General features: G+C 69.7%; 53 protein-coding genes and 2 pseudogenes (1 of these 55 cut by a window edge). 32 read left to right on the top strand and 23 right to left on the bottom strand.

All coding sequences use genetic code 11. From position 1 onward, the window contains the following. Positions 1-323 (bottom strand): annotated as a pseudogene (locus tag ACFFJD_RS14085) (MFS transporter); the annotation flags it as partial. Positions 324-470: 147 nt separating this feature from the next. Between ACFFJD_RS14085 and holA the strand changes: the two are divergent. Further along, entirely contained in the window at positions 471-1433 is a 963-nt protein-coding gene (gene holA, locus ACFFJD_RS14090; protein WP_382365223.1) for a DNA polymerase III subunit delta, read from the top strand. Between the two features lie 149 nt (positions 1434-1582). Here holA and rpsT read toward each other — a convergent pair whose 3' ends face one another. Beyond that, positions 1583-1843: a 30S ribosomal protein S20 gene (gene rpsT / locus ACFFJD_RS14095; protein WP_382365225.1), complete on the bottom strand. Its 261-nt coding sequence runs from the start codon at positions 1841-1843 to the stop codon at positions 1583-1585. A 250-nt stretch (positions 1844-2093) separates the two neighbouring features. On the opposite strand from rpsT, the gene ACFFJD_RS14100 reads away from it, so the two are divergent. Next, the gene (locus ACFFJD_RS14100; RefSeq protein ID WP_382365341.1) at positions 2094-3233 is read left to right on the top strand and encodes a sulfotransferase family protein; all 1140 of its coding nucleotides are present in this window, start codon (positions 2094-2096) and stop codon (positions 3231-3233) included. A 19-nt stretch (positions 3234-3252) separates the two neighbouring features. Here the strand turns inward: ACFFJD_RS14100 and ACFFJD_RS14105 are convergent, their stop codons facing one another. Further along, positions 3253-3669 carry a type II toxin-antitoxin system PemK/MazF family toxin gene (locus tag ACFFJD_RS14105; RefSeq protein WP_382365227.1) on the bottom strand — a complete coding sequence of 139 codons (417 nt, stop codon included), beginning with the start codon at positions 3667-3669 and terminating at the stop codon, positions 3253-3255. After that, a complete protein-coding gene (locus ACFFJD_RS14110; RefSeq protein ID WP_382365229.1) occupies positions 3666-4334 on the bottom strand; it encodes an alpha/beta hydrolase family protein in 669 nt (222 codons plus the stop codon). The genes ACFFJD_RS14105 and ACFFJD_RS14110 overlap by 4 nt, the downstream gene beginning before the upstream one ends. Positions 4335-4379: 45 nt before the next feature. Between ACFFJD_RS14110 and lepA the strand changes: the two genes are divergently transcribed. The 8 genes from lepA (at position 4380) to ACFFJD_RS14150 (ending at position 14353) form a co-directional block, all read left to right on the top strand. Then, positions 4380-6278, top strand: a complete 1899-nt coding sequence (gene lepA, locus ACFFJD_RS14115; protein ID WP_382365231.1) for a translation elongation factor 4 — start codon at positions 4380-4382, stop codon at positions 6276-6278. Between the two features lie 41 nt (positions 6279-6319). Next, on the top strand, positions 6320-8377 hold the full coding sequence (locus tag ACFFJD_RS14120; RefSeq protein ID WP_382365233.1) for a M3 family metallopeptidase: 2058 nt from the start codon (positions 6320-6322) through the stop codon (positions 8375-8377). A gap of 51 nt (positions 8378-8428) precedes the next feature. After that, a complete protein-coding gene (locus ACFFJD_RS14125) occupies positions 8429-8629 on the top strand; it encodes a hypothetical protein (RefSeq protein WP_382365235.1) in 201 nt (66 codons plus the stop codon). 195 nt (positions 8630-8824) lie between these two features. Continuing rightward, entirely contained in the window at positions 8825-9865 is a 1041-nt protein-coding gene (locus tag ACFFJD_RS14130) for a sulfate ABC transporter substrate-binding protein (protein WP_382365343.1), read from the top strand. Beyond that, on the top strand, positions 9862-10695 hold the full coding sequence (cysT, locus tag ACFFJD_RS14135; protein ID WP_382365237.1) for a sulfate ABC transporter permease subunit CysT: 834 nt from the start codon (positions 9862-9864) through the stop codon (positions 10693-10695). Before ACFFJD_RS14130 ends, cysT begins: the two co-directional genes overlap by 4 nt. Then, entirely contained in the window at positions 10692-11603 is a 912-nt protein-coding gene (gene cysW / locus ACFFJD_RS14140) for a sulfate ABC transporter permease subunit CysW (RefSeq protein WP_382365239.1), read from the top strand. Before cysT ends, cysW begins: the two co-directional genes overlap by 4 nt. 2 nt (positions 11604-11605) lie before the next feature. Next, positions 11606-12601, top strand: coding sequence for a sulfate/molybdate ABC transporter ATP-binding protein (locus ACFFJD_RS14145; protein ID WP_382365241.1), 996 nt, complete (start codon positions 11606-11608; stop codon positions 12599-12601). A 126-nt stretch (positions 12602-12727) separates the two neighbouring features. Further along, positions 12728-14353 carry an AMP-binding protein gene (locus tag ACFFJD_RS14150; protein WP_382365243.1) on the top strand — a complete coding sequence of 542 codons (1626 nt, stop codon included), beginning with the start codon at positions 12728-12730 and terminating at the stop codon, positions 14351-14353. On the opposite strand, the gene ACFFJD_RS14155 is transcribed toward ACFFJD_RS14150, so the two are convergent. Genes ACFFJD_RS14155 through ACFFJD_RS14175 form a run of 5 tightly spaced genes read right to left on the bottom strand, consistent with a single transcriptional unit; the run spans position 14344 to position 19825 of the window. After that, positions 14344-15084, bottom strand: coding sequence for a sirohydrochlorin chelatase (locus ACFFJD_RS14155; RefSeq protein ID WP_382365245.1), 741 nt, complete (start codon positions 15082-15084; stop codon positions 14344-14346). The genes ACFFJD_RS14150 and ACFFJD_RS14155 overlap by 10 nt on opposite strands. Beyond that, positions 15084-16400 carry a sulfate adenylyltransferase subunit 1 gene (locus ACFFJD_RS14160; RefSeq protein ID WP_382365247.1) on the bottom strand — a complete coding sequence of 439 codons (1317 nt, stop codon included), beginning with the start codon at positions 16398-16400 and terminating at the stop codon, positions 15084-15086. The genes ACFFJD_RS14155 and ACFFJD_RS14160 overlap by 1 nt, the downstream gene beginning before the upstream one ends. After that, positions 16400-17380, bottom strand: coding sequence for a sulfate adenylyltransferase subunit CysD (gene cysD / locus ACFFJD_RS14165; RefSeq protein ID WP_382365249.1), 981 nt, complete (start codon positions 17378-17380; stop codon positions 16400-16402). The genes ACFFJD_RS14160 and cysD overlap by 1 nt, the downstream gene beginning before the upstream one ends. Then, positions 17359-18090: a phosphoadenylyl-sulfate reductase gene (locus ACFFJD_RS14170; RefSeq protein WP_382365251.1), complete on the bottom strand. Its 732-nt coding sequence runs from the start codon at positions 18088-18090 to the stop codon at positions 17359-17361. Before ACFFJD_RS14170 ends, cysD begins: the two co-directional genes overlap by 22 nt. Positions 18091-18100: 10 nt before the next feature. Next, positions 18101-19825, bottom strand: coding sequence for a nitrite/sulfite reductase (locus ACFFJD_RS14175; protein ID WP_382365254.1), 1725 nt, complete (start codon positions 19823-19825; stop codon positions 18101-18103). Positions 19826-20126: 301 nt separating this feature from the next. Between ACFFJD_RS14175 and hemW the strand changes: the two genes are divergently transcribed. Then, positions 20127-21332 carry a radical SAM family heme chaperone HemW gene (hemW, locus tag ACFFJD_RS14180; RefSeq protein WP_382365256.1) on the top strand — a complete coding sequence of 402 codons (1206 nt, stop codon included), beginning with the start codon at positions 20127-20129 and terminating at the stop codon, positions 21330-21332. A 7-nt stretch (positions 21333-21339) separates the two neighbouring features. On the opposite strand, the gene ACFFJD_RS14185 is transcribed toward hemW, so the two are convergent. Beyond that, positions 21340-21771 carry a type II toxin-antitoxin system VapB family antitoxin gene (locus ACFFJD_RS14185; protein ID WP_382365258.1) on the bottom strand — a complete coding sequence of 144 codons (432 nt, stop codon included), beginning with the start codon at positions 21769-21771 and terminating at the stop codon, positions 21340-21342. Positions 21772-21868: 97 nt separating this feature from the next. Between ACFFJD_RS14185 and hrcA the strand changes: the two genes are divergently transcribed. The 12 genes from hrcA (at position 21869) to ACFFJD_RS14245 (ending at position 32745) form a co-directional block, all read left to right on the top strand. Then, positions 21869-22903, top strand: a complete 1035-nt coding sequence (gene hrcA / locus ACFFJD_RS14190) for a heat-inducible transcriptional repressor HrcA (protein WP_382365260.1) — start codon at positions 21869-21871, stop codon at positions 22901-22903. A 29-nt stretch (positions 22904-22932) separates the two neighbouring features. Then, the gene (gene dnaJ, locus ACFFJD_RS14195) at positions 22933-24087 is read left to right on the top strand and encodes a molecular chaperone DnaJ (RefSeq protein WP_382365262.1); all 1155 of its coding nucleotides are present in this window, start codon (positions 22933-22935) and stop codon (positions 24085-24087) included. Further along, positions 24084-24842, top strand: coding sequence for a 16S rRNA (uracil(1498)-N(3))-methyltransferase (locus tag ACFFJD_RS14200; protein ID WP_382365264.1), 759 nt, complete (start codon positions 24084-24086; stop codon positions 24840-24842). The genes dnaJ and ACFFJD_RS14200 overlap by 4 nt, the downstream gene beginning before the upstream one ends. Then, complete coding sequence (locus ACFFJD_RS14205) at positions 24839-25594, top strand: alpha/beta hydrolase family protein (protein ID WP_382365266.1); 756 nt, start codon at positions 24839-24841, stop codon at positions 25592-25594. The genes ACFFJD_RS14200 and ACFFJD_RS14205 overlap by 4 nt, the downstream gene beginning before the upstream one ends. Positions 25595-25742: 148 nt before the next feature. After that, on the top strand, positions 25743-26741 hold the full coding sequence (locus ACFFJD_RS14210) for a PhoH family protein (RefSeq protein ID WP_382365345.1): 999 nt from the start codon (positions 25743-25745) through the stop codon (positions 26739-26741). Beyond that, positions 26738-27295 (top strand): rRNA maturation RNase YbeY, encoded by a 558-nt coding sequence (gene ybeY / locus ACFFJD_RS14215; protein ID WP_382365268.1) that lies wholly within the window; start codon positions 26738-26740, stop codon positions 27293-27295. The genes ACFFJD_RS14210 and ybeY overlap by 4 nt, the downstream gene beginning before the upstream one ends. A gap of 3 nt (positions 27296-27298) precedes the next feature. Further along, positions 27299-28651 (top strand): hemolysin family protein, encoded by a 1353-nt coding sequence (locus tag ACFFJD_RS14220; RefSeq protein ID WP_382365270.1) that lies wholly within the window; start codon positions 27299-27301, stop codon positions 28649-28651. Next, positions 28648-29556 (top strand): GTPase Era, encoded by a 909-nt coding sequence (gene era / locus ACFFJD_RS14225; RefSeq protein WP_382365272.1) that lies wholly within the window; start codon positions 28648-28650, stop codon positions 29554-29556. The genes ACFFJD_RS14220 and era overlap by 4 nt, the downstream gene beginning before the upstream one ends. Before the next feature lie 96 nt (positions 29557-29652). Next, positions 29653-30111 (top strand): hypothetical protein, encoded by a 459-nt coding sequence (locus ACFFJD_RS14230; RefSeq protein WP_382365274.1) that lies wholly within the window; start codon positions 29653-29655, stop codon positions 30109-30111. A gap of 51 nt (positions 30112-30162) precedes the next feature. After that, entirely contained in the window at positions 30163-30918 is a 756-nt protein-coding gene (gene recO / locus ACFFJD_RS14235; protein ID WP_382365276.1) for a DNA repair protein RecO, read from the top strand. Positions 30919-31016: 98 nt separating this feature from the next. After that, positions 31017-31817 (top strand): isoprenyl transferase, encoded by an 801-nt coding sequence (locus ACFFJD_RS14240; protein ID WP_382365278.1) that lies wholly within the window; start codon positions 31017-31019, stop codon positions 31815-31817. Positions 31818-31941: 124 nt separating this feature from the next. After that, positions 31942-32745 carry a putative endonuclease domain-containing protein gene (locus ACFFJD_RS14245; RefSeq protein WP_382365280.1) on the top strand — a complete coding sequence of 268 codons (804 nt, stop codon included), beginning with the start codon at positions 31942-31944 and terminating at the stop codon, positions 32743-32745. 98 nt (positions 32746-32843) lie between these two features. Here ACFFJD_RS14245 and ACFFJD_RS14250 read toward each other — a convergent pair whose 3' ends face one another. From ACFFJD_RS14250 to ACFFJD_RS14260, 3 genes are read right to left on the bottom strand one after another with little or no spacing between them, the layout of a single operon-like run. Beyond that, on the bottom strand, positions 32844-33575 hold the full coding sequence (locus ACFFJD_RS14250; RefSeq protein ID WP_382365282.1) for a Clp protease N-terminal domain-containing protein: 732 nt from the start codon (positions 33573-33575) through the stop codon (positions 32844-32846). Between the two features lie 24 nt (positions 33576-33599). After that, positions 33600-34007, bottom strand: a complete 408-nt coding sequence (locus ACFFJD_RS14255) for a Fur family transcriptional regulator (protein ID WP_382365284.1) — start codon at positions 34005-34007, stop codon at positions 33600-33602. Next, entirely contained in the window at positions 34004-34336 is a 333-nt protein-coding gene (locus ACFFJD_RS14260; protein ID WP_382365286.1) for an ArsR/SmtB family transcription factor, read from the bottom strand. Before ACFFJD_RS14260 ends, ACFFJD_RS14255 begins: the two co-directional genes overlap by 4 nt. A gap of 199 nt (positions 34337-34535) precedes the next feature. Between ACFFJD_RS14260 and ACFFJD_RS14265 the strand changes: the two genes are divergently transcribed. The 3 genes from ACFFJD_RS14265 (at position 34536) to ACFFJD_RS14275 (ending at position 38017) form a co-directional block, all read left to right on the top strand. Next, a complete protein-coding gene (locus ACFFJD_RS14265) occupies positions 34536-35927 on the top strand; it encodes a glycine--tRNA ligase (protein WP_382365288.1) in 1392 nt (463 codons plus the stop codon). A 154-nt stretch (positions 35928-36081) separates the two neighbouring features. Continuing rightward, a complete protein-coding gene (locus tag ACFFJD_RS14270; RefSeq protein ID WP_382365347.1) occupies positions 36082-36618 on the top strand; it encodes a cold-shock protein in 537 nt (178 codons plus the stop codon). Positions 36619-36727: 109 nt separating this feature from the next. Further along, positions 36728-38017 carry a deoxyguanosinetriphosphate triphosphohydrolase gene (locus ACFFJD_RS14275; RefSeq protein ID WP_382365290.1) on the top strand — a complete coding sequence of 430 codons (1290 nt, stop codon included), beginning with the start codon at positions 36728-36730 and terminating at the stop codon, positions 38015-38017. A gap of 41 nt (positions 38018-38058) precedes the next feature. Here ACFFJD_RS14275 and ACFFJD_RS14280 read toward each other — a convergent pair whose 3' ends face one another. From ACFFJD_RS14280 to ACFFJD_RS14315, 8 genes and pseudogenes are all read right to left on the bottom strand, one after another. After that, positions 38059-38577, bottom strand: coding sequence for a hypothetical protein (locus tag ACFFJD_RS14280; RefSeq protein ID WP_382365292.1), 519 nt, complete (start codon positions 38575-38577; stop codon positions 38059-38061). 82 nt (positions 38578-38659) lie between these two features. Beyond that, positions 38660-38908: a nitroreductase family deazaflavin-dependent oxidoreductase gene (locus tag ACFFJD_RS14285; RefSeq protein ID WP_382365294.1), complete on the bottom strand. Its 249-nt coding sequence runs from the start codon at positions 38906-38908 to the stop codon at positions 38660-38662. Between the two features lie 76 nt (positions 38909-38984). After that, a pseudogene (locus ACFFJD_RS14290) lies at positions 38985-39068 on the bottom strand (nitroreductase/quinone reductase family protein); the annotation flags it as partial. A 110-nt stretch (positions 39069-39178) separates the two neighbouring features. Further along, entirely contained in the window at positions 39179-39907 is a 729-nt protein-coding gene (locus ACFFJD_RS14295; protein WP_382365296.1) for a hypothetical protein, read from the bottom strand. 130 nt (positions 39908-40037) lie between these two features. After that, a complete protein-coding gene (locus ACFFJD_RS14300) occupies positions 40038-40868 on the bottom strand; it encodes an alpha/beta fold hydrolase (RefSeq protein ID WP_382365299.1) in 831 nt (276 codons plus the stop codon). Between the two features lie 81 nt (positions 40869-40949). Further along, the gene (locus ACFFJD_RS14305; RefSeq protein WP_382365301.1) at positions 40950-42302 is read right to left on the bottom strand and encodes an MFS transporter; all 1353 of its coding nucleotides are present in this window, start codon (positions 42300-42302) and stop codon (positions 40950-40952) included. Between the two features lie 85 nt (positions 42303-42387). Next, positions 42388-45669 (bottom strand): DEAD/DEAH box helicase, encoded by a 3282-nt coding sequence (locus ACFFJD_RS14310; protein WP_382365303.1) that lies wholly within the window; start codon positions 45667-45669, stop codon positions 42388-42390. Positions 45670-45691: 22 nt separating this feature from the next. Then, a complete protein-coding gene (locus tag ACFFJD_RS14315; protein WP_382365305.1) occupies positions 45692-46168 on the bottom strand; it encodes a DUF4262 domain-containing protein in 477 nt (158 codons plus the stop codon). Positions 46169-46317: 149 nt separating this feature from the next. Here ACFFJD_RS14315 and dnaG point away from each other — a divergent pair, with 149 nt between their 5' ends. After that, the gene (gene dnaG, locus ACFFJD_RS14320) at positions 46318-48234 is read left to right on the top strand and encodes a DNA primase (protein ID WP_382365307.1); all 1917 of its coding nucleotides are present in this window, start codon (positions 46318-46320) and stop codon (positions 48232-48234) included. 7 nt (positions 48235-48241) lie between these two features. Here the strand turns inward: dnaG and ACFFJD_RS14325 are convergent, their stop codons facing one another. After that, positions 48242-48964: a helix-turn-helix domain-containing protein gene (locus ACFFJD_RS14325; protein ID WP_382365309.1), complete on the bottom strand. Its 723-nt coding sequence runs from the start codon at positions 48962-48964 to the stop codon at positions 48242-48244. 178 nt (positions 48965-49142) lie between these two features. Here ACFFJD_RS14325 and ACFFJD_RS14330 point away from each other — a divergent pair, with 178 nt between their 5' ends. The 5 genes from ACFFJD_RS14330 (at position 49143) to ACFFJD_RS14350 (ending at position 56066) form a co-directional block, all read left to right on the top strand. Further along, positions 49143-50117 carry an ABC transporter substrate-binding protein gene (locus ACFFJD_RS14330; protein ID WP_382365311.1) on the top strand — a complete coding sequence of 325 codons (975 nt, stop codon included), beginning with the start codon at positions 49143-49145 and terminating at the stop codon, positions 50115-50117. A gap of 5 nt (positions 50118-50122) precedes the next feature. Beyond that, positions 50123-51946 (top strand): siderophore-interacting protein, encoded by a 1824-nt coding sequence (locus tag ACFFJD_RS14335; protein WP_382365313.1) that lies wholly within the window; start codon positions 50123-50125, stop codon positions 51944-51946. Beyond that, positions 51943-52935, top strand: coding sequence for an iron chelate uptake ABC transporter family permease subunit (locus ACFFJD_RS14340; RefSeq protein ID WP_382365315.1), 993 nt, complete (start codon positions 51943-51945; stop codon positions 52933-52935). The genes ACFFJD_RS14335 and ACFFJD_RS14340 overlap by 4 nt, the downstream gene beginning before the upstream one ends. Next, entirely contained in the window at positions 52932-53960 is a 1029-nt protein-coding gene (locus ACFFJD_RS14345) for a FecCD family ABC transporter permease (RefSeq protein ID WP_382365317.1), read from the top strand. Before ACFFJD_RS14340 ends, ACFFJD_RS14345 begins: the two co-directional genes overlap by 4 nt. 108 nt (positions 53961-54068) lie before the next feature. Beyond that, positions 54069-56066, top strand: a complete 1998-nt coding sequence (locus ACFFJD_RS14350; RefSeq protein WP_382365319.1) for an OPT family oligopeptide transporter — start codon at positions 54069-54071, stop codon at positions 56064-56066. Between the two features lie 14 nt (positions 56067-56080). On the opposite strand, the gene ACFFJD_RS14355 is transcribed toward ACFFJD_RS14350, so the two are convergent. Continuing rightward, positions 56081-56710, bottom strand: partial view of an HNH endonuclease signature motif containing protein gene (locus ACFFJD_RS14355; RefSeq protein WP_382365321.1) — the 3' end only. The gene runs 939 nt beyond the window's last position; 630 of the gene's 1569 nt are visible here — the last part of the coding sequence; its start codon lies beyond the right edge, outside the window; it ends in the stop codon at positions 56081-56083.

Consider the following 56710-nt stretch of genomic DNA (forward strand, 5'->3'; position numbering starts at 1 on the left):
CCGGCGATCAGCATGCAGCAGAATCGCGCGGCGGTCCCGTCGAGGAGGCCGAAGGCGGCGGTGGCGGCGGCGATCGCCGGGAAGCTCCCGATGAACACCGCGCGCTGGGTGCCGGTGCGGTCGGCCAGGGAGCCGAACAGGGGTGCGGCGAGGGTACCGAGGTAGAAGGCCGCCACCACCGCGCCGACCGCGTACTCACCCCGCGTATCCATCGACAGGGGAATCAGGATCGGCACGATCCCGCTGACCACCAGACCGACCAGCATGTACCCGGCGAACCAGGGCTGCAGTAGGCCGCGGCGGACGATTGGGGGGCTTTGCACGGTTTGAGTATCGCCGATCGGCGGGCACGACAGGCCGCGCTTGGCCGTCCGGCGACGCCGATTGGCCCGTTGGGGGCAACGCTTTCATTGTGGAGTGAGTGGTCCTGGGCGGCGGCGCGGTCGGGGGTTCGTGGCACGATGGGCGTCGTGAGTGATCGGCTGTATCTGCTGCTAGGCGACGACGACTTCCTGACCGGTCGGGTGATCAAACAGGTCGCGGCGCAGCAGTCGCGCGATGCGGGGGAGGACGTCCCGGTCACGCGGGTGCGCGCCGGTGAGGTCAGCGGACCGGAACTGGCGGAGCTGCTGAGTCCGTCGCTGTTCGCCGAGGACCGCATCGTGGTGCTGGAGTCGGCGGCCGACGCGGGCAAGGAACCGGCCGGGCTGATCACGGCGACCGCCAAATCGTTGCCCGAGGGGATCACGATGATGTTGATCCATACCGGCGGCGGCCGGCAGAAGGCGATGGTGGGTGAGCTGCGCAAGGCCGGCGCGGTCGAGGTCGAGTGCGCCGCCCCCAAGTGGCCGTCCGAGCGGGTCGACTTCGTCCGCAAGGAGTTCCGGTCCCTCGGGGTGCGCGTCAGCGCCGACGTGGTGGAGCTGGTCACCGATCTGGTCGGTTCCGATCTGCGGGAGCTCTCGGCGGCCTGCCACCAGCTGGTCTCCGACACCGGAGGCAAGGTGGACGAGGCGGCGGTGCGCACCTACTACGTGGGTCGCCCGGAGGTGACCGGCTTCGAGGTGGCCGACAAGGCGGTGACCGGCGATCTGGCCGGTGCCCTCGAGGCGCTGGCCTGGGCCCAGCACCATGGCACCGCGCGCGTGCTGCTGGCCGACGCGCTGGCCGAGGCCGTGCACGCCATCGCGCGCGTGCGCTCGTTCGGGCCGGGTGACAAGTTCTCGATCGCCTCCGAGCTCGGCATGCCGCCGGGCCGGGTGGGCAAGGTGCAGGGCCAGGCGCGGGCCTGGGACACCGCCTCCATCGGGCGGGCGGTGCTCGTCGTGGCCGATCTCAACGGCGCGGTCAAGGGGCAGGCGGCCGATGCCGACTACGCGCTCGAGCACGCGGTGTCCACGGTCGCGCAGCTGCGGCCCCGGCGCGGCCGGTAGTCGCCCGGCCGGTCGTCAGGGGTGCGCCCGGCGCCCGGAGGGTGCAGACGACGTTCACCCCGACGACCGCGTGGATATCGTCGGGGTGAACGGTGAAGCCATGAGGACCGAAACGGTCGACTCGGGGTGCGGCCGGGGCCGCGGTGGAATCAGAGCTTGTTGACAGCCACAGACATGGCCGACTTCTTGTTGGCGGCCTGGTTCTTGTGGATGATGCCCTTGCTGGCGGCCTTGTCGAGCTGGCGGCTGGTGGCGGCCAGCATGGCTGCGGCCTCGTCCTTGTTGCCGCCGGCGACGGTCTCGCGGAAGTTGCGGATCGAGGTACGGAGGGCGCTGCGCACCGACTGGTTGCGCTGACGGGCAGCCTCGTTGGTCTTGTTCCGCTTGATCTGCGACTTGATGTTTGCCACGCGTATTTCCTTACATCCTTGGTCAGCCGCGTCCTGCGACTGCTGTTTTTCTCGTTTGACGTGTGCTGGAAGATCGCCGAACGACCTGCCCGATCGGACCGCTCGACGGGCGCGCGATCCGATGTCACTGCAACAGCGTTCTAGATTACCAGCGGGGTAGACCCGCCCCAAATCCACCGGTACGGGTCGAGGCCTCGGCGGCGGGTCCGTCGGTCCGCTCGCCACGGCGCGACCTATGCTGAGCAGCATTATGTCGATTGTCTACGTCCATGTCGGACTGCCCAAAACCGGGACCACGCACTTGCAAGATCGCCTGTGGGTGAACCGGGATCTGGCGTTGGAGAAGGCCGGGCTGCTGTACCCGGGTGTGACGATGGAGGACCACTTCCACGCCGCGGCCCACCTGCAGCCCGAGCGTTACCTGGCGTGGGCCACCCCGGAGCGGGCGGGTGCCTGGCCGACGATGGTCGCCCAGATGAAGGCGTGGCCGGGCACGTCGGTGGTCTCGCACGAGCTGTACGCCAATGCCAAGGACCAGCACATCGCGAAGCTGATGGACGACCTGTCGTTCGCCGACGAGGTGCACGTGATCCTCACAGTGCGGGATCTGGCGCGGCAGTTGCCGTCGGTGTGGCAGGAGAACGTCAAGAATCAGCGCCCGGCGTCGTTCGACGACTTCCTGGCCTCGGTGGCGCGCTACCGGCACGCCGACCCGGTGGCCGACGGCTTCGCCGAGGAGCCGTTCTGGGAGTACCAGGACTACGTGGCGGTGGTGGAGAAGTGGGCCAAGGTGCTCCCGCCGGAGCGCATTCACATCGTCACCGTGCCCGCAGCCGGGACCGCGCGGCCAGGCGACGGCCTGTGGGAGCGCTTCCTGTCGGTGCTCGGCGTGGACCCGGCGATGCTGCCGAAGGTCGGGGAACGCGACAACACGTCGTTGTCGGCACCGCAGACGGAGTTCCTGCGCCGGCTCAACAGCCGGATCCAGCCAGCCGACATCGACTGGTGGCGCTACGAAGGCATCGTCAAGCGGCGTTTCATCGGTGAGGCCCTGCGGGCGACCAGCGCGGGCAAGCCTCTCGGACTCACCGCGGAGCAGCGGGTCTGGGCGGCCGAGCAGTCCGACGACATGATCGCCACGCTCGAACGGTCCGGCTACGCGATCACCGGGACGCTCGACGATCTGCGCGTGGACCTGAGTGTCGACGGCGACGAGGCGCCGCCGCCCACTGCCGAAGAGGCGTTGGAAGCGGGCCTGGATGCCCTGGCCTACTGGGTCAAGACCATGCCGAACCCGGAGCCGCGGCCAGCGTTGAAGACGCGGGCGCGCGACGTCGCGCGGCGGGTCAAGCGTCGGGCGGTGGGTCTGCGCGATCGCCTGCCGCGCTGATCGGCGCCGACCCGACGGGTCAGCGCCAGCGGTAGCGGGAGCGGAGTTCGTCGGCGACGACGCCGAACTGGTCGGCCGCGCAGATCGCGCCCTCGCGTCGGATGCCGTGCTCGGCCACCACCAGCACCCGGTCCAGTCGGACGAAACTCTCCCGGCGGTCGGCGTCCCACGCGCCGGCGCCGAGGGACACCCAATCGTCGTCGTCGCGGTGGTAGTCCTTCGACGAGAGCATCAGGCCCAGCAGATCGTCACCCTGCCGCCCGACCACCAGCACCGGACGATCCTTGCCCTGGGTCGGGTCTTCCTCGAACGGCACCCACGTCCAGACGATCTCGCCGGGGTCGGCGGCACCGTCGAGATCGGGTGCGTAGACGATCTCGCGGGCCAACTCCCCGGTCGGTCGATCGGCCAGCGGGCCGCGTCGTCGGTCGCTCATTCGGCGGCCTCCCCGGTGGGGTTCCCGAAGAACTCGTCGACGGCCTCGGCGGTCAGGTCGCCCACTCCGCTGCGCTCGGGTTTGAGTCCGTGATCGGCGCGCTCCACCTCGACGATGCGCACCGGGCCCGCGAAAAGCTCTGCCGCGGCGGTGATCTCGGCGGACGTGGCGAAGGCATCGCTGCGGCCGTGAATGATCAGGGTCGGCGTGGTGATGTCCGGCAGGTGCTGCGTCCGCGCCTTCTCCGGCTTGCCCGGCGGATGCAGCGGGTACGACGTCAGCAGCAGGCCGTCGGCCACCGACGGATCCTCGGCCACCAGCATGGAGGCCTGCCTGCCCCCGTACGACTGGCCGCCGACGATCAGCGGGCCCACCGGCACCGACGGCCGCAGCGCGGCGACGGCCGCGCGGATGCCGGCACGGTCGGCGGCGGCTCGCGACGGCGACGGCGGCCCCTTGGGGCGCTGCTGGCGGTAGGGCAGGTCGATCCGCGCGACGGCCCACGAGCGGGCCGCCAGGGCGTCCGACAGTGCGCGCAGCAACGTCGAGTTCCGGTCGCTGCCGGCGCCGTGCGCCAGGACCAGCAGGCCACGGGGATTCTCCGGGCACACCAGGGCGGCCGCCACCCCGTCCTCGATCACGACCGATTCCGATCCCACGCTCATGGCGTTCACCCTAACGACGCCGCTGGTCGGGCGTCGGCTCGGTTCGTGAGAGACTGGAAGCAACCTTCGCCCCAAGGAGCAGTCGCCATTTCCACGTTCGCCGACCAGACGTTCACCGATCCTTCGCGGATCCGAAACTTCTGCATCATCGCTCACATCGACCACGGCAAGTCGACGCTGGCCGACCGCATGCTGCAGCTGACTGGCGTCGTCGCCGACCGCGACATGCGGGCCCAGTACCTGGACAAGATGGATATCGAGCGGGAGCGCGGTATCACCATCAAGGCGCAGAACGTGCGCCTGCCGTGGACCATCACCGAGGACGACGGCACCAAGACCGACTACGTCATCCACCTCATCGACACCCCCGGCCACGTCGACTTCACCTACGAGGTCTCGCGTGCGCTGGAGGCCTGCGAAGGGGCCATCCTGCTGGTCGACGCCGCGCAGGGCATCGAGGCTCAGACCCTGGCGAACCTGTACCTGGCGATGGAGAACGACCTCACCATCATCCCGGTCCTCAACAAGATCGATCTGCCCGCCGCCGATCCGGACCGCTACGCCGCCGAGATCGCGCACATCGTCGGCTGCGAGCCCGAGGACGTGCTGCGCGTGTCCGGCAAGACCGGTGTCGGCGTGCCCGAACTCATCGACGCGGCCATCCGGCAGATTCCGGCACCGGTCGGCGACGCGGACGGGCCCGCCCGCGCCATGATCTTCGACTCGGTCTACGACACCTACCGCGGCGTGGTGACCTACGTCCGCGTGGTCGACGGCAAGATCCTGCCGCGCGAGAAGATCCAGATGATGTCCACCGGGACCACGCACGAGCTGCTCGAGGTGGGCATCGTCTCCCCGGAGTCGAAGGCCTCCGCGGGTCTGGGCGTCGGCGAGGTGGGTTACCTGATCACCGGCGTGAAGGACGTGCGCCAGTCGAAGGTCGGTGACACCGTCACCACCGCGCGCAACGGCGCGCCCGAACCCCTCACCGGCTACCGCGAACCGCGGCCGATGGTCTATTCGGGCCTGTACCCGCTGGACGGCTCGGACTACCCGGTGCTGCGCGAGGCGCTGGAGAAGCTGCAGCTCAACGACGCGGCCCTGACCTACGAGCCGGAGACGTCGGTGGCGCTCGGCTTCGGCTTCCGCTGTGGCTTCCTCGGTCTGCTGCACATGGAGATCACCCGTGAGCGGCTCGAGCGCGAATTCGGGCTCGACCTGATCTCGACGGCGCCGAACGTGGTGTACCGCGTGGTGCTCGACGACGGTTCCGAGCGCATCGTCACCAACCCGTCGGACTGGCCGGAAGGCAAGACCCGCAGCATCTTCGAGCCGGTGGTCAAGACCACCGTGATCGCGCCGAGCGAGTTCATCGGCGCCATCATGGAGCTGTGCCAGTCGCGACGCGGTGAACTCGGCGGCATGGACTACCTGTCCGAGACCCGGGTGGAACTGCGCTACACCCTGCCGATGGCGGAGATCATCTTCGACTTCTTCGACGCGTTGAAGTCGCGCACCCGCGGCTACGCCAGCCTCGACTACGAGGAGGCCGGCGAGCAGGAAGCCGATCTGGTCAAGGTCGACATCCTGCTGCAGGGTGAGGCCGTGGACGCCTTCAGCGCGATCGTGCACAAGGACGCCGCCTACGCCTACGGCAACAAGATGGCGCTCAAGCTCAAGGACCTGATCCCGCGTCAGCAGTTCGAGGTGCCTATCCAGGCCGCGATCGGCGCCCGGATCATCGCCCGCGAAAACATCCGCGCCATCCGCAAGGACGTGCTCGCCAAGTGCTACGGCGGCGACATCAGCCGTAAGCGCAAGCTGCTGGAGAAGCAGAAGGAAGGCAAGAAGCGGATGAAGACGATCGGCCGCGTCGACGTCCCGCAGGAGGCCTTCGTGGCGGCGCTGAGCACCGAGGCGGGCGACAAGCCGAAGGGCAAGTAGCCGCCGGGGTGCTCGCCGCGGCACATGGCAGAGTGGGGCGTATGAGTGAATTCGCCGCCTCGCCGGTGCTCGCCGACTCCGGACTCCCGTACGACCTGCCGGATTTCGCGCGGATCTCCGACGACGACTTCCTGCCCGCCTACGACCTGGCCCTGCCTGCGCACCTGGCGGAGGTCGCCGCGATCGCCGAGAACCCGGAGCCGCCGACGTTCGCCAACACGATCGGTGCGCTGGAGGCGTCGGGCCGGCCGTTGGCCCGCGCCAACGGGATCTTCTTCAATCTCGAAGGGGCGGACAGCAATCCGCAGCGGTCGCAGATCGCGCAGGAATTGGCCGTGCGCCTGACCGAGCATCGGAACGCGATCGCGATGAACCCGGCGCTGTTCGCGCGCATCGCCGACGTCTACCGGCGGAGCGAGGCACTCGGGCTCAGCGAGCCGCAACGCAGGCTGACCGAGCGGAAGTACCGCGACGCGGTGCGCGCCGGTGCCGGACTCGACGACGCGGGCCAGGCCGAGATGCGCCGCATCGCCGCGCGCCTGGCCACCCTGACCACCGAGTTCTCCCAGAAGCTGCTCGACGACACGAACGCCTCGGCCGTGCACCTGCCGGACGAGGCGCAGACCGCGGGGCTCTCGACCGGTGAGATCGCGGCCGCTCGCCGCGCCGCCGCCGAGAAGGGTCTCGACGGGTACCTGGTCGCGCTGGAACTGCCCACCAGCCAGTCGTCGGTGGCCAAACTGACGTCGCCGCAGGTGCGCGACCGGGTGTTCCAGGCCTCCGTCGACCGCTGCGCACGGGGCAACGAGAACGACACGCGCGCAATGATTCTGGAGATCGTCGAGCTGCGTGCGCGCCGCGCGCAGCTGCTCGGCTACGCCAACCACGCCGAGTTCGTGATCGCCGAGGAGACGGCGCCGGATCCGGCGGCCGTCGCCGATCTGCTCCGCGAGCTGGGGGCCGCGGCGAGGGCGGCGGGGGAGCGGGAACTGGCCCGTCTCCGTGAGCACCACGGCGGTCCGCTCGGACCGGCCGATGTGACCTTCGCGCTGGCCGCCTGGCAGCGCGCGCAGGGCGGCACCGACCCGGAGGCCGGGGGAATCGACGAGTTCGAGCAGTACTGCGAGCTCGACGCCGTGCTGCACGACGGCGTCTTCGCCGCCGCCGGGGAACTGTACGGGCTCTCGTTCACCGAGCGCCCCGATCTGCACGGCTATCACCCCGACGTGCGGATCTGGGAGGTCTTCGACGCCGACGGGAACGGCATCGGCCTGTTCCTCGGCGACTTCTACGCCCGCGCGTCCAAGCGCGGCGGCGCATGGATGAACACCGTCGTCGACCAGTCCGGTCAGCTCGGCACCCGGCCGATCGTGGTCAACGTCCTGAACCTGACCAAGCCCGAGCCGGGGCGAGGCTGCCTGCTGTCGCTGGACCAGCTGGTCACCGCGTTCCACGAATTCGGCCACGCCGTCCACGGTCTGCTCTCGGCGGTGGAGTTCGTGTCCCAGTCGGGCACGTCCGTCCCGCGCGACTTCGTCGAGTTCCCGTCGCAGGTCAACGAGATGTGGGCGCTGCACCCGGATGTGGTGACGCGCTACGCCCGCCACGCCGAGACCGGCGAGCCGGCCCCGGCGGCGCTGCTCGAGGCGGTGCGGGCCGCCGGCGACGTGGAGTCGGCCCATTCGACCGTCGAGTATCTGGCTGCGGCCGCGCTCGACCTGGCCTGGCATCGGCTGTCCGTCGACGACCTGCCCGACGACGTCCTGGCCTTCGAGGCCCGGGCGCTCGCCGACGCGGGCCTGGCGTCGGACCTGATCCCGCCGCGCTACCGCAGCAGCTATTTCAATCACATTTTCGGCGGCGGGTACTCCTCGGCCTACTACAGCTACATCTGGTCGGAGATCCTCGACGCCGAGACCGAACAGTGGTTCCTCAAAGGCGGTGGGCTGCAACGGGTTCTGGGTCGGGCCTTTGCCGATGCGGTGCTCTCTCGCGGGGACAGCGCCGACCCGGTGGCGGCCCACGCGGCGATGCTCGGGAGGCCCGCGACGATCGATCCGCTGCTGCGCCGACGCGGGCTTGCCGCGGCGACCGAGTAGCCTGGTTTAAGTCAGCGTGGGATTAAGTGTGCGGGTGTCGAGGAGGTGGCGGTGAGCGGGTTTCTCTCGTGGTGGGACGGCGTCGAGGAATGGTTGACCGGACTGTCGTTCGTACCGCAGCTGCTCGTCACCCTCGTGGTGCTGATTCCGCTGGCGACCGGCCTCGCCTGGTTGGTGAATCTGCTGGTGGTCTGGGTGTTTTCGCAGTTCGATCGGCGCGATGTGGGCGACGATCACGGAGTAGGGGTCTGACGCATGTTTCGTTCGAAGGTCACCTGGGCGCTTGCCGGGCTGATGGTGCTCGTGTTGATCGCCTGGCTCCTGACCTGACCTAGCACAGCGCCGACGCCGCGCACAGCGCCGCGGCGCGGCCGGTCGTCGTTCGTTGAGCGGCCCCGGACGGATTGCTAGCTTTTCCAGGTGCACTCAATCGGTTTGCGTAAGCGTATTCGGCAGGCGGGCGCCCTCGTGCTCGCGGCGACGCTGGCCTGGGTGCTGACCGCGTGCGGCGGTGGCTCCACCGACACTCCCGGCGGAATCGACATCTCCTCCGGGGATCGGCACGTGAACCTGGTCGCGTACGCGGTCCCCAAGACCGGCTACGACCTCGTGATCCCCGCCTTCCGCGCGACCGCCGAGGGTGCGGGCATCGGCTTCTCGCAGTCCTACGGCGCCTCCGGCGACCAGTCCCGCAAGGTGGCCCGCGGGCTGCCCGCGGACGTGGTGAACTTCTCCATCGCCCCGGACATCACCCGCCTGGTCAAGGCCGGTGTGGTGGACGAGGACTGGGCGCAGCAGGCGCCCAACGACTCGGTGCCCTTCGGGTCGGTGGTGGCGCTGGTGGTGCGCGAGGGCAACCCCAAGAACATCCACGACTGGTCGGATCTGTTGCGCCCCGGCGTCTCGGTGGTGACCCCGAACCCGGGCAGCTCGGGTGCGGCCAAGTGGAATCTGCTGGCGCCCTACGCGGTGGCCAGCGAGGGCGGACGGAATCCGGCCGCCGGGCTCGACTACGTGCGCACGCTCGTCGGCGAGCACGTGCGCGTGCTGCCCAAGTCCGGGCGCGAGGCCACCACGGCCTTCGAGCAGGGCCAGGGCGACGTGCTGATCAGCTACGAGAACGAGGCGATCATGCTGACCCGGCACAACGAGACCGCCGACGCCGGGCAACGCGTGGAGTACGTGATCCCGCCGCAGACCTTCAAGATCGAGAACCCGGTGGCCGTGGTGAACACCTCCCACGACCGGGCGGCGGCCCGGGCCTTCGTCGACTTCCTGTTCACCCCGGACGCGCAACGCCTGTGGGCGCAGGCCGGTTTCCGGCCCGTCGACCCGACGGTGAGCGCCGAGACCACCGGGCTGTTCCCCGGTCGGATCGACCGGTTGTGGACCGTCGACGACCTCGGCGGGTGGCCCGTGATCGACAAGACCCTGTTCGGTTCGTCCGGAGCGATCAGCAAGATCTACGACGAGGAGTCCCGCCGATGACCGCCGTCGACCATGCCCCGCCCCGCGGCGGCCGGCGCTGGCGGGCGGACAACCCGCTCACCCTCGGCGTCGCCGGACTGTGGCTGACGGTGATCGTGCTGTTGCCGCTGATCGCGATCGGCTCCAACGCCTTCGACGACGGCTGGTCCGGCTTCTGGGATGCGGTCACGGCGCAGGGCTCGCTGGACACGCTGCGCATCACCGTCCTGATGTCGGTGGTGGTGGCCCTGATCAACGTGGTCTTCGGCACCGTCATCGCCTGGGTCCTGGTGCGCGACGATTTCTGGGGCAAGGGGTTCGTCAACGCGATCATCGACCTGCCCTTCGCGTTGCCGACGATCGTGGCGTCGCTGGTGCTGCTGTCGCTGTACGGGCCGAACAGTCCGATCGACGTGCATCTGGCGGCCACCCAGCCCGGCGTGGTGGTGGCCCTGACCTTCGTGACGCTGCCGTTCGTGGTGCGTCAGGTGCAGCCGGTGCTGTTGGAGGTCGATCGCGACGTGGAGGAGGCCGCGGCGGTGCTCGGCGCGCGCAACGGCGTCATCTTCCGGCGCATCGTGCTGCCGGCCCTGGCGCCGTCGATCCTGACCGGCATGGGTCTGGCCTTCACCCGAGCGATCGGGGAGTTCGGCTCGGTGGTGCTGATCGGCGGCAACATTCCGGACAAGACCCAGGTGGCCTCGCAGTACATCCAGCAGCAGATCGAGGTGGACCAGCCCGTCGCGGCCGCGGCCGTCTCGGTGGTGCTGCTGGCCATCGCCTTCGCGGTGCTGCTGCTGCTTCGGGTGGCCGGGCGCACCCAGCAACGCCGCGAGGAGGCCACGGCATGATCGTCTCGCGCTGGACCAAGTACGGGCTGCGCACCGTCGCACTGGTGTACTTGACCATCCTGCTGGTGATTCCGGTGGGCCTGATCTTCTGGCGGTCCTTCGAACCGGGCCTCGGACAGTTCTGGGAGTGGATCACCACCCCCGCGGCCATCTCCGCGCTCCAGCTGTCGCTGATCATCGTGGCGATCGTGGTGCCGTTGAACGTGGTCTTCGGTGTGCTGACCGCGTTGGCCCTGGCCCGCGGACGGTTCCGCGGGAAGGGCCTGATGCAGGCCGTGGTGGACCTGCCGTTCGCGGTCTCGCCGGTGGTCGCCGGCGTCGCCCTGATCGCCCTCTGGGGCAGCCAGGGCTGGTTCGGCGGCATCGAGTCGCTGGGCTTCCGGGTGATCTTCGGGGTGCCCGGCATGGTGCTGGCGACGCTGTTCGTGACCCTGCCGTTCGTGGTGCGCGAGGTGGAGCCGGTGCTGCACGAGATCGGCACCGAGCAGGAGGAGGCCGCCGCGACCCTGGGCGCCAACGCCTGGCAGACGTTCTGGCGCATCACCCTCCCGGCCATCCGGTGGGGCCTGACCTACGGCGTGGTGCTCACCATCGCCCGCTCCCTCGGCGAGTACGGCGCGGTCACGATGGTGTCGTCGAACATGCCGGGGGTGTCGCAAACGCTGACGCTGCTGGTCCATTCGCGGTACACCGATGACTACAACGAGTACGGCGCGTACGCGGCGGCGACCCTGCTGATGATGGTCGCGATCGCCGCGCTGGTGATCATGACGCTGATCGAACGACGGTCCCGGGGGCGCGTGGTGGATGCCGGCGAGCTGGCGGCGCCGGAAGCGCTCGTGGAGGCCACCATCGACCAGACCGCCGACCACACCGACGACAACCGCCCCGCGGGCGAGGAAAGGTAGCCGTGTCCATCTCAGTTCGAGGCGCCAACAAGCACTACGGGGACTTCGCCGCGCTCGACGACGTGTCCATCGACATCCCGGCCGGATCGCTCACCTCGCTGCTCGGGCCGTCCGGGTCGGGCAAGTCGACCCTGCTGCGGGCCATCGCCGGGCTGGACAGCTTGGACTCGGGGGTCATCGAGATCAACGGGCGGGACGTGTCCAAGGCCTCGCCCCAGCAGCGCGACATCGGTTTCGTCTTCCAGCACTACGCCGCGTTCAAGCACATGACGGTGCGCGAGAACATCGCGTTCGGGCTCAAGATCCGCAAACGCCCGAAGGCCGAGGTGGACAAGAAGGTCGACGACCTGCTGGAGATCGTGGGGCTGGGGTTCGTGCAGCGGCGCTACCCGGCGCAACTGTCCGGCGGTCAGCGCCAGCGCATGGCCCTGGCGCGCGCCCTGGCCGTCGATCCGCAGGTGCTGCTGCTCGACGAGCCGTTCGGCGCCCTCGACGCCAAGGTGCGTGACGATCTGCGGCGCTGGCTGCGTCAGCTGCACGAGGAGGTGCACGTGACTACCGTCCTGGTGACCCACGATCAGCAGGAGGCCCTGGACGTCAGCGACCGGATCGCGGTGCTGAACAAGGGGCGCATCGAACAGGTGGGCACCCCCGACGACCTGTACGACCGGCCCGACAACGTCTTCGTCGCCTCCTTCCTCGGCTCGGTGTCGCGGCTCAACGGCCAGCTGGTGCGTCCGCACGACATCCGTATCGCCCGCACCCCGGAGATGACCTATCCGCCGACCGACGTCACGCTGGACACCGGCGTGGTGCGCGCGACGGTCAAGCGGGTGGTGAATCTCGGGTTCGAGACGCGGATCGAGTTGATTGCGGCCAACACCGGCGAGGAGTTCATCGCGCAGATCACCCGTGGCGACCAGAACGCCATGGAGCTGTCGGCCGGGCAGACGGTGTACGCCCGGGCCACCGCGGTGCCGCATCTGGCCGCGGACTGAACCACCGCCCGTCGCAGCGGGCCCACCGTTGGTCTCAGATTCAACGAGAAATTAGGTGGCACCTAGTGCCACGACTACTGTGATGAGGGATACCTTCTCGCCTCGATCACAGAGAGAATCACGTCGATGACTCAGCCCGCCCGCACCGGACTCAACACCCCGCTCACGCCGCTGCATTTCCTGGATCGGGCCGCACGAGTGCACCCGAACAAACTCGCCGTGATCGACGGCGGCCGCCGCCTCACCTACGGCGAACTGTCGGCGGACGTCACCCGGCTCGCGAGCGCGCTCCGCGCCTCCGGCGTGGCCCCCGGCGACCGCGTCACCTACCTGGCGACGAACTCGCTGGAACTGCTCGCCGCGCACTTCGCGGTGCCGCTGATCGGCGGCGTGCTCGTCGCGGTGAACACCCGGCTCGCGCCCGAGGAGGTCCGCTACATCTGCGACCACTCCCAGTCGGTGCTGCTCATCGGTGACGGCCCGCTGCTCGACGGCCTGCGCGAGGTGAGCTTCGAGACGGTCCGCGAGATCGTGGAGACCCCGAGCCAGGACGGCGAGTACGAGGGGGTGGCGGTCCGCTACGACGAACTGGTGGCGCGCGGCGACGCCGACGACCGGTTCGAGTGGGACGTCGACGACGAGGACACGATCATCTCGATCAACTACACCTCCGGCACCACCGGCCAGCCCAAGGGCGTGATGTACACCCACCGCGGCGCCTACCTGGCCTCGCTCGGCAACGTGGTGACCCAGAAGTTCTCCATCGACACCAACTACCTGTGGACGCTGCCGATGTTCCACTGCAACGGCTGGTGCGGACCGTGGGCGCTGACCGCGGCGGCCGCGACGCACGTGTGCCTGCGCGCGGTGCGCGGCGACGACATGTGGCGCCTGATCGACACCGAGAACATCAACCAGATGTCCGGCGCCCCGACCGTGCTGAGCACCCTGGCGACCGCCCCCGAGGCGCACCCGATGGACACCCCGATGGCGATCGCCACCGCCGGCGCCCCGCCCAGCCCGACCATCATCAAGGCCATCCACTACCTCGGCATCGAGATCATCCACGTCTACGGCCTCACCGAGACCTACGGCCCGTACGCGGTCTGCGAACCCGATCCCAGCTGGGCCTCCCTGTCCGCGGAGGAGCTCTCGGTGCGCATGGCCCGCCAGGGCGTCGGCATGCTGACCGCCGACCGGCTGCGCGTGGTCCACCCCGACCTGCGCGGCGGCGAACTGGTCGACGTGGCCGCCGACGGCGTGGAGATGGGGGAGATCGTCATGCGCGGCAACGTGGTGATGAAGGGCTACTACGCCGACACCGAGCGCACCGACGAGGCCTTCGCCGGCGGCTGGTTCCATTCCGGCGACCTCGGCGTGATGCACCCGGACGGCTACGTCCAGCTGCTCGACCGCGCCAAGGACGTGGTGATCTCCGGCGGCGAGAACATCTCCACCATCGAGGTGGAGCAGGCGGTGGTCAGCCACCCGGACGTGCTCGACGTCGCGGTGATCGGGGTGCCCGACGACAAGTGGGGCGAGCGCCCGAAGGCCTACGTGGTGCTGGCCGCCGGTTCAGCCGCCACCGAGGCCGACGTGATCGCCCACGTCAAGAGTAAGATCGCGTCCTACAAGGCACCGCGCGAGGTGGAGTTCCTCGACGAACTGCCGAAGACCTCGACCGGCAAGATCCGGAAGAACGAGCTGCGCGACGAGGCCTGGGGCGACACCCGCACCCGCATTCAGGGCTGATGCGCGGGCCGTCGGACCGCCGCGCCGGCCAGGCGCGTGATCGCGTTGATCAGGGCCGGATGATCGGCCAGCGGTCCGGCGACCAGTGACCCGGGGGCGATCTGGTCCAGCCTGCGTTCGACGCGCTCGGTGAGCAGCCCCGCGGACAGGAACAGCGGGGAGGCGGCCACGCGTTCGGCGCCCCGAGCGGCCAGCGCGTCGACGGCCGTGCGGACCGCGGCGCCGTCGGGTCCGAGGCGGGTGGCGAAGACCGTCGCCACCGGCACGCCCAGCACGCCGGACAGTTCCCGGCCGCGTTCGACGATGGACGCATCCGAACCCGCGTCGGACGAGCCGACGGCGTACATGAGCACGCCGTCGCCGGCTCGCAGCCCGGCCTCGGTGAGCCGATCCACCAGCGCGGGCACCGGCGAGTACCGCCCGAGGACCGGGGTCTGCACGACCCGCAGATCCGGTGTGCGCTGCGCGGCCCGGGCCAGCAGCGCGGGCAGATCCACCTTGGAGTGGTAGCCGTCGCCGAAGAGCAACGGGATCACGGTGACCTCACCGGACAGATCGGCGAGGACGTCCTGGACCAGCGGCTCGTCGAGGTCGAGATAGGCGAGATCGACGCGGGTGCCCGGCAGGGCCCGGCGGGTGGCCGCGGCCACCCGCCGGGCCGTCGCCGCGAAGCGCGGGTCCCGGCTGCCGTGCGCCACCAGGAGGATGCGCGCGGCGGTCGAGGTCCACATCAGCGCAGGTTCAGGCTCGTCAGGACGTCGCCGACGAGGCCGGCGCCCAGGGTGTTGCCGCCCGCCGGATCGATCAGCAGGAAGCTGCCGGTCTCGCGGTTCACCCGGTAGTCGTCGGCGGCGATCGGCTCGGCCGTGGTCAACGAGATCCGGCCGATCTGGTTGAGCTCCACCGACTCCGGCGCCTCGACCAGGGCCAGGTTCTGCTCATCGAACAGCGTCTCGAGGCCGCCGACGATCACCGGCGTGGTCTTGGTGCCGTGCTTGAGCAGCAGGCGAGCACCGGCCCGCAGCGGCTTGTCACCCAACCAGCAGACCGTGGCGGTGAACTGCTGGCTCGGTTCCGGGGCATCGGCGACCGCGGCGATCAGATCCCCGCGGGAGACGTCGATGTCGTCGGCCAGCAGCAGCGTCACGCTGCGTCCGGTGTGCGCGGTAGCGAGCGCGCCGTCGGGGGTGTCGATGCTCACCACGCGCGAGCGCTGCCCGGACGGCTGCACCACGATCTCGTCGCCGACCGCCACCCGGCCGGCGGCGATCTGGCCGGCGTAGCCGCGGTAGTCGGGGTACTCGGCGGTGCGCGGGCGGATCACGTACTGCACCGGAAAGCGCAGCCCCACCGCACGACGGTCCGGCTGATTCGACACCGATTCCAGGTGCTCGATCAGCGTCGGGCCGCTGTAGTACGGGGTGTTTTCGCTGCGGCGGGCGATGTTGTCCCCGTGCAGGGCCGACACCGGGATGGCCAGCACCGCGTCGTCGGCGTAGCCGAGGGAGCGGGTGACCTCGCCGAATTGCTCGGTGACCTCGGCGAACACCGCGCCCGGGTCGTCGACCAGGTCGATCTTGTTGACCGCCAGCACCAGTCGGGGCACCCCGAGCAGCGCCATCACCGCGGCATGCCGCCGGGTCTGGGCGACGAGGCCGTTACGGGCGTCCACCAGCAGGATCACCAGCTGCGCGGTGGAGGCGCCGGAGACGGTGTTGCGGGTGTACTGCACGTGGCCGGGGGTGTCGGCCAGCACGAAGCTGCGCGCCGGCGTCGCGAAGTAGCGGTACGCCACGTCGATGGTGATGCCCTGCTCGCGCTCGGCGCGCAGGCCGTCGACCAGCAGCGACAGGTCGGGGGTGTCCATGCCGCGGTCCACCGAGGCCTTGGTCACCGCGTCGATCTGGTCGGCGAGCACCGACTTGGTGTCGAACAACAGTCGTCCCACGAGGGTGGACTTGCCGTCGTCGACGCTGCCCGCGGTCGCGATGCGCAGCAGATCGGCGCCGGCGCGCACGGTCGGGGAGTCGAGGGTGGGTGTGCTCATCAGAAGTATCCTTCGCGCTTGCGGTCTTCCATGGCGGCCTCGGAGACGCGGTCGTCGCCGCGGGTGGCACCACGTTCGGTGAGACGGGAGGCGGCGACCTCGGCCAGCACGGCCTCGTTGTCACGGGCCTCGGACAGCACCGCGCCGGTGGTCGATCCGTCGCCGACGGTGCGGTAGCGCACCGTGCGGGTCTCGACGACGTCGTCCTCGCCGGGGCCGCCCCACGAGCCGGACGTCATCCACATGCCGTCGCGGTTGTACACCTCGCGCTCGTGCGCGTAGTACAGCGGCGCCAGCAGCACCTGCTCGCGGGCGATGTACCGCCAGATGTCCAGCTCGGTCCAGTTACTGAGCGGGAAGACGCGCACGTGCTCGCCGGGGGCGTGCCTGCCGTTGTACAGGTTCCATAGTTCCGGGCGCTGCCGCTTGGGATCCCACTGGCCGAAAGCGTTGCGCAGGGAGAAGATCCGCTCCTTGGCGCGGGCCCGCTCCTCGTCGCGACGCGCGCCGCCGAACACCGCGTCGAAGCGGTTCTCGGCGATGCCGTCGAGCAGCGGGATGGTCTGCAGCGGATTGCGGATGCCGTCCGGGCGTTCGGCGAGGCGGCCGTCGGCCAGGTAGTCCTCCACCTTGGCCACGTGTAGCCGCAGGTTGTGGCGTTCGACGATCTCGTCGCGGAACTCGATGATCTCGGGCAGGTTGTGCCCGGTGTCCACGTGCAGGAGGGCGAAGGGCAGCGGTGCCGGCCAGAAGGCCTTCAGCGCCAGGTGCAGCAGCACCGTGGAGTCCTTGCCGCCCGAGAACAGGATCACCGGGCGCTCGAACTCGCCGGCCACCTCGCGGAAGATGTGGATGGCTTCGGACTCGAGCGCGTCGAGAGTGGTGAAGTCGTCACCGTCGACGAGGTCGGCGGCGGTGTCGGCCAGGGGATGGAGGACCTGGGATTCGTTGATGATGCTCATGAGGCGTGCAACCCGCATTCTGTCTTGGCGCTGCCGGCCCAACGGCCGCTGCGCGGATCGGCTCCGGCGGCTGGTTTGACGGTGCAAGGGGCGCACCCGATCGACGGGTAACCGTCGTCGACCAGCGGATTGACCAGCACTCCGTGGGCGTCGATGTAGTTCTGGAACTGCTCGTCGCTCCAGGCGGCGAGCGGATTGATCTTGACCAGGCCGAAACCCTCGTCGAACGAGATGAGGGGGGCGTTGGCCCGGGTGGGCGCCTCCACTCGGCGGACGCCGGTGACCCAGGCCCGGTACGGGGTCAGTGCCGAGGCCAGCGGCACCACCTTGCGCAGGCGGCAGCACTCCGCCGGGTCGGTGGCGAACAGGTCCTTGCCGAGGGCCGAATCCTGTTGGGCGGGAGTCTGTTCGGGCTCGACGTTCACCAGGTCGAGGTCGTAGATGTCGACGACCGCGTCGCGGGTGCCCAGGGTCTCGACGAAGTGGTAGCCGGTGTCCAGGAACAGCACCTTGAGCTTTTCGCCGTGGACGGCGCCCGGGTCGATCGCCTTGCTGGCGACGTCGACGAGCACCGCATCCTGCATGTTGGCCGCGATGATGAAGTCGTTGCCGAAGGTCTCGGCGGTCCAGGCCAGCAACTCTTCGGCGGAGGCATCGGGGCCCAGCAGCTGAGCGCCGGCCTCGGCGATCTCGCGCAGTTCCGCGGTGTCGGTGGTGGTGGATGTCATCGGCTACTCCTCACTGCAGTCGAGCGTCGTCGGCGCGGACGGCCCATTCGGCGAATCGCTCGCCCTCGTGGCGGCCGTCGATGAAATTGCGCACCAGACGTTCGATGTAGGTGGTCGCGTCGTCGGCGACGATCTTGTGCTGGCGGAGCTTGCGGCCGAAACCGCTGTCGAAGCCGAGCGAACCGCCCAGGTGCACCTGGAAGCCTTCGACGGCGTTGCCGTCGGCGTCGTTGATCAGCTGTCCCTTGAGGCCGATGTCGGCCACCTGCACGCGTGCGCACGAGTTGGGGCAACCGTTGAAGTTGATGGTGATCGGCACGTCGAGCTGCTCGTTCAGCTCGGCCAGGCGCGATTCCATCTCCGGCACCAGCGCCTGCGAGCGGCTGCGGGTCTCGGTGAAGCTGAGCTTGCAGAACTCCAGGCCGGTGCACGCGATCAGGTTGCGACGCCACCGCGACGGGCGCGAGGTGAGGCCCACGGCCTCCAGGTCGGCGTCGAGACCGGCCAGCTTGTCGTCGGCGACGTTGACGATCACCAACTTCTGGTACGGGGTGAAGCGCACCGAATCGCTGCCGGCGCGCTCGGCGGCGTCGGCGATGGCGAACAGGACGGTGTCCGACAGGCGGCCGGAAACCGCCGAGAAGCCCACCGCGTTGCGGCCGTCGACCTGCTTGGTGCGGCCGACGTGGTCGATCGGATGCTTGGGCTGCTCGGGCGCCGGGCCGTCGATCAGGCGACGATCGAGGTACTCGTCCTCGAGCACCTGGCGGAACTTCTCCACGCCCCAGTCCTTGACCAGGAACTTCAGCCGGGCCTTGGACCGCAGCCGGCGGTAGCCGTAGTCGCGGAAGATGGCGATCACACCCTCCCAGACGTCGGCCACCTCGTCCAGCGGCACCCAGGCGCCCAGGCGCTGGGCGAACATCGGGTTGGTGGACAGGCCGCCGCCGACCCACAGGTCGAAGCCGGGGCCGTGCTCGGGATGCTCGACGCCGACGAAGGACACGTCGTTGATCTCGTGCACCACGTCCTGCTGGCCGGAGATCGCCGTCTTGAACTTGCGCGGCAGGTTCGAGTACTCGGGGTTGCCGATGTAGCGGCGCTTGATCTCGTCGATGGCGGGCGTCGCGTCGATCACCTCGTCGGCCGACAGCCCGGCCAGCGGGGAGCCGAGCATGCCGCGCGGGCAGTCGCCGCAGGCCTCGGTGGTCTGCAGGCCGACCGCGTCCAGACGACGCCAGATCTCCGGCACGTCCTCGATCCGAATCCAGTGGTACTGCAGGTTCTGGCGGTCGGAGATGTCGGCGGTGCCGCGCGCGAAGTCGCGGGAGATGCCGGCCAGGGTGCGGACCTGGTCCAGGTCGAGCTGCCCGCCGTCGGTGCGGACCCGCATCATGAAGTACGGGGCCTCGAGGTAGTCGATGTTGTCGTCGTGGGTGTGCGTGCCGTCGTAGCCCTCGGCACGCTGGGTGTACAGACCCATCCAGCGGAAACGGCCGCGCAGGTCGGCCTTGTCGATGCCGTCGAAGCCGGTCTTGGAGTAGATGTCGACGATGCGGTCGCGGACGTTGAGCGGGTCGTCGTCCTTCTTGATCTGCTCGTTCGGGTTCAGCGGTTCGCGATAGCCGAGCGCCCACTGGCCCTCGGTCGCCTTCTTCCGCGGTGCCCGCTTGCGCGGTGCGGCCGGGGCGACGGCGGTGTCGTCGCTCGGCGTGGCGGGGGTGGTCAGCGTCATGATTCTCCTCGCGCATCGAGGGTGCGATGCGTCACGGGGGACTGGGAACAGCACAAGCGGATCGGTGGCGCGGTGCGCCGAGATGAGCCGCAGAAGGGGTGAGACGGGGAGGGGCTTTACGCCAGACACGATGCGCTGTCACAGCGCATGAGGTCGATATGCCGCCGTGCGATGAGGCGGACTCCCGAAGTGGTCACGTCGACCATGGTGGCACGACCGGGGGCCGTCCGGCCAGTCCGGCGGCCAATTATCTGCACCGTGATTTTAACTTCGCGCCGCAGTGGTGGGCCATGATGGAGGCATGAGTCTGCGTGCGGCCCCGACCCCGTTGTCCAGTGCCGCCCAGGCCCGACTGGCCGCCGTCGACCCCGCGCGGCCCCTCAGTCTCTACCTGCACGTGCCGTTCTGCGCGACCCGCTGCGGCTACTGCGATTTCAACACCTACACCGCGGGCGAGCTGGGCTCGTCGACGTCGCCGGCGGCGTGGGCGGAGGCGGTGCGCGCCGAACTGGATGCCGCGGCGGCGCGCCTGACCCCGACCCGCCCCGTGCAGACGGTCTTCGTCGGCGGCGGCACCCCGTCGCTGCTGGGCGCCGACGGTCTGGCCGACCTGCTCGGTGCGGTGCGGTCGTCGTTCGAGTTGGCGCCCGACGCGGAGGTGACCACCGAGTCCAACCCCGAGTCGACGTCGCCGGAGTTCTTCGCCGGGCTCCGCGAGGCCGGGTACACCCGGATCTCCCTGGGCATGCAGTCGGCGGCCACGCACGTGCTGCGCGTGCTGGAGCGCCGGCACACCCCGGGTCGGGCGCTGGACGCCGCACGGGAGGCGGCCGCGGCCGGTTTCGAGCACGTGAACCTCGACCTGATCTACGGCACCCCGGGGGAGACCGACGACGATCTGGCGGCCTCGCTGGAGGCGGTGCTGTCGGTGCCGGTGGATCACGTCTCGGCGTACGCCCTGATCGTCGAGGACGGCACGGCGTTCGCCCGGAAGGTGCGGCGCGGCGAGATCCCGATGCCCGACGACGATGTGCTCGCCGCGCGCTACGAGCAGGTCGACGCAGCCCTGACCGAGGCCGGCATGGAGTGGTACGAGGTGTCCAACTGGGCGGCCGGCGGCACCGGATCCCACTGCCGACACAACGAGGCCTACTGGCGCAGCGACGACTGGTGGGGCATCGGTCCCGGTGCCCACTCCCACGTCAACGGCGTCCGGTGGTGGAATCAGAAACACCCCGCCACCTACGCCGACTCACTGGAGTCGGGGCTGCTGCCGGTGGGCGGCTTCGAGATGCTGACCGACGAGGACGCGCACACCGAGACGGTGATGCTGCGCCTGCGGATGCGATCGGGTCTGCCCGTGGCGGTGCTGTCGGCCGCCGAAACCGAGCGGGCGGCGCGGGCGGTCGACACCGGTCTGCTGAGCGTGCACGACGAGGCCTACGTGCTCACCGATCGCGGCCGGCTGCTCGCCGACGGGGTGATCCGCGACATCCTCGTCGACTGAGGGAGGCTCAGTCTCCGGCGCGATGGGCGCCGCCGCCGGCCGAGCGCCCGGCCCGTCGCGGATTCGCCGGGCGGGCGGGCACCGGGGCCAGCTGATCGGTGCGCTCGAGCGGCGCCTGCGCGGACACGGCGAACGCGCCGGAATCGGCGTCGAGGTCGAGCAGTCGGGCGTGAATGATGGTGCGGTTGCGCAGCGCCGAGCGCACGGCGCGGTGCAGGCCGTCCTCCAGATACAGCTCGCCGCGGTACTGGACCACGTGCGCGAACAGGTCGCCGTAGAAGGTGCTGTCCTCCGACAGCAGCTTGTCCAAGGCCAGGACGGTGGTCACCGGGGTGAGCTGATCCAAGCGGAACTGGCGCGGCGGAATCTGCGCCCATTCCCGTGTCGTCAGGCGCAGCGGGGGGTACGGCCGGCCTTCCCGAACACTCTTGAAGATCATCGTTCCCGGTTCTCTCTGTCTATTCACTAGAATTGGGGGCACCATCGGCGATGGTTCCGATCCACCATATGCACAAGTCTGTTTGGGAGGTGCCCGAGTGTCGAGCACAGACGACCGCCGCTTCGAGATCTTGCGCGCGATCGTGACCGACTTCGTGTCCACCCAGGAACCGATCGGATCCAAGGCGCTGGTCGATCGCCACCACCTCGGGGTCTCCAGCGCCACCGTCCGCAACGACATGGCGGTGCTCGAGGCGGAGGGGCTGATCATCCAGCCGCACACCAGTTCCGGGCGGGTGCCGACCGACAAGGGCTACCGACTGTTCGTCGACCGCATTCACGACGTGAAGCCGCTGTCGAAGGCCGAACGGCGCGCCATCCTGTCGTTCCTGGACCACGCCGTCGACCTCGACGACGTGCTGCGGCGCTCGGTGAAGCTGCTCGCCGAACTCACCCAGCAGGTGGCGGTGATTCAGTACCCGGTGCTCTCGACCGCGCGCGTGCGGCACCTGGAGGTGGTGGCGCTGAGCCCCAGTCGCCTCCTGTTGGTGGTCATCACCGACACCGGGCGCGTGGAGCAGCGCATGGTGTCGCTGCGCGACCGGCTGGAGGACGCGTCCCTGACGCAGGTGCGCAATCTGTTCGGCGCGGCCCTGGACGGCAAGCGCCTGGACGAGGCGACCGCCGCGGTGTCCGCGCTCACCGAGGACGCCCCGCCGGAACTGCAGCGGCCCATCCTGGAGATCGCGACCGTGCTGATCGAGACGCTGGTGGAGCGGCCGGAGGATCGGTTGGTCCTCGGGGGAACCTCGAACCTGGCGCGCAGCGCCGGAGACTTCGCGTTGGCGAGCAGCGGAATGGACACGGTGCTCGAAGCGTTGGAAGAGCAGGTCGTGGTGTTGCGTCTGCTGGCGCACACCCGCGACAACGATGCCGTCACCGTGCAGATCGGCGAGGAGACCCTGGTGGAGGACCTGCGAGGCACCTCGGTGGTGTCGACCGGGTACGGTGCTTCGGGCACCGTCTTCGGCGGCGTGGGTGTGGTCGGGCCGACCCGGATGGACTACCCGGGCACCATGGCTTCGGTCGCGGCGGTGGCGCGATATGTCGGCGAAGTGCTCGCCGGCCGCTAGAAGTTGAGCAAGTAAAGGACTGTCTGCACGTGGCTCGTGATTACTACGGCATTCTCGGGGTCTCCCGGGACGCCTCCGACCAAGACCTCAAGCGCGCCTACCGGCGCCTCGCACGGGAACTGCACCCGGATGTGAATCCGGACGAAGAAGAGCGGTTCAAGGAAGTGACCACGGCCTACGAGGTGCTCAGCGACCCGCAGAAGCGGAGCATCGTCGACGCCGGCGGTGATCCGCTGTCCAGCGGCGGCATGGGCGGCTTCGGCGGCGGTGGCGGTGACTTCGGCGGCCTCGGCGACATCTTCAACACTTTTTTCGGCGGGGGTGGCGGCGGCTTCGGCGGCGGCCGGGGACCCCGCGGGCGGGTGCGTCCGGGTGAACCCGCCCTGGTCGGCCTGACCCTGGATCTCGACGAGATCGCCTCCGGCGTCGATCGCGAGATCACCGTCGACACCGCGGTCCTGTGTGAACTGTGCGACGGCGCGGGAACCCGCGACAACTCGCGGCCGGTCACCTGCGGCACCTGCAAGGGCCAGGGCGAGATCCAGTCCGTGCAGCGCTCGTTCCTCGGCCAGGTCATGTCGGTGCGCGAATGCCCCGAATGCCACGGCGCCGGTGAAGTGATCCCCGACCCCTGCACCAAGTGCGGTGGCGACGGCCGCGTGCGCGCACGCCGCACCCTGACGGTGAAGATCCCCGCCGGGGTGGAGCAGGGCATGCGTGTCCGCCTGGCCGGTCAGGGCGAGGTGGGCCCCGGCGGCGGCCCCGCCGGCGACCTCTACGTGGAGATCAGCGAGAAGCCCGATGACGTCTTCGTCCGCGACAAGGACGACCTGCACTGCACCCTCCGGGTGCCGATGGTCGACGCCGCGCTCGGCTCCGAGATCGAGGTGGACACCGTGCTCGGCAGCACCGCCACCATCACCATCGAACCCGGAACGCAGCCGGGCACCGTGGTGACGGTGAAGAGCCGCGGCCTGCCGCACCTGAACACCGGTCTGCGCGGTCACCTGCACGCGCACCTGGAGGTGGTGGTGCCGACCAAGGTCGACAGCACCCAGAGCGATCTGCTGAGGCGCCTCCGGGACGCTGCCGACGACGACGTTGAATTGGTCACCGCCGGTTCCAAGGGGGCCGGCAAGGACGGCCTCTTCTCCCGACTCCGCAACGCGTTCTCCGGTCGATGACGCCGCCGGTCTTCTGGGTCGACGAGGTTCCGCGCGCCGGCGAGAGCGTGCTGGTGACCGGCCCGGAAGGCCGCCACGCGGTCACCGTGACCCGACTGCAGGTCGGGGAGTCGGTGGTCCTCGGGGACGGTCGCGGCAGCCGGGCCGAGGGCACGGTCAGCGAGGTCAGCGGCAAGGACCGGCTGACGGTGCGCGCCGGTCGCATCCAGTTCGTGGCCCGTCCGACCCCGACGGTGACGATCGTGCAGGCGCTGCCCAAGGCCGAACGCTCCGAGCTCGCCGTGGATCTGATGACCGAGGCCGGAGTGGACGTAATCGTCCCCTGGCAAGCCGCCCGCAGCATCGCCCGCTGGTCCGGTGCCAAGGCCGCCAAGGGTGTCGACAAGTGGCGCGCCACCGCGGCCACCGCCGCCAAGCAGGCCCGTCGCCCGTGGATCCCGGAGGTCCGCGACCTGTCGACCACCATCGACGTTCGTGACCTGTGCGCCCGCGTGCACGCCGACGGCGGGGTGGTCGCCATGCTGCACGAGGACGGCGCCACCGCCTTCGCGGAGGTGGACTTCACCGGCGCCGCCGAGGTGGTGCTGGTGATCGGCCCCGAGGGCGGGCTCACCGACCAGGAAGTGGCGGACCTGAGCGCACTCGGGGCGCGCTCGGTGGTCCTGGGGCCCGAGGTGCTGCGCACGGGGGCGGCCGGAGCGGTGGCGCTCGGTGCGCTCGGCGCGGTGACCGATCGGTGGGTGCGCCGACGATGAAGCGTCGCAAGCTCGCCTACGGTGATCATCCGTCGCAGTTCGGGCACCTGTACCTGCCCGACGTCGAACCGGGCGAACGCGCCCGGCTCATCGTGATGATCCACGGCGGCTCCTGGTCCACCGAGTTCGGCCTGACCATCGCCGGCTCGGTCTCGCGGGACCTCGCGCAGCGCGGCGCGGTGGTCTGGAACCTCGAATACCGCCGGGTCGAGGAGGGCGGGGGCTGGCCGCAGACCGGACGCGACGTGCTGGCCGCGCTGCGGCTGCTCGACGAGGCCGTCAGCGAGGAGCTGGCCCTGGCAGGCATCGTCGTCGACAAACAGAATGTGGCGGTCGTCGGGCACTCGGCGGGCGGACAGCTCGCCGCCTGGGCGGTGGCCCGGCTCGGGGCGCGGACGCAGCGCTACCGGTTCACCACGGTCATTCCGCAGTCGGCAGTGCTGGACCTCACGCTCGACGGAATCTGCGACAAACCGTCGGTGACCCGTTTCCTCGGCGCTTCCTACGACGAGGCGCCGCAGCGTTACCTCGACGCGTCGCCGGCGCATGCGCCCGTGGTCGACGTGCTGATCGCGGTGGTGCACACCACCGAGGATCGCGCCGTACCCGTCGAGCTGAGCAGGCATTACGTGGACGTGATGCGCGAGCGGGGGCAGCGGGTGACCCTCACCGAGGTACCCGGCGATCATGCGGCCTTCCTGGATCTGTCCAGCCGCGCGCATCGGCAGACGCTGCGCGAACTGGGACTCTGAGGCGTCGGCGAGTGAGTCGCGATACCGGAAACTCGTGGCGCGGACGGCCGGTTCGTCGGGCTAGGATCAAAGCAACGACCAGCGATTATCAGGAGTGAAGACCTTAGTGAGCGACGACGACCGGCCCGGCCGTGCGGTGACCTCGAGCATGGAGATCGCGCAGGAGGAGATGCTCGGCCTGCTCGGACCTGCCGACGTCAACCTGCGGACGCTGGAATCGCAACTGCCCGCGACGATCCACGTGCGCGGCAACCGTCTGTCCCTGAGCGGCCCGTCCGCCGAGGTGGCAGCCTCCGAACGGGTAGTGGCCGAACTGATCGCGCTGGTGCGCACCGGCACCGCCCTGACCCCCGACCTGGTGCGGCAGTCGATGTCGATCCTGTCCGACGACGCCGTCGCCGCGACGCCCGCGCAGGTGCTGAGCCTGGACATCATCGCCCGCCGCGGCAAGGCGATCCGGCCCAAGACGCTGAACCAGAAGCGATACGTGGACGCGATCGACGCCAACACCATCGTCTTCGGACTCGGCCCGGCGGGCACCGGCAAGACCTATCTCGCGATGGCCAAGGCGGTGCAGGCGCTGCAGCGCAAAGAGGTCAGCCGCATCATCCTGACCCGGCCGGCCGTGGAAGCCGGGGAACGGCTCGGCTTCCTGCCCGGCTCGTTGAGCGAGAAGATCGACCCGTACCTGCGGCCGCTGTATGACGCGCTGCACGACATGATGGACCCCGAAGCGGTGCCGAAGCTGATGGAAGCCGGCGTGATCGAAGTGGCGCCGCTGGCCTACATGCGCGGCCGCACCCTCAACGACGCCTTCATCATCCTCGACGAGGCGCAGAACACCACCGGCGAGCAGATGAAGATGTTCCTCACCCGGCTAGGTTTCGGCGCCAAGATGGTGGTCACCGGTGACATCACCCAGGTGGATCTGCCCGGCGGCAAGCAGAGCGGTCTGCGTACGGCCACCCGCATTCTCGACGGTATCGACGACATCCACTTCGCCGAGCTGACCAGTGCCGACGTGGTGCGGCATCGCCTGGTGGCCGACATCGTCGACGCTTACGGTCGCGCCGAAGAAGGTGACGTCCTCGCGGGCAACCGCGCGCGACGTCGTGCTCAGGGAGGACAGGCAGGACGTCGACGATGAGTATCGAATTGTTCAACGAGTCGGGCATGGACGCGCCCGAGGAGCAGATCATCGAGGTGGCTCGCTTCGCGCTCGGCGCGATGGACGTCCATCGCGCGGCCGAGCTCTCGATTCAGCTGGTCGACAACGACACCATGGCCGATCTGCATATGCAGTGGATGGATCTGCCCGGACCGACCGACGTGATGAGCTTCCCGATGGACGAGCTCACCCCGGGCGGGCGCCCGGACGCCGACGAGCCGGGACCGGCCATGCTCGGCGACATCGTGCTGTGCCCGGAGTTCGCGGCCGAGCAGGCCAAGTCGCAACGGCACAGCTACGAGCACGAGCTCGCGGTGCTGACCGTGCACGGGGTCCTGCACCTGCTCGGCTTCGATCACGCCGAGCCGGACGAGGAGAAGCAGATGTTCGGTCTGCAGAACCAGATCCTCGCCGACTGGTACGACGCCCGGGAGGCGCGGGCGCGCGCGGAGCGGCAGGCCGAGCGGGACAGCAGACTGCTGCGCAACATCGGCTTCAACGCCACCCCGGACAGCCCGGCCGACGGCCACTGACGCATGACGCTGGACATTGTCTTCCTGATCGTCGCGGTGGTGTGTTCGGTGATCGCCGGCGTTCTCGCGGCCACCGATTCGGCGCTGATGACGGTGTCGGTGGCGCGCACCGACGACATGGTCAAGGACGAGCGGCCCGGCGCCAAGCGCCTCGCCGAGGTGGTGCGGCAGCGCCCCACCTACGTCGGCCTGACGGTGCTGCTGCGCATCGGTTTCGAGACCGCCTCGACGGTCCTGGTGGCCATTGTCGCCGTGGACGGTCTGGGCCTCACCTGGGGCATCGTGGTGGCGATCATCGTGATGATGGTGGTGTCGTTCGTGGCGGTCGGGGTGGGCCCGCGCACCATCGGACGGCAGCACGCGTACTCGATCTCGCTGGTCGCGGCCCCGTTCCTCACCGGCATCGGGTTGCTGCTGCGCCCGGTGACGCGGTTGCTCATCCTGCTCGGCAACGCCCTGACCCCCGGCCGCGGCTACCGCAACGGGCCGTTCGCCACCGAGGTGGAGGTGCGCGAAGTGGTGGACCTGGCTCAGGTGCAGGGCGTCGTCGACGACGACGAGCGGCGGATGATCCAGTCGGTGTTCGAACTCGACGAGACCAACGCCCGCGAGGTGATGGTGCCGCGACCGGAGGTCGTCTGGATCGAATCGGACAAGTCCGCGACGCAGGCGCTGAGCCTGGCCGTGCGGTCGGGTCATTCGCGCATCCCGGTGATCGGCGAGAACCCCGACGACATGCTGGGGGTGGTGTACCTCAAGGACGTCGTCGAACGCATGCTCCCGCACGGCACGGTGCAGAACGAGCTGACCGTGGCGGAGGTGATGCGCGAACCGTGGTTCGTGCCCGATTCCAAACGGCTCGACGACCTGCTCGAGGAGATGCAGGCCCAGCACAATCACATGGCTCTGCTGGTCGACGAGTACGGCGGCATCGCCGGTCTGGTGACCATCGAGGACGTGCTGGAGGAGATCGTCGGCGAGATCGCCGACGAATACGACACCGACGAGCGGGCGCCGATCGAGGAGATCGAGCCGGACGTGTACCGGGTGTCCTCGCGACTGCCGGTGGAGGACCTCGGCGAGTTGTACGACGTCGAGCTAGGCGACGACGAGGTGGAGACGGTGGGCGGGTTGATCGCGTGGAAGCTCGGACGGGTGCCGCTGCCGGGCGCGCGGGTGAAGACGTCCGGCCTGCTGCTCACCGCAGAGGGCGGACCCAACCGGGTGGGGCGCCAGCGCATCACCAGTGTGCTGGTGCGGCGCGAAAGCGGCGGCCGCGACGCCGAGAAAAAAGGCAAGACCAAGGAACGTAAAAAGGGCGGCGACGGGGCCGCGCGGCGAGGAGAACAGCAGTGACCGACACCGAGTTCCGTTCCGGATTCATCTGCCTGGTGGGGCGACCGAACACCGGCAAATCGACGTTGACCAATGCGCTGGTGGGCGACAAGGTGGCGATCACCTCCAACCGGCCGCAGACCACCCGGCACGCGATCCGCGGCATCGTGAATCGGCCGGACGCGCAGCTGGTGCTGGTGGACACCCCGGGCCTGCACCGTCCGCGGACACTGCTCGGCAAGCGCCTCAACGACCTGGTGCTCGACACCCTGTCCGAGGTGGACATCATCTGCCTCTGCATTCCCGCCGACGAGACCATCGGGCCCGGCGACAAGTGGATCATCGAGCAGATCAAACCGCTGTCGCGGCGCACCAAGGTGGTCGGTATCGTCACCAAGCTCGACAAGGTGGGGCCGGACAGGATTGCCCAGCAGCTGGTGCGGTTGTCCGAGGTGCTCGGGCCGGAGGCGGACGTGATCCCGGTGTCGGCCAAGTCGGGCAAGCAGCTGGACGTGCTGTCGGATCTGCTGGTCTCGCTGTGCGAGCCGGGGCCGGCGTTCTACCCGGACGGGGAGCTGACCGACGAGCCCGAGCAGGTGCTGATGGCCGAGTTCATCCGGGAGGCGGCGCTGGAGGGCATCCACGACGAGCTGCCGCATTCGCTGGCGGTGACCATCGAGGAAGTGATCGATCGGGAGGGGTCGGATCCGCCGATGGTCGACGTGCACGCGGTCCTGCATGTGGAGCGGGACAGCCAGAAGGGCATCATCATCGGCCACCGTGGGTCTCGGCTCAAGCAGGTGGGTACCGTCGCACGCGGGCAGATAGAGAAGCTGCTCGGCTGCCGCGTATACCTCGATCTGCATGTGAAGGTGGCCAAGGACTGGCAGCGCGATCCCAAGCAGCTCGGTCGCCTCGGATTCTGAGCGGGTTCGTCCGTGGCCGCCGATCGGCGGGCATGATCAACACAGGCAGTGCTTCCCACGAGCGCAGTACGCGGTCGTCCTAGAAGGAGAATGAACGTGATCCGGTTTCTGCTCAATGTCGCGGTCAACCTCGTGTCCGCCGCGATCGCCTTTCTGATCTGCTACGCGGTGGTCCCCGATTTCGACATCTCGCTGGGGGGCTTCTTCATCGCGGTCGCGATCTTCACCGCGCTGCAGTCGTTGCTGGCGCCGTTCGTGTTCAACATCGCGCGCCAGTACGCCTCGGCGCTGCTCGGCGGTATCGGCTTGGTGTCCACGCTCCTGGCGCTGTGGATCACCACGTTGATCTCCGGGGCGTTGAACATCAGCGGTGCCAGCGCCTGGATCGCGTCGACCGTGGTGGTCTGGTTCGCCAGCGCGGTGCTGACGTGGGGTCTGGGCTTCCTGGTGCTGCGGCGCTGGTGGGACGGCAAGCAGGAGGCCAAGGCCGAGAACGCCGCGGCCGACGCCGCGCTCGCGCGCCGGGATACCAAGGGCGGCAAGGGCAAGAACTGAGCCGTGCGCGTCGGGGCCGGTTCTGTCGGCGTTCGGTGAGAGAATGTCCCGGTGAGGAACTATCAGGACGAAGCGGTGGTGATCCGCCAGCACAAGCTGGGCGAGGCCGACCGCATCATCACCTTCCTCACCGCCGAGCACGGATTGGTCCGCGCCGTGGCGAAGGGGATTCGGCGGACCCGCTCCAGGTTCGGCGCTCGCCTGGAACCGTTCGCGCACGTGCACGTGAGTCTCTATCCCGGCCGGAACCTGGACATCGTGACCCAGGTACACACCCTCAACGCCTTCAGCGAGCCGATGGCGCGCGACTATGCGCGGTACACCATGGCGTGCGCGGTGCTGGAGACCGCCGAGCGGCTGGCCGGCGAGGAGCGGGTACCGGCGTTGCAGCTGTACCGGTTGACGGTCGGCGCCTTGACCGCGCTGGCCGAGGATCGTCGTCGCCAACAGCACATCCTCGACGCCTTCCTGCTGCGGGCGATGGGCGCGGCGGGCTGGATGCCCTCGCTCGACGCCTGCGCGCACTGCGCGAACCCGGGCCCGCACAAGGCTTTTCACGTCGCGGCCGGCGGCGCGGTCTGCGTGTACTGTCGCCCGGCCGGTGCGGCCACGCCGTCGGTCGGTGTGCTGGAGCTGATGGACGCGCTGGCACAGGGGCACTGGGACCACGTGGCCACCACCACCGAGTCGCAGCAGCGGCAGGCCACCGGATTGATCGCCGCGCACCTGCAATGGCATCTGGAACGACGCTTGCGTACGCTGCCGCTGATCGAACGGTCCAGCCCGACCGCGGCCACCACGGCCTGACCGGAATCGTCCCCGGACCGCGCCGCCCCGCACCGATCCACCACCGAACCGCTGCACCACCGAACCGCTGCAACACCGACTGAGGGAGAGGCCCGCCGATGGCACGACTGACCCGCCGCTCGCAGCCGACCCCGGCGCCGCGATCCATCCGTCCGCCGGATCCGCACCCGTCCGGTGCGACGCCGCCGGAGATTCCGGCTCAGTTCGTGCCCGATCACGTCGCCCTGGTGATGGACGGCAACGGCCGGTGGGCCCAGGATCGCGGTCTGCCGCGCACCGAGGGGCACAAGAGGGGCGAAGCCGTCCTGATGGACGCGGTGTGCGGTTCCATCGAGATCGGCGTCAAGTGGCTGTCGGCCTACGCCTTCTCCACCGAGAACTGGACCCGCAGTCCCGAGGAGGTGAAGTTCCTGATGGGCTTCAACCGGGACGTGATTCGCCGCCGCCGCGACGAGATGAACGAGATGGGTGTGCGGGTGCGCTGGGCCGGTCGACGGCCGCGACTGTGGCGCAGCGTGATCAAGGAACTCGAAGTGGCCGAGGAGCTCACCAAGGACAACGATGTGCTGACCCTGGTGATGTGCGTCAACTACGGCGGGCGGGCGGAGATCGCCGACGCGGCGCGCGAGATCGCCCGCCGCGCCGCCCGCGGGGAGATCGATCCCGAGCGGATCACCGAGGCCTCGTTCGCGCGGTACCTGGACGAGCCGGACATGCCCGACGTGGACCTGTTCCTGCGGCCGTCCGGGGAGCAGCGCCTGTCCAACTTCCTGCTGTGGCAGTCCGCCTACGCCGAGATGGTGTACCAGGAGAAGCTCTTCCCCGACTTCGACCGGCGTGACCTCTGGGCCGCGTGCCTGGAGTACGCCAAGCGCGACCGCCGGTTCGGCAGCGCCTGACTGTCACGCCGGGTGCTCGCTCGGCGTGTCCGGGATTCTGCCGCGGGGCCGCTGCGTCTAAGGAGCATGAGCGCTGATCCCGGGGTGTACCCCCGCAAGGCCCTCCTGGCGATGGGCTACGACGATGCGGGGCATTCGCCGCGCAGTGGCGAGCGGCGACCTGGTCCGCCTGCGGACCGGCTGGTTCGCGATTGCCAGCCACGACCCGACGGTCGCCGACGCGGTCCGCGCCGGTGGGGCGCTCGCTTGCGTGTCGGCGCTGAAGTGGCACGGGTTGTGGGTGCCGCCCGGCTATCCCGACACGCATGTGCGCCGGGCGCGGACCGGTGCCGGGATCCGGCCCGGGTGTGCGGCCTTCGGCGGGGTGCGCGCGGTGGTCGAGGCGGTCGACCCGGCGCCGTGGGCGCTCGCGTGTGCGGTGCGCTGCATGCGCGCAGAGGACTGGGTCGCGACCTGCGACTCGTACTTCCATCTGACCGGGACGAGCGCCGACGACCTGGTCGCGGCGCTCGGCCGCCCCGGACCCGCGGTGCGGCGCCTGCTCGGCCGGACCGACGCGCGGTCGGAGTCGGGCACCGAGTCGATCGTGCGGCTCCGGCTGCTGGCGCTGGGCTACGCGGTGGTGGTGCAGCCGACCGTTGTCGGTGTCGGTCGTGTCGACCTGCGGATCGGGAAGCTGCTGCTCGAATGCGACGGTCGGCAGTACCACTCCGACGTCGCCGCCTTTGCCAAGGACCGGGCGCGCGACCGCCGGGCGGTGATCGACGGGTGGATCACCATGCGACTCACCTACGACGACGTCCTGTTCGGCTGGGACGAGACCTTGCAGGACATTCGGGCGATCACCGCGGCCGGTCGACACCGGATCCGCGGCGGGCGGGTCGCGAATGCGCTGGCCAGGTCGCTGGACCGCGCCGACGAGTGCTGAGATGTGCTGAATTCGACGGGGGCAGCGGCACATTGCCGATTCGGCCTCAGAATTCAGCACATCTCAGCACGCACCCGGCCGGCGCCGCCCGGGTGCGTTCAGGACTGCGGGGTCATCCAGGCGAGCAGCGCGACCAGGCGGGGCTCCAGATCGGAGACGTCCAGGCCGGCATCGGTCAGCGGTCCTTCGCCGTGCTCCACCTCGAGCAGGGCCAGCAGGATGTGCTCGGTGCCGATGTAGCCGTGGCCCAGGCGCAGTGCCTGCCGGAAGGTCAGCTCCAGCGCCTTGCGGGCGCCGGCGTCGTAGGGGACCAGGTCGGGGACCTCGGGCGCGCGAGGCGGCAGGGCTTCGCGGAGTTCATCGCCGAGCAACTGGTATTCGATTCCGGATGCCTTGATGAGGGCGACGGCGAGCGATTCCTGGTCGGCGAGAAGCCCGAGGGCCAAGTGGACCGGCGTCACCTCGGCGTTGCCTGCGGCGTGAGCCAGGTCGTGCGCCGCCACGGCGACGTTGCGGGCGCGGGGAGTGAACGCGTTGAACCCCTGGTTCGGATCCAGGTCCGACGCGGTGCCGGGATCCTTCGGGGTGAACCGCTTCTGGGCGGCCTGCTTGGTCACACCCATGCTGGCGCCGATGTCGGTCCAGGAGGCCCCGCTGCGTCGGGCCTGGTCGACGAAGTGTCCGATCAGGTGATCGGCGAGGTCGCCGAGGTGATCGGCGGTGAGCACGGCGTCGGTCAGCTGGCGCAGCGGCTCGTCGTGGAGTCGCTTGATGGTGTCGATGAGGTCGTCGAGACGGACGGGCGCTTCCAGGGGCTTGTTGTCGGTCATGCGTCAACCCTCGGTTGACGGCGGTCAGCGGGCGGCGCAGTCCGCGCAGGTGCCGAAGATCTCCACGGTGTGGGAGATGTCGCGGAAGCCGTGGGTCCGCGCGACCGCCTCCGCCCATCGTTCGACGGGTTCGCCCTGCACTTCGACGGCCGCCCCGCAGGTGCGGCACACCAGATGGTGGTGATGTTCGGACGAGCAGTGGCGGTAGCGAGTCTCGCCGGAGCCGTCCCAGATGGCGTCCACCTGGCCGGCATCGACGAGCGCCTGCAGATTGCGGTAGACGGTGGTGAGACCGATCGAATCCCCGCGGGCGAGGAGCAGGTCGTGCAGTTGCTGCGCCGACAGGAAGTCGTCGTTCCGGGTCAGCAGGTCGGCGATGGCCGCGCGCTGTTTGGTGGCGCGCTGTCCGGTGACCGGTTTCGGGTCGGTCATGCCGACTCCTCGGAGTGCCCCTCCGTGACGTGGATCAGCGCGTCGGTGACGATGTGGGTGATGTGGTCGTCCACCAGCGTGTACTCCACTTCGCGGCCGCGGCGGGAGCCGGCCACCACGCCCGAGTTCTTCAGCACGCGCAGGTGCTGGCTCACCTGCGGCTGATTGAGGTGCAGTTCGTCGACGAGTTCGTGGACGCACATGGCCCGCTCGTTCAGGGCCAGCACGATCGAGATCCGTGCGGGCGCGGACAGCGCGCGCAGCAGTTCGCCCGCGGCGGTGCGGTCGGCGGTCGAGGGTGGCTCGGACACGACGTCGATCTGCGTCACGGTGGCCCCTTTCGGAAGATCTCCCGTCAGCTTATTGCAATCGGTTCCCAATTGCAGGCGCCGGTGCGAGCGGGGTCGACGTCGATGTGAGCGCGGGTGGCTTGCGCGGGGGAGATACCCTGTACATCGGGTGTGGCACGTGCTTTCGCGGCGTGCGACATCGGTGAGTCCTAACCCTCAAGCGTGGAGATCAGTAACCGTGGCTGTGCAGTCCAAAGTCGATGCCGTCGTCAACCTCGCCAAGCGGCGCGGTCTGGTGTTTCCGTGCGGTGAGATCTACGGCGGTACGCGCTCGGCGTGGGACTACGGCCCGCTCGGCGTGGAACTGAAGAACAACATCAAGGATCAGTGGTGGCGCAGCATGGTCACCTCGCGCGACGACGTGGTGGGCTTGGACTCGTCGGTGATCCTGCCGCGCCAGGTGTGGGTGGCGTCCGGTCACGTGGAGGTCTTCACCGACCCGCTGATCGAGTGCACCAACTGCCACCGCCGGCACCGGCAGGACCACCTGCAGGAGGCCTACGCGCTGAAGAAGGGCCTGGACAACCCCGACGATGCGCCGATGAGCGACATCGTCTGTCCCGACTGCGGCACCCGCGGCGAGTGGACCGAGCCGAAGGCTTTCTCCGGTCTGCTCAAGACCTTCCTGGGCCCGGTCGACGACGAGCAGGGTCTGCACTACCTGCGCCCGGAGACCGCGCAGGGCATCTTCGTGAACTTCAAGAACGTGATGACCACGACGCGCAAGAAGCCGCCGTTCGGTATCGCGCAGATCGGCAAGAGCTTCCGCAACGAGATCACGCCGGGCAACTTCATCTTCCGCACCCGCGAGTTCGAGCAGATGGAGATGGAGTTTTTCGTCAAGCCGGGCGAGGACGAGCAGTGGCACCAGTACTGGATCGATGCCCGCATGGACTGGTACACCGATCTGGGCATCGCGCGGGAGAACCTGCGCCTGTTCGAGCATCCCCTGGAGAAGCTCTCGCACTACTCCAAGGGCACCACCGACATCGAGTACGACTTCGGTTTCAGCGGCAACCCGTGGGGTGAGCTGGAGGGTATCGCCAACCGGACCGACTACGACCTGTCCACGCACAGCCGCGAGTCGGGTGAGGACCTGAACTACTTCGACCAGGCCACCGGCGAACGTTTCACCCCGTACGTGATCGAGCCCGCAGCCGGTCTCGGCCGGTCGATGATGGCCTTCCTGTGCGATGCGTACACCGAGGAAGAGGTGCCGAACGCCAAGGGCGGCACCGACACCCGCACCGTGCTGAAGCTGGATCGTCGACTGGCCCCGATCAAGGTCGCGGTGCTGCCGCTCTCGCGCAACGAGGCGCTCTCGCCCAAGGCGCGCGACCTGGCCGCCGAACTGCGCCAGCACTGGTCGATCGATTTCGACGACGCACAGGGCATCGGCAAGCGCTACCGCCGCCAGGACGAGATCGGCACCCCGTTCTGCGTCACCGTCGACTTCGACACCCTCGAGGACAACGCCGTGACCATCCGCGAGCGCGACACCATGACGCAGGAGCGGGTGGCGCTGGATCGGGTCGCCGAATACCTCGGCGGCAAGCTGCTCGGCACCTGATCGCCGCGCTCGCGGCGTGGCCTGCGACACCAGGTGTGTGACCTGGCCCCGGTAAAGCGGGTGTGAGCAGTGCGGATGAGGCATAGTAGACGAGTGGAACGTCGCTCGGGCAAGGGGCCCGAAGGCAGCGGCGTCGCGGAGAGTGAGTTTTGTGGTGAGTGTCAGCGGCAAGGTCGTGCATTACGACCCGAATCGTGGTTTCGGTTTCCTGTCGCCCGAGGGCGGCGGAGACGATGTGTTCCTGCACATCAACGACATCCAGGGCATCGACGAGAGCCAGCTCCGTCCGGGTGCCAAGGTGGATTTCGAGGTGGAGGCCACCGATCGTGGCTCCAAGGCGACCAACGTGAAGGTCACCGAGCAGGCGCCCCCCGGCGAGGCTCCGGCCGTCGAGCGCGCACCGCGTCGCGAGGAGAGTCGCGGCCGCTTCGGCGACCGCGACGACCGACGTGGCAACGATCGCGGTGACCGTCGCGGCAGCTTCGATCGTCGCGACGACCGTCGTGACGACCGTCGTGACCGTCGCGATCGCGACGACCGCCCGCAGCGCAAGACCTACTCCGGTCCGCTGTTCAACGAGCTCACCGAGCTGCTGCTGGAGTCCTCGCCGGATCTCACCGCGCGTCAGATCAATGCGATCCGCGGCAAGCTGATGGAACTGGCGGGCAGCCGCGGCTGGACCACCAGCTGACCTTGCTCGCTGTGACCGGTCTCGGCCGCCGACGGCATTGTCCGTCGGCGGCCGAGCGCCGTTCTGTGACCGTCCCCGCGGAGAAGACCCCCGAGGAGAAGATCTCAGCATGACTTCCTCACCCGAGCTGCGTCTGGCCGACTACCACGCCGACGACACCGCGCGCATGGTGCCCGAGTCCCTCAAGCAGGTCGAGCGCGACCGTCCGGCCGCCGACCACCGCAGTGTCTTCGCGCGCGATCGTGCGCGGGTGCTGCACAGCGCGGCGCTGCGACGACTGGCCGACAAGACCCAGGTGGTGGGCCCGCGGGAGGGCGACACGCCGCGCACCCGCCTGACGCACTCGCTGGAGGTGGGCCAGATCGGCCGCGGCATCGCCGCGGAACTGGGCTGCGACCCGGACCTGGTGGAGCTGGCCGGCCTCGCGCACGACATCGGACACCCGCCGTACGGCCACAACGGCGAGCGGGCCCTGGACGAGGTGGCCGAGCCCTACGGAGGTTTCGAGGGCAACGCGCAGAATCTGCGGATCCTCACGCTGCTCGAGCCCAAGATCTTGGGGCCCGACGGCGCGAGCGCGGGCCTCAATCTGACCCGGGCGTCGCTGGACGCCACCCTGAAGTACCCGTGGACCCGGGAGGCTCCGGGCAGCAAGTTCGGCGCCTACACCGAGGACGAACCCGCGCTCGACTGGATTCGGCGCGGTGCGCCGGCCGGCCGCCGCTGCCTGGAGGCGCAGGTGATGGACTGGTCCGACGACGTCGCCTACTCCGTCCACGACCTCGAGGACGGCATCGTCAGCGGCCGCATCGATCTGCGGCAGCTGGGTTCACGCGACGACCAGAACGACCTCGCCGAGTTGGGCGTGCGCTACTTCGACGGGCCGAACGCGGAGTCGTTGATCGCCGCCGCGCAACGGCTCTCGGAGATGCCCATCGTCACCGACCTCGGCGCATACGACGGTTCGCTGGATTCGCTGGTCGCCATGAAACGGCTGACCTCCGAACTCATCGGCCGATTCGCGGCCTCGGTGATCACCGCGACCCGCAACCAGCAGGGCCCGCGCCCGCTGCGCCGCTACGACGCCGATCTGGCGATCCCCGCGGACGTGGCCGCCGAGGTGGCCATGCTCAAGACGGTCGCGCTCCGATTCATCTTCTCCGACCGCAGCCATCGGGCCAAGCAGGACCGGCAGCGTGAGCGGATCCATCGGGTGGCGACGTTGCTGCTCAACACCGCGCCCGGCGGGCTCGATCCGATCCTGGTCCCGCGCTGGCAGGCCGCCGAGACCGATGCGCAACGCATGCGCGTGGTGGTCGATCAGATCGCGTCCATGACCGAGGGTCGGTTGGAACGCCTGGACAAGGGCAGCGCCGAGGTGCAGGCCCACCTGGGCTAGACCTTTTCGCGGCCAGTGCGTGGCGCGGGGGAGCGGAACGGTCAGTGACCGAGGCGGCGCAGGAAGTCGTCGATCGTCCAGCTGCTGTTGACCTGGGGGATACCCGGCAGCCGGATCGCTTCGCTCACGTCGAAGCCGAAGTCCGTGGGACCCTCGTCGACCGATTCCGAGGACAGCCAGGTCACGCAGATCTCGGCGGCCAGATGAGCGTCGTCGACGTAGATCGCCCCCGCGGTGCAGTCGCCGCCCGGCTCCTCCTCGAACCATCGGTTCGGGGTGGCCGCACCGGCATCATGGGAGATGTAGCTGTTGGCTTCCATCACGACCCGGGAGCGTCGGACCAGGAACCGGCCGTGTTCGAGGACCACGATCTGAGCGCACAGCGCCTCGAGCGGATCGTCGTACTCGTCGGCGTCGAAGTCGTCGTCGAGCAGCATGTCCTTGGGGCCGAAATCGATGGTCACACCGACGGGGATCTCCGGGAGGGAATCGGCGAGCCCGGACACCAGCGCTGCCCACGTGTCGCAGCCGACGTAATCGTCTTCGCGTTCTTCGGTCATGGTCGGTGCACCTCCTCGTCAACGGCTCCCCTCCCCGGGGCTCGCCGTTCAGTCTAGTGCGCCGCGGGTTGGTTCGGCTGGGTCAGCCGGCGGTGATCCTCACCATCGGAATGGTGCGGTCGACGCGGGCGGCAGCGGTCCGGTAGTCGGCGAACAGCGGGTACACCCGATCGGCGAGCGCCCAGAGACGGCTCAGTTCGGCCGGATCGTCGATCACCGCGGCCGTGCGGGCGGGCCCGCCGCCGGCCCGGCTGAGAGTGACCTCGGGGTGTGCACGAAGGTTGTGGTACCAGGCCGGATGCCGGGCCCGCCCGTAGCTGGAGGCCACCACGATGACGTCGTCGCCGTCGTGGAAATACCAGCACCGGATTCACGCGCGGCTGCCCGCTGCGGGCCCCGGTGGTGGTCAGCAGCGCGGTGGGCAGAATCAGGCCGCTGCTCAGGCGACCCCCGGTGGCCCGCAACAGCACCGGATCCACCCGCGGGGCCACGTTGATCGCCGTCTAGCGTCCGACCGAGGTGCGGAGGAAGCGGGCGCACGCGCGCAGACCCGCGGACATGTCGCCGGTCGGATCCACGCGCGGCAGGTCGCTCACGGTGCTCACCGCTCCTCGGTGGGGGAGTCCGCTGGTGCCGGGGCGTGGTCGGTGAACGCCTCGGGCGGCACCACATAGGTGATCGTGACGTCCCAGGGCGCCACGCCCCACCGGTGCACGGCGTCGATGGCGAGGGTGCCGGCGCCGCGCAGCGTGTCGTCGCTCACCGGCGCGCTGATCGTCTGGCCCTGCTCCTCGTCGGTGGCCGGCCACACCTCGCTGCCGGCCGGCACCGGGGAGGTCTCCAGCACGATCTGATCGATGCCGCCGTCGTGAAAGGCGCCGATCAGGCAGTAGCGACCGTCGGAATCATCCCAGCCGCCGGGTTCGACGACGATCAACTCGCCGCGCTCGAAGGCGCGTGCGGCCGCGTGGAAGACCGCCGTGCTCAGGTCCTCCCACGGATCGCCGAAGACCTCGCTGGGCGGTTCGGCGTTGAACACCCGCCCGCCCACCTGAAACCCCTGGTCGGCCGCAGCCTCCAGGAAGTGGCGTTCCTGCAGCACCACCGTGCCGGTCGCCTCGTCGAACAGGCAGACCTCGCGGTAGCGGCCGGGCGAGATCTGGGTGCGCGCCACGGCCCCCACACCGACGGCATCGGAGAACCCGCCGATGTCCACGAGGCGCCACAGGGTGGGTTTGCCGGCCCACACCTGGACCAGCCCGCCCACCGGCACCCCGAGCACGGCGGTCGTGAGCGTGGTGCCCTTCTTGAGGGGGAAGTCGTCGGTCATCGCGATCTCCTCTGTCGTGGCCTGCATTTCGGGACGTGGTCCGGCACGGGCGTCTGCTTCCACTATGGCCGACGAGGCGACCGTGCGGGAGGTGCCCCAGCGGTCGGGATGCGGTGTGGCGGGGATTCGGTCAGTTGCCGTGCGCGCGGGCCAGGATCAGCTCGGCCAGCGCGGGGGCATCGTGCTCGGGGATCCAGTGACCGGAGTCGGGCAGGATCTGCAGGTCGAAATCGGCGATGGCGAAGTCGGCGGCCAGTTCCGCTCCGCGGCGCGACAGCGCCGCGTCGTGGGCGCCCCACACGTGGGTCACCGGGATGGCGACGCGACGGGCCAACGCCGGCGGGGTGTTCAACGCCATCGCGCGGTACCAGTTCAGGGCGCCGGTCAACGCGCCCGCCTCCAGGACGTCGTGGTGCACGTCGGCCAACTGCTCGTCGTCCATGCCGGTGCGGCGCAGGACGTCGTCGAAGAGCCCGGGGAACCGGCTCAGGACGAAGTCGGGCACCAGCGGCGGTTGGAAGGCGGCCATGTACCAGGAGCGCAGCAATTGGTCGCTGTGGAGGAAGGACTTGACGAAGGCGCCCGGGTGCGGCACCGACACCGAGGTGAGGGTGCGGACCAGGTCGGGGCGGCTTGCGGCCATCGCCCACGCCACCGCGGCCCCCCAGTCGTGCCCCACCAGATGCACCGGACCGGTGCCCAGCTGGATGATCAGTTCGGCGGCGTCCTCGACCAGCTCCGAGGCGCGGTAGGCGGCGCGACCGTCGGGACGGGCGCCCGGCGAATACCCGCGCTGGTCGGGAGCGACGGTGCGGTAGCCCGCGTCGTTCAGCAGTGGAGTCACCTTGCGCCAGGAGTGCGAGGTCTGCGGAAAGCCGTGCAGGAGAACGACTGTGCCGTGTCGGGCCGACCCGGAATCGGTCACGTCGAAGGTCAGGTCCGACCGTGAATACTGCTGCATGTCTTCCCCTCGTTGCACTCCCACCGTCGCACGGTACCCAATGCGGTCGCGGCGGAGCGGGAACCGGCCCGGAACCGATCGTTACGCCGACGTCGACGAGTCGAGCGGCACGTCGATCTCCACCGCGTGCAGTGGATGGTCGATCTCATCGCGCCACAGACGGCCCCACACGTAGAACGCGGCGGCGACGGGAATCGGCAGCAGCCCGGCCAGCACGAACGTCGCGGTGACGCCGATGACGCTGCTGATCGGTGCGGCGATGGCCATGGAGACCGGCATCAGTGCGGCCGAGACGAAGAAGTCGAGTCCGGAGATCCGGCCGAGGAGCGCGGTGGGTACGCGGCGTTGCAGCAGGGTGCCCCACAGCACCATCGGGCCGTCGAGCAGCAGGCCGAGGAGGAAGCCGGCCGCGACGAACCAGGCGACGCTGCCGGCCAGACCCATGATCACCAGGGGGACCGCGGCCAGGGCCCACACTCCGAAGATCACCGACAGGTAGCGCCGCGGCATGGGACGGGACGCCAGCACGAAGGCGCCGAGGGCGGCCCCGGCACCGAAGGCGGCGAGCACCATCGCGTGGTCGGAGGCGTCCCCGCCGACGCGGTCGCGGAGGGCGAACGGCACCAGGACCTCCAGCGGGCCCATCACCATGAGCAGTAGGAACGAGAAGTAGAACAGCGACGCCCACAGCCAACGGGTGCGCCACATGTAGGCGAACCCTTCGCCGAGATCGGTGAGGATCGACGTGACCGGGTGGGCCGCCGGGCGTGTCGCGGGCGGACGGGCCTCCCGATCGTCGGTGTCAGCCGTCGCCGCGTCGGCCTCGGGGATCGGGCCCATGGCGGCGTAGCAGGCGGCGGCCAGGACGCAGGTGACCGCCGCGACGCCGATCGCGGTGGCCGGCGAGGCGGCGCCGACGATCACCCCGGCCAGCAACGGGCCCGCGGCCTGCAGCAGCACCGGGCGCAGGAAGCCTTCGATGCCGTTGGCCGCCAGCAGGTGCACGGCGTCCACCACGCGGGGCAGCAGGGCCGAGTACGCGGGGTAGTACATCCCGGTGGTGATGCCGGCGAGGAGAGCGGCGGTCACCAGATGGGCAAAGGTGAGGACGTCGAGCAGCGCGGCGACGCCGACGGAGGCGAAGGCCAGGAGCTTGACCGTCTCCAGGCCGATGATGATGGTCCGCTGGGAGATGCGGTCGGCCAGCACCCCGCCCAGCAGCGTGGCCACGACCATGCCGCCCGCGGCGATGCCGGAGGCCAGGGAGACCGCGCCGGGGCCGCCGCCGAGCGCGATCACCTGCCAGATCAGGGCGATCAGCCACACGCCGTCGCCGAAGAGCGCGAGGGCGAGCCCGGCGACCAGCCAGCGGTACCGACGCAGCGCGAAGGGGCGCAGAACCCGGGGCAGGCGGGTGGCGGCGTCGGTGGTCACCGTCAAATGGTGCCGGACGTCGTCGCTGTACCGCGACTGATTTCCCACTGGGCGAGCGATTTTCGATCGGGCGAATGACTATCGACTAATCGTCGGTGACCAGCCGGCGGACGTCCTCGGCGGACAGCTTGCCGCTGAACTGCTCGCCGTCGTCGATCAGGGCGTCGAACAGGGCTCGCTTGTGCTCCTGGAGTTCGATGACCTTCTCCTCGATGGTGCCTTCGGAGACCAGGCGGTACACGGTCACCGGGCGTTCCTGCCCGATCCGGTGGGCGCGGTCGACGGCCTGGGCCTCGGCGGCCGGGTTCCACCACGGGTCGGCGACGAAGCAGTAGTCCGCCGCCGTGAGGTTGAGGCCGAAGCCGCCCGCCTTGAGGCTGATCAGGAACACCCCGGTCTGGCCGCCGGTGAACCGGTCGATCGCCTCCTGCCTGCGGCGCGTCGACATCGACCCGTCCAAGTAGCTGTACTGGACCCCGCGGTCGCTCAGTTCCTGCGCGATCAACTGCAGGAAACCGGTGAAGCTGCTGAACACCAGCGCGCTGTGGCCTTCGTCGATCAGGACCGGGAGGTGTTCGGCGAGGTAGTCGATCTTGCTGGAGGACAGTCCGGCGTGCTCGTCGTCCACCAGCCCGGGGTGCAGGCTGAGCTGGCGCATCCGGGTGAGCGACTGCAGGATCTGCACCTGATTCTCCTGCCAGTTCGCCAGCAGTCCGAGCACCCGTTGGCGTTCGCGGTTGAGGAACAGGTCATAGACCTTGCGGTGGCGCGCGTTCAGCGGCAGCGTCACGACGGAGTCCTGCTTCGGGGGCAGATCGGCGGCGACCTGATCCTTGGTGCGCCGCAACATGATCGGCTTCAACCGGCGGCGGAGTGCGGCGAGCCGGTCCGGGTGGGTGCCCAATTCGATGGGGGCGACGAAGTGGTCGCGGAACTTCTGCGGACTCGGGTACATCCCGGGAGCCACCATCGACACCAGCGACCACAGCTCCATCATGTTGTTCTCCATCGGGGTGCCGGTGATGGCGAGCTTGAACGGCGTGCCGATCCGGCGGGCGGCCTGATGGGTCTTGGAATGGTGGTTCTTGAGGAACTGGGCCTCGTCGAACACCGCGCCGTCCCACTCGACGTCGACGAAGGCGTCGACGTCGATGCGCAGCAGGGCGTACGAGGTGATCACCACGTTGGCGTCGGCGATCTGCTCGGTCAGCGGGCGACCGGTGCGCTTTTGCGTGGCGGTGATCGTCGCCACGCGGAGGCCGGGGGCGAATCGGGCGGTCTCGGCCGCCCAGTTGCCGATCACGCTGGTCGGTGCGACGACGAGGAAGCGTGCCCGGGGAGCGTCCGCGGTCACGCGGGTGAGCAGGGCCAGGGTCTGCACGGTCTTGCCCAGCCCCATGTCGTCGGCGAGGATTCCGCCGATCTGGTTGTCCCACAGGAAACTCAGCCAGTCCAGGCCGTCGTGCTGGTAGCCGCGCAGGGTGGCCTCGAGCGCCGCCGGTACCGGCACCGGTTCGGGTGGGGTGGCGCGCGCCAGTCGTCGGAGCCGGTCGTGCCACTGCTCCAGTTGTTCGTCGACGGTGCCCAGGCCGAGCAGTTCGTCCCACAGCGATGCATTGGCCTGCGGGGTGCGGACGCGGTTGCCGTCGAGGTCGCCCATCTCGCGGGCCTCCTCGAGCAGTTCCTTGAGCTGAACCAGCTGGGGATCGTCCAGCGGGAAATAGGTGCCGTCGGCCAGTACGAGCTGCGTCTCGTCGTGCGCGAGCGCGTCGATGACGGCGGCCAGCGGTACGGGTTGGTCGTCGATCAGGACGGTGATCGACAGGTCCAGCCACTCGTAGGCGCCGGCGGCCTGGAAATCGAGGGCGATGTTGTCGGCGGCCCGGAAGTCGCGGGTGGCGCCGCTGATGTCGACGTGGATCAGGCCGCTCGCGGTGAGGTCGGGGAGCGTTTCGGCGCACAGCACGGCGGTCTCGGGCAAGGACAGGCCCAGGGGAATGAGGAGGTCTTCGACGGTGGCCTCCGGGGGCGTCGGCCGCGGCCGGAGTTCGCCGATGCGGGCGCCTCGACGGTGCACGGCGCCGCGGAGGCGGGCTTCGAGCGCATCGCCCCAGCGGCCGACGCTGCCGCAGAAGAGCTCCAGTTCGGGGCGGACGCTCTCCCACATCTCGGTCTCGGCGTCCACGTCGCGCAGCCCCACCGTGCGTTCGGGGATCGCCGGGTCGAAGTCGCGACGCAGACCGTCGACCAGGTAGCCGGTGCGCCAGCGGGTGCGGGAACCGGACTCTTCCACCTCGATCAGCAGGAGGGGGAACGGCGCTGAGACCTCCGGTGGCAGCAGACCGCGTTCGGGCAGGGCGACCGTTCGTCGGGCGGTCAGTTCCCCCAGTGCCGCGGTGAACTCGGCGAAGTCGGCGGTGGGAATCTGCAGTTCGCCGCCGGCGAGCAGGTCGGCCTCGGTCGGGGTGAGTTGCTCGAGCACACCGAGGTGCAGGGTGCGCTCGTCCAGCACCGCGGCCGCGGTGACCGGGGTGCCCAGCAGGGCCGCGGCGGTGTCGGCGACGGACTCCCCGGCGAGGGTGAGATGGGCGGTGAGCGCGGCACCGTCGTGGTGCGGGTCCACGCGGTAGGCCACCGCGAACTCGTCGGTGGACGCGATCCGGTCGGCCAGGCCGGTGGCGATCACCGGCAGCCCGCCGTCGATCGCATCGCGCAGGGCGCGCCAGACGGCGTGCGGGGCGTCGGCGAGCAGCAGGGTGGCGGGCGCCGGAGCGGGGGCCCCGCGGGCGCGGAGGGGGCGGCCGGGGTAGTAGGCGGCCGCGATCGCCGCGAGGGAGAGGAAGCCGGCGTTGTCGTAACCGTCGGCGTCGCCGGCGAGGGCGACGCTCCACGGCAGGTGCGGCGTCCAGGTGTGGTCGGGTTGACGGACCACCGGGCGCAGAGCGATCCGCAGGGCATCGTTCTCGTCGCGGTCGACGTCGACCCGCAACGCCACCGGCCTCTTTTCGACGGGCCCGGCGGGTCCGGCCTGCACCTCCCGCAGGAGAGTGCGCCACGCCGCCGACGAGGGTTCGTCGACGGCGGTCAGGATCAGCGCCGCGCAGTGTTTGCAGTCGGTGGCCACCGGGCAGGTGCACCGACCGGAGGCGTCGACCACCTTGCCGTGCGCGGTGCGCAGGCTCACCGTGCAGTGGTACCGGTTGGTGCCCGAGCCGCGGCAGATCCCCCGCAGGACCGTCGGCGAGAGCCATTCGACCGCGCTGATCCGATCCTGACCGGCGTATCCCCGGCCGCGCAGCACGTCGGGGATGGGCAGGTGGCTCAGGGCCTGCTCTGCCTGTGTCGTCGACCAACTCCGCGCTATCATCGTCGTCAGGCTATCGGGGAGCTCATCCGGCGAGCGGGTGTGGGACTCCGGCCAGCGGTTGGGCGTCCGGACTGATCGCGTACCCCCGGTCCCACGGATAGCGGCCCTGCGCGTCCGGCCAGATCAGTTGCACGGCGCGGAAGTCGGGGCCGTAGAGCACCCGGGTCACGGCGAGGTCGTCGGTGTGCATGGCGGGCAGGGTGGCCATCCGGTACGGCGGCCGCAGCACCCCGTCGAGATAGGGGTGGCCGAGGAGACCGGCGTCGGCGATGGCCAGCTCGGCGGCCCGGTTCAGCAGCGGTATGGCCAGTTCCGGGTCCAGCCCGTATATGAGCAGTTCCGGACGGTCGAACTCCACCAACCCGGTGCTGTAGGTCAGCGGCGGTCCGGTCTCATCACCGTAGACGCCGGTGACCGCCCAACCGCCGGCCGTGATCCGCGCGAGCGCGTCTTGGACGACGTTGTCGGAGCCCTGGCAACGAGGATCGAATTCACACATGTTCACTCCTTCGCTGGACCGACCCGATGGCCGGGTATCGATCATCTGTTCGATACAAGAAGCACGATAGCGCCGGGGGGTGACAAGATCGGCGCGGCGCCGGAGGCGGGCGGCGCCGGTGTTCTCGCGATGCTGGCTAGACTGGCCTGGTGGCAGGCAGAATCCCCGATCGTGACATCACGGCTATCCGTGAGCAGACTCGGATCGAGGACATCGTCGGCGACTACGTCGCTCTGCGCCGCGCCGGGGCCGACAGCATGAAGGGCCTGTGCCCGTTCCACGACGAGAAGACGCCGTCGTTCCACGTCCGGCCCAATCACGGGCACTACCACTGCTTCGGCTGCGGCGAAGGCGGCGACGTGTACTCGTTCCTGCAGAAGCAGGAACACATCAGTTTCGTCGAGGCCGTCGAGCAGCTGGCCGACCGCATCGGCTACCGCATCAACTACGAGGGCGGCGGCACGGCGATCGTGCGCGATCGCGGTACGCGCGCCCGTCTGGTCGCGGCCAACGCGGCGGCGCAGCGGTACTACGCCGAGCAGTTGCGCACCCCGGATGCCAAGACCGCCCGCGACTTCCTCACCGATCGGGGCTTCGACCAGGCCGCCGCCGAGACGTTCGGCTGCGGTTACGCGCCCGCTGGCTGGGACACGATGACCAAGGTGCTGCTGACCCAGGGCTTCTCGTTCAACGAGCTGGAAGCGGCCGGACTGTCCAAGCAGGGCCGCATGGGGCCCATCGACCGCTTCCATCGGCGGCTGCTCTGGCCCATCCGGAACCTCGCCGGCGATGTGATCGGATTCGGCGCGCGCAAGCTGTTCGACGACGACAACCTCGGCAAGTACATGAACACGCCCGAGACCATGCTGTACAAGAAGTCGCAGGTTCTGTTCGGTCTGGACCTGGCCAAGCGGGACATCGCCAAGGGGCATCAGGTGGTGATCGTCGAGGGCTACACCGATGTGATGGCGATGCACATGGCGGGTGTGCCGACCGCCGTCGCCGCCTGTGGCACGGCCTTCGGCGAGGATCACCTGGCGCTGATCCGGCGACTGATGATGGACGACTCGTACTTTCGCGGCGAGGTGATCTACACCTTCGACGGCGACGAGGCGGGCAAGGCGGCCGCGCTCAAGGCCTTCGAGGGCGAACAGTCGGTGTCCGGTCAGACCTTCGTGGCCGTGGCGCCCGACGGGATGGATCCGTGTGATCTGCGCCAGCGCTCCGGCGATGCCGCGCTGCGCGACCTGATCGCCCAGCGCATTCCGATGTTCGAGTTCGCGATCAAGGCGCTGCTGGCCAAGCACGACCTGGACACCGCCGAGGGGCGGGTGGCCGCGTTGCGGGACACGGTGCCGGTGGTCGCACAGATCCGCGACGTGGCGCTGCGCGACGAGTACGCGCGCCAGCTCGCGGGCTGGGTCGGTTGGGAAGACATGGCCCAGGTGTTGGGTCGGGTACGACAGCAAGGTGGTCGCGGCCGCGGCCGGGGCGCCCAGCAGCAGGGCCGCGGACGACGGCCCGGCCGGTCCGAGGCGCCGGAGGCGGCCTCACCGCCGCCCACCGCCCGGCCGCTCGCCAACGACCCGCGGCTGTGGCCGCAGCGGGAGGCGCTCAAGTCGGCGATCCAGTATCCGGCGCTGGCCGGCACGGTGTTCGATTCGCTGCCGCCGGAGTGCTTCAGTGAGCCGGCGTACGCGCTGGTGCGGCAGGCGATCGCGAACATCGGCGGGACCGCCAGCGGCCTGAGCGGTGCGTCGTGGGTGGATGCCATCAGCCAGGCGGTGGACAACCCGGCGTTGACGCCGCTGGTGACCGAGTTGGCGGTGGAGGACCTGCCGGTGGAAGAGGGCCAGCTCCCGCGGTACATCGCCAGCGTCCTGGCCCGTTCGCAGGAGGTGTGGGTGGGCGCGCAGATCGGCGACCTCAAGTCCAAGCTGCGCCGCATGTCGCCCGGCGGCGATCCCGACGGTTACAACGCGCTGTTCGGCGACCTGGTGGCGCTCGAGTCGTATCGGCGGAGTCTGCTGGAGCAGGCCGTCGACGCCGGCGTCGAGAGCCTCTGACTCGGCGCTAACCGCGCAGCGCGTCGACGTCGAGGCCGGCCTCGCGCAGCAGCGCCTTGCGGAGTCCGGAGGCGGTGGCGTATCCGGCGACGGCGGCCGCCGCATCGACCGACGATCCGCCGCGCAGGCGTTCGGCGGCGATGTTCAGCCGGGCCTGCACCCGCCAGCGGCGAAAGGGCAGGCCGGTCTCGGCGACGAAGATGCGCTGGGCATGGCGGGCGCTCAGGCCGTGCGCGGCGGCCAGTTCGGCGAGGGGCCCCTCGGTGGCGACGCAGCTGCGGGCCAGCGCGCTGGCAGCCGGATGACGCGGGGGCGTGAGCGGGAACAGGGGAAGGGCCACCGCGTTCAGCAGGGTGTCGAGGCGGCCGCGGAACATCGCGATCTGGTCCTCGGTGCACGACCCGATCCCCAGCAGGGTGGTCATCAGCTGCGACAACTCGGCCATCGGAGGCAGTCGGTGCACACCCGCGCGCGGCACCGTCTCCGGCGACAGCAGCGGTCCCAGGACGAGACTGCCGGGCTCGTAGCGGGCGGCGTGCGGCACACCGGGCGCGAGCCAGACCGATTCCCGGGCGCGCAGCGTCATCGCCCGGCCGTTCACCCGCAGGTGGGCGACGCCGATGGCCACATGAATCAGGTGGGGCAGCCGATGGGTGTGCTCGGGGTGGCCGAGGACACGAATGGTGTGCGGCGGTTCGGCCGCCGTCGAAGGGCGCTGTGGAGCCTCCATCGACTCGCTCCTTTCGTACACGCGGATTGGTCCGGTTGGGCGCGCGATCGTGTCCGGTTGGGAACCGTCACGCCCCGACAGTGCAAATAAGCTTAGTCTTACCTAATTTGTGCGGAGGTGCCGTGGTGCCCCCGGGAGGCTGTGAAGCCCGAAAGTCGAAGTGAGGCAAGAGATGCCGATGTGGGCACGAAAGTTCCTGGCGCTGCTGTCCGTGGTCGCCTTGGCGACGGGAGTCGTCGCCTGTTCGTCCTCCGAGGCCGCCGAGGGCGGGTCGGTGGCGGTGCAGACCGATCAGGGCGAGGTGCAGGTGCCGAGCGATCCCCAGCGGGTGGTGCTGCTGAACTACGCACTCGCCGGATACCTGTACGACATGGACGTGCCGGTGGTCGCGATGACCCCCGAATACACGGCCGCGCCGGGCGAGTTCGCGCCGGCGTGGGCCGAGGCCGCGCGCGCCCAGGGCACGCAGTGGCTGCCGTGGGACGTCGACGGCTTCGACACCGAGGCCATCCTGGCTCAGGACCCGGACCTGATCATCGCCGGCGGGCTGGGCTTTCCGCTGCGGCACGCCACCGAGGCCTACGAGGAGCTCTCGGCGATCGCGCCCACGGTGGTGGTCAGCGGTGATCTGACGCAGTGGCAGCAGCAGTTCGAGTTCCTCGCGGTGGACGTCTTCGACGAGCCGCAGGTGTACCGGGACGCGGTCGCCGAGTACGACGCGCGCGTGGTCGCGGTCCGCGACGCCATCACCGTGCCGCCCGGTGAGAGCGCCTTCGTGACCCTGACCGCCGACGGCTCGGTGTACGTGCTGATCGAGGATCGGGGGCTTCCGAAGGAGTTCGCGGCCCTCGGCTTCCGGCCCGCGCCGCTGTTCGCCAGCGGGCGTTTCGAGCCGTACACGCCCGGCGGTGACATGTACGCGCTGTCCACCGAGCAGGTGGGCCAGGTGTTGACCATGGACACGCTGTTCTTCATCCCCTTCACCGAGGGCGCCCCGTCGGTGGCCGATCTGCGGAACAAGCCGATCTTCGCGCAACTCCCGGCCTTCGCCGCGAACCAGGCCTACGACCTGCCGTACTGGGTGCAGCGCGGCGATTTCCACGAGGCCATGGAGATGCTGAACCTCGTCGAGCAGACCTTCGGGCGGGGGTGAGCGCGGTGGCGAGCGGACGATTCACCGCGCTGCCGCTGGTGGTGCGCGAACTCGAGGTGCTGCGGGTGACCGAGCGGAGTCCGCGGATGCGCCGGGTCACCGTCGGCGGCCCGGAACTGGGTGCCTTCGATCGGGACGGACTGGCGTTGCCCGCGTTCACCAGCCTGGCCTTCGACGACCACGTCAAGTTCGTGCTCGCACCAGACGGCGACATCGCCGACGCGCTCCCGCTGCAACGGGAGAACGGGATCGAATGGCCCACCTCGCAGGTGCGGGTCACCCGGGACTACACGCCCGTGCAGGTGGATCCGGTGGCCGGCGAGGTGAGTTTCGACTTCGTGCTGCACAGCGGTGACGGTGCACGCGGGGACGGTGCCGAGGCGGGGCCGGCCGAGCGCTGGGCGGCCGCGGCGCGCCCGGGCCACACGCTGTGGGCGGTGGGGCCGAAGTCGTCGACCATCGTGCCCGACGACGCGGAGTGGACGCTGCTCGTCGGCGACGAGACGGGGATCCCGGCCGTCGAGAGGTTCCTGCTGGAGCGTCCGGTAGACGGCCCGGCGACGGTGGTGCTGGCGGTCGCCGACGCCGCCGCGGCGCCGGAACTGCCACTGGCGCAATTGGATTCGCTCATCACCGTGGTCGCCGAACCGGGGGACCCGCACGCTTTGGGCGAGGCCGTGCGGGCGCTGCCGCGGCCCGCGGGCACCGGTTACGTGTGGGCCGGTGCGGAGAGTCGTGCGCTGCTGCCGGTGCGCAAGGTGGTGACGCGGGAGTGGGGGATCGCCAAGTCGCACGTGAACATCACCGGCTACTGGCACCGGACGATCGATACCGCGGAGCACGCCGGTGGGGTCGACCGAGACCGCCACTCCGCGGCGGGACGGTTGCTGCCCGTGCTGGCGGGCGTGGTGCATTCGCCGGTGTCGTGGTTCGCGGTGCGGATCGCGCTGCGCAGCGGGCTGCTGCGTTGCCTGGAACCGGGGCCGAGCGGGATCCCGGCGCTCGCCGACCGGATGGGGGTCGGCGTCGAACGGCTCGGACCGCTCATCGATCTGCTCGCCGCCGCGGACCTCGTCCGCCTCGATGACGGGGCGGTGTCGCTGGCGGCCGACGGGGAACTGCTCGTCGACGACGAGCACGTGGCGGAACTGTTCGACGGCGCCCGGGCCGACCAGGTGATGCTGCTGACGGACCTGGAGCAGGCACTGGGCGCGGACACCTCGAACTGGGCGCGCCGCCGCGGCGCGAGCTTCTGGGCCCAGGCCACCGCGGATCCGGCCGAGTATCGCGAGCTCATGGAGGCGGCCGGGCGGCTGGCCTTCCTGATCCCGGCGCTCGAGACGGTGCCCGCCGTGGCCGGTTCCGGCTCGGTGACGGTGGTGGGACCGGGGGCTGCGGTGCTGGCCAACGCTCTCGTCGGCAAGGGCCGGGAGGTGCGCATCGTCGAACCGCGCGCGGTGCTGCCCGTGCTGGCGGCCGACGTGGCGGCACCCGAGGTGGAGATCACCGACGTGTGGCCCAGGGGCGGCGACACAGTGGTCCTCGGGGGCCTGGCGCTGGCGGCCCGCGACGACGCCGAGGCCTTCGCCTACCTCTGCGAACTCCGGCACACCGCGTCGGCCGTCGTCTTGGCGGAGGCGACCGGGACCGACGCGCTCGGCCCGGACGCCCTCGAGCAGGCGCTGCTGCGGGTGGCGGTGTGCGGTGCGCGGCCGCGGACGCGGGACGATCTTCGTCGCCTCGCCGCCCGCGCCTGCTGGTCGGTCGACGAGGTGCGGCCGCTGGGCTGGGGCATCGAGGCGATCACCCTGACGCACGCCCCTCGGTGACGCTGCGCCGCACCACCTGGTTCGCCGTCGCCTGCCTGGTGCTGGCGGGGGTCACCGTGCTCAGCGTGGCGGTCGGATCGGCGGCGCTGCCGCTGGGCGCCGTGTGGTCGGCGTTGACCGCGCCGGACGGCTCGATCGATCACAACACGATCGTGCAGCTGCGACTGCCGCGGACGTTGCTCGGGCTGCTGGTGGGCGCGGCGTTGGGTGTCGGCGGGGCACTGATGCAGGCGCTCACCCGCAATCCGTTGGCCGATCCCGGGCTGCTGGGGGTCAACGCCGGTGCCGCGGTGGCGGTGGCCGCCGGGGTCGCCTTCTTCGGTCTGACGCGGATCGAGCAGTACCTGCCGCTCAGCCTGGCGGGCGCGGTGCTCGGCGCGATCCTGGTGGCGGCGATCGCCGCGCGGGCACCCGGCGGTGCCACCGCCCTGCGGTTGACGCTGGTCGGGGTGGCCGTGACCGCGGTGTTCAACGGCATCGCGATGGGTTTGTCACTGCTGAATCCGCTCTACTTCGACCGCATGCGCTTCTGGGGAGTGGGCAGCATCGCCGACCGGCCGGAGGGCACCGTGGCGGCGGTCGCGCCGCTGATCGTCGTGGGGCTGGCGTTGTCGCTGCTGAGCGGTCGTGCCCTGAACGCCCTGGCGCTGGGCGAGGAGATGGCCGTGGCGATGGGCACGCGCGTGGCCGCCACGCGCGTGACCGGGTTGCTCGGACTGGTCTTGATGTGCGGGGCCGCGACGGCTGCGGCCGGGCCGATCGCCTTCATCGGCCTGATGATTCCGCATGCGGTGCGCCTGGCGGTGGGCGTCGATCAGCGATGGGTGATGGCCTTCGCGGTGGTGCTGGGGCCGGCGCTGCTGCTGACCGCCGACATCCTCGGGCGCCTGGTGATCTGGCCCGACGAGCTCTCCGTGGGGGTGATGACGCCGTTGCTGGGTGCCCCGGTGCTGATCTGGCTGGTGCGTCGCGGGGGAGCCGACCGGTGAGCGCCCAGCGGACCCTCGCGGTCGGCGCGGTGAGTGTGCGCTATCGGCCGCGCGCGGTGGCGGTGAACCTGGTGCTCGGTGCCGGGGTGGCGGTCTGCGTGCTGCTGGCGCTGCTTCTGGGGGAGTACGGACTCTCGCTCGGCGACGTGGTAGACGGGCTCGTCGGCACCGGCGGCAAGCGTGTGGAACTGACCTTCGACCGGCGGATCCGCCGGGCACTGGCGGCCGTGGTATTCGGGGCCTGCCTCGGGGTCAGCGGCATGATCTTCCAGTCGTTGACGCGCAATCCGCTGGGCAGCCCGGATGTGATCGGACTGAACTCGGGCGCCTACACCGGGGTGGTGGCGATGTTGATGCTCGGCAGTTCGGGCTATGCCGCGCTGGCCCTCGGCGCCGTCGGCGGTGCGCTGGTGGCCGCCGCGGTGGTCTTCACGCTCTCCTACCGCGGCGGCGTCGACGGATTCCGGTTGATCATCGTCGGCATCGCGGTGAGCGCAGTCCTGTCGTCGCTGAATCAATGGTTCTCGGTGAAGGCCGACCTCGACGATGCGATGCACGCGGCGATCTGGGGTGCGGGGTCGTTGAACACGGTCGGATGGGTGCCGCTGGGGTGGGCCGTCGCGGCCGCGGCTGTGCTGCTCCCGACGTTGCCGGTGGCGAGCTTCCGGATTCGACAGCTGGAGTTGGGTGATGAGGCCGCGACGGCGCTCGGAGTGCGGGTCGAGCGCACGCGGGTGCTGCTGATCGTCGTCGGTGCGGGCTACACCGCCGTGGTCACGGCTATCGCCGGGCCGATCGCCTTCGTGGCGCTCGCGGCGCCGCAGATCGCACGGCGGCTGCAGAGGCACGGGGCCCCGCTCACCGTCACCGGGGCGGCGCTGACGGGGGCCCTGCTGCTGAGCGCGGCAGATCTGGTGGCGCAGTACATGTTTGCCGAGGTGCGCCTGCCGGTCGGGGCGGTGACCGTGGTCCTCGGTGGCATCTACTTGATCTGGCTGCTGATGCGAGAGAACGCGCGTCGGTGAGCGCTGCGGTGGGGGACTATTCTTGGCAGGCCGCAGATGCCGAGCACGCCGACTCTGCGACGGCAGGACGATGTGGACGGCGTGATCGGTGGGAGTAGGGAGAGTGCGATGACGACGACTGACACGGCCCGCGGGCAGCGGTCGGCGATGCGGGAGCTGACACTGCGGGCGGTGGTCCTGGGCGGACTCATCACGCTGGTGTTCACCGCCGCCAACGTCTACCTCGGCCTCAAGGTGGGCCTGACGTTCGCGACCGCCATTCCGGCCGCGGTGATCTCGATGTCGATCCTGCGCTACTTCGCCAATCACTCGATCGTCGAGAACAACATCGTGCAGACGATCGCCTCGGCGGCCGGCACCCTCTCGGCCATCATCTTCGTGCTGCCCGGCCTGATCATGATCGGCTGGTGGACCGGCTTCCCGTACTGGGAGACCGTGGCCGTCTGCGCGATCGGCGGCCTGCTGGGCGTGATGTATTCGATTCCGCTGCGTCGAACGCTGGTGACCGGTTCGGATCTGCCGTATCCGGAGGGCGTCGCCGCGGCCGAGGTGCTCAAGGTGGGCGACAGCGAGGTGGGCGCCGAGCAGAACCGCGGCGGCATGCGCATGATCCTCACCGGTTCGCTGGCCGCCGCCGGGTTCTCGCTGCTGGCCTCGCTCAAGGCCATCAGCAGTTCGGTGGCGGGCGCCGTCAAGGTCGGTAGCGGCGCGACGATGTACGGCGCGAGCCTGTCGCTGGCGCTGATCGGTGTGGGCCACCTCGTCGGCGTGAGCGTGGGCGTCGCCATGCTGGTGGGCCTGGTGATCTCGTACGGCATCCTGCTGCCGGAGCAGTCCTGGAATCAGCTGGCCGACGGTGACCTGCTCAGCAGCGTCAGTTCGATCTTCTCCTCCGACGTGCGCTTCATCGGCGCCGGTGCGATCGCGGTGGCCGCCGTCTGGACCCTGTTGACCCTCGTCGTGCCGATCGCCCGCGGGATCGCGGAGTCGCTCCGCAGTGCGCGCAAGCGCCGCACCGGGGTGACCGTGGACATCACCGAGCGCGACATCCCCATCCAGTGGGTGGCGATCTCGGTGACCGTCGCCATGATCCCGATCGGCTGGCTGCTGTGGGACTTCCTGCGGGGTACCGAACTGGCCGGCAGCAGCGCCGGGATGATCGCGGTGAGCGTGATCTTCGTGCTGCTGATCGGTTTGGTCGTGGCCGCGGTGTGTGGGTACATGGCCGGCCTGATCGGTTCGTCGAACAGTCCGATCTCCGGCGTCGGCATCGTCGTGGTGCTGTTGGCGGCGCTGCTGCTCAAGACCACGCACGGCAGCGAGGATGCGCTCGCGATGACGGCGTACACCCTGTTCACTGCCGCGGTGGTGTTCGGTGTCGCGACGATCTCCAACGACAACCTGCAGGACCTCAAGACCGGCCAGTTGGTCGGTGCGACACCGTGGAAGCAGCAGGTCGCCCTGATCATCGGCGTCTGCTTCGGTGCGGTCATCATCCCGCCGGTGCTGGAGCTGATGAACACCGCGTTCGGTTTCGCGGGTGCCCCGGGCGCCAAGGAGGACGCGCTGGCCGCGCCGCAGGCCGCCCTGATGTCGTCGCTGGCCGAAGGTGTCTTCGGCGGCGACCTGGATTGGAACCTGATCTTCCTCGGCGCGGCCATCGGCGCCGTCGTGATCGCGGTGGACGAGATCCTCAAGCGGACCACCGCCAACCTCCGCATTCCGCCGCTGGCCGTGGGCATGGGCATGTACCTGCCGATGGCGATCACCCTAATCATTCCGATCGGCGCGTTCATCGGCCGGGCGTACGACAAGTGGGCCGAACGCGATGTGGACGACGCGGACCGCCGCAAGCGCCTCGGTGTGCTGATGGCGACCGGTCTGATCGTGGGCGAGAGCCTCTACGGCGTGATCTTCGCCGGTATCGTCGCCGGCACCGGCGATGACGAACCGCTGGCCCTGCCCTTCATTCCGGAGGGCTACGGCGACTGGGCGCAGCTGGTGGGCGTCATCGTCTTCGTCGCACTGGTGGTGTGGCTGTACCGGAAGGTGCGGTCGGTCGCCTCGAAGCCGTACGACGGTCCGCCGGTCACCTCCGTGCTGTAGCGCGCAGGGGCAGCTCAGCCTGCCAGCAGGCGTTCGAGGATCACCTCGACGCCGGAGCGCTCGTCGGGTGGGGCATCGGACCGATCGAGGCGGTTGCGCACACCTGGAACGTGGTGGTGCGGCGCGAGCTTCTCGGGATGGAAGATCGGGTTGATCTGCCAGGGCCCGTCCCGGCCGGCGGGCCGCCAGCCGACGCGTCCGGCGTCGGTGGAGGAAGTCCCGGCAGCGGGGACGTCCGGGAGCACCGTGTTGTCCCACTGGCCGTGCTCCCGACCGCTCCACCGGTTGTGGCTGCCGCAGGCGCCGCCCAGGTGATCGATGTCGGTGACACCGCCCTCGGCCCAGTCGGGCATGTGGTGGATCTGCGTTCGGATGAACGACGCGGTGCAGCCGGGACCGGTGCAGCCGCGATCGCGACCGAAGAGGGCCAGGCGCTGGGCGAGCGAGGCGAAGCGGTTGCCGCGCCCGAGGTAGAGCACCTGGGACGTGGCCCCGGCGAACACCTCCAGGTACGGCACGGTGTGCGCGGCGTACTGCACCAGATCCGTGACGGGCATTCGGGTGCCGGTCGCGGTGAGCGCGACCCCGGCCTGGCGGGCCAGGTCCTCGTCGGACACGGTGATCACCACCTGCGACGGGATCCG

The sequence above is a fragment of the Gordonia phosphorivorans genome (assembly GCF_042432625.1).
GTDB lineage: Bacteria > Actinomycetota > Actinomycetes > Mycobacteriales > Mycobacteriaceae > Gordonia > Gordonia phosphorivorans.

What these genes read in the sequence shown, in the direction of transcription:
- ACFFJD_RS14100 (WP_382365341.1), top strand. Translation starts at nt 2,094, where the DNA reads ATGTCGATTGTCTACGTCCATGTCGGACTGCCCAAAACCGGGACCACG.
- ACFFJD_RS14105 (WP_382365227.1), bottom strand. Translation starts at nt 3,669, where the DNA reads ATGAGCGACCGACGACGCGGCCCGCTGGCCGATCGACCGACCGGGGAG.
- ACFFJD_RS14110 (WP_382365229.1), bottom strand. Translation starts at nt 4,334, where the DNA reads ATGAGCGTGGGATCGGAATCGGTCGTGATCGAGGACGGGGTGGCGGCC.
- ACFFJD_RS14120 (WP_382365233.1), top strand. Translation starts at nt 6,320, where the DNA reads ATGAGTGAATTCGCCGCCTCGCCGGTGCTCGCCGACTCCGGACTCCCG.
- cysT (WP_382365237.1), top strand. Translation starts at nt 9,862, where the DNA reads ATGACCGCCGTCGACCATGCCCCGCCCCGCGGCGGCCGGCGCTGGCGG.
- cysW (WP_382365239.1), top strand. Translation starts at nt 10,692, where the DNA reads ATGATCGTCTCGCGCTGGACCAAGTACGGGCTGCGCACCGTCGCACTG.
- ACFFJD_RS14150 (WP_382365243.1), top strand. Translation starts at nt 12,728, where the DNA reads ATGACTCAGCCCGCCCGCACCGGACTCAACACCCCGCTCACGCCGCTG.
- ACFFJD_RS14155 (WP_382365245.1), bottom strand. Translation starts at nt 15,084, where the DNA reads ATGTGGACCTCGACCGCCGCGCGCATCCTCCTGGTGGCGCACGGCAGC.
- ACFFJD_RS14160 (WP_382365247.1), bottom strand. Translation starts at nt 16,400, where the DNA reads ATGAGCACACCCACCCTCGACTCCCCGACCGTGCGCGCCGGCGCCGAT.
- cysD (WP_382365249.1), bottom strand. Translation starts at nt 17,380, where the DNA reads ATGCGGGTTGCACGCCTCATGAGCATCATCAACGAATCCCAGGTCCTC.
- ACFFJD_RS14170 (WP_382365251.1), bottom strand. Translation starts at nt 18,090, where the DNA reads ATGACATCCACCACCACCGACACCGCGGAACTGCGCGAGATCGCCGAG.
- ACFFJD_RS14175 (WP_382365254.1), bottom strand. Translation starts at nt 19,825, where the DNA reads ATGACGCTGACCACCCCCGCCACGCCGAGCGACGACACCGCCGTCGCC.
- hemW (WP_382365256.1), top strand. Translation starts at nt 20,127, where the DNA reads ATGAGTCTGCGTGCGGCCCCGACCCCGTTGTCCAGTGCCGCCCAGGCC.
- ACFFJD_RS14185 (WP_382365258.1), bottom strand. Translation starts at nt 21,771, where the DNA reads ATGATCTTCAAGAGTGTTCGGGAAGGCCGGCCGTACCCCCCGCTGCGC.
- ACFFJD_RS14200 (WP_382365264.1), top strand. Translation starts at nt 24,084, where the DNA reads ATGACGCCGCCGGTCTTCTGGGTCGACGAGGTTCCGCGCGCCGGCGAG.
- ACFFJD_RS14205 (WP_382365266.1), top strand. Translation starts at nt 24,839, where the DNA reads ATGAAGCGTCGCAAGCTCGCCTACGGTGATCATCCGTCGCAGTTCGGG.
- ACFFJD_RS14210 (WP_382365345.1), top strand. Translation starts at nt 25,743, where the DNA reads ATGGAGATCGCGCAGGAGGAGATGCTCGGCCTGCTCGGACCTGCCGAC.
- ybeY (WP_382365268.1), top strand. Translation starts at nt 26,738, where the DNA reads ATGAGTATCGAATTGTTCAACGAGTCGGGCATGGACGCGCCCGAGGAG.
- ACFFJD_RS14220 (WP_382365270.1), top strand. Translation starts at nt 27,299, where the DNA reads ATGACGCTGGACATTGTCTTCCTGATCGTCGCGGTGGTGTGTTCGGTG.
- ACFFJD_RS14240 (WP_382365278.1), top strand. Translation starts at nt 31,017, where the DNA reads ATGGCACGACTGACCCGCCGCTCGCAGCCGACCCCGGCGCCGCGATCC.
- ACFFJD_RS14245 (WP_382365280.1), top strand. Translation starts at nt 31,942, where the DNA reads ATGCGGGGCATTCGCCGCGCAGTGGCGAGCGGCGACCTGGTCCGCCTG.
- ACFFJD_RS14250 (WP_382365282.1), bottom strand. Translation starts at nt 33,575, where the DNA reads ATGACCGACAACAAGCCCCTGGAAGCGCCCGTCCGTCTCGACGACCTC.
- ACFFJD_RS14255 (WP_382365284.1), bottom strand. Translation starts at nt 34,007, where the DNA reads ATGACCGACCCGAAACCGGTCACCGGACAGCGCGCCACCAAACAGCGC.
- ACFFJD_RS14275 (WP_382365290.1), top strand. Translation starts at nt 36,728, where the DNA reads ATGACTTCCTCACCCGAGCTGCGTCTGGCCGACTACCACGCCGACGAC.
- ACFFJD_RS14280 (WP_382365292.1), bottom strand. Translation starts at nt 38,577, where the DNA reads ATGACCGAAGAACGCGAAGACGATTACGTCGGCTGCGACACGTGGGCA.
- ACFFJD_RS14295 (WP_382365296.1), bottom strand. Translation starts at nt 39,907, where the DNA reads ATGACCGACGACTTCCCCCTCAAGAAGGGCACCACGCTCACGACCGCC.
- ACFFJD_RS14300 (WP_382365299.1), bottom strand. Translation starts at nt 40,868, where the DNA reads ATGCAGCAGTATTCACGGTCGGACCTGACCTTCGACGTGACCGATTCC.
- ACFFJD_RS14310 (WP_382365303.1), bottom strand. Translation starts at nt 45,669, where the DNA reads ATGATAGCGCGGAGTTGGTCGACGACACAGGCAGAGCAGGCCCTGAGC.
- ACFFJD_RS14315 (WP_382365305.1), bottom strand. Translation starts at nt 46,168, where the DNA reads ATGTGTGAATTCGATCCTCGTTGCCAGGGCTCCGACAACGTCGTCCAA.
- ACFFJD_RS14325 (WP_382365309.1), bottom strand. Translation starts at nt 48,964, where the DNA reads ATGGAGGCTCCACAGCGCCCTTCGACGGCGGCCGAACCGCCGCACACC.
- ACFFJD_RS14330 (WP_382365311.1), top strand. Translation starts at nt 49,143, where the DNA reads ATGTGGGCACGAAAGTTCCTGGCGCTGCTGTCCGTGGTCGCCTTGGCG.
- ACFFJD_RS14350 (WP_382365319.1), top strand. Translation starts at nt 54,069, where the DNA reads ATGACGACGACTGACACGGCCCGCGGGCAGCGGTCGGCGATGCGGGAG.